A 57671-nucleotide genomic window follows, 5' to 3' on the forward strand; every position below is an offset into this window, starting at 1 on the left:
AACCTACGCAGCATATGTTATATAATTTCGGTTTTAAACTGGTTCAGGAAACGCTCATCATTCTCGCTAAACAAGCGCAGATCGCGGATAACGTATTTCAGGTTGGCAATACGCTCCATACCCATACCAAAGGCAAAGCCGGTGTATTTTTTATTGTCGATACCGCAATTTTCCAACACGTTAGGGTCAACCATGCCGCAGCCTAAAATCTCCACCCACCCGCTGTATTTACACATGTTACAACCAGCGCCTTTACAAATGGTGCATGATACATCCATCTCGGCGGATGGCTCGGTGAACGGGAAGTATGACGGGCGGAAACGCACCTGCGTACCTTCGCCATATAATTCCTGCACAAAGTGATATAGTGTTTGTTTCAGATCAGCAAACGATACATTCTCATCAATATATAACCCCTCTACCTGGTGAAAAAAGCAATGCGCACGGGCCGAAATAGCCTCGTTACGATACACACGACCCGGCATAATGGCGCGAAACGGTGGTTTACCCTGCTCCATCATACGCACCTGTACCGAAGAGGTGTGGGTACGCAAAGCGATATCATCTGTACCGTTATTCTTTTTAATAAAGAAGGTATCCTGCATATCGCGCGCCGGGTGCTCTTCAGGGAAGTTCAATGCCGAGAAGTTATGAAAATCATCCTCAATCTCCGGACCTTCAGCCACTACGAAACCCAAACGTTTAAAAATATCAATGATCTCGTTACGCACCAGTGAAAGCGGGTGGCGCGAGCCGGTTTCAAAACCATCGCCTGGCAGGGTCATATCAATATCCGACTTTCCGGTATCGGCAACCGCAGCAAAACTTTCCTGTAGTTCGCCATGTTTTGCTTCGGCCAGTTGTTTAAACTGGTTCAATACTTTACCAAACACGCGTTTCTCTTCGGGGCCTACAGATTTAAATTCCTCAAACAGGTCTTTAATTAAACCTTTGGTGCCTAAAAACTTGATACGAAATGCTTCCAGTTCATCTGCGTTAGCAGGCGAAAAGGCGTTGATCTCGGCGGTATATTGATCTATTTTATCTTGCATTAGCTTATTGTATTTCTTCCCTAAAGGGGATCAAAAGGCAAATTTAACATTATTTGTCATTGCGAGCGATAGCGAGGCAATCGCATACAAAAAAGTAATGATAAAGCTTGTTCGCGATTGCTTCGTTCCTCGCAATGACAAAAGGGTTTACTTAATCACCCCCAACTCCTTACCAACTTTGGTAAACGCCGCAATTGCTTTATCCAAATGTTCCCTATTATGCGCGGCTGATATCTGCACACGGATACGGGCCTTGCCTTGTGGTACTACCGGGTAGTAAAAACCTATTACGTAAATACCTTCGTCCAGCATTTTGGCGGCAAACTCCTGGGCCAATTTGGCTTCGTACAGCATAACCGGTACTATAGGGTGCACGCCCGGTTTAATATCAAAACCGGCTTCCGTCATGGCTTTGCGGAAGTATTGGGTATTGCTTTCCAGCTTATCGCGCAGTTGGGTTGTTTCGCTCAACATATCCAGCACCGCTATAGATGCACCGGTAATTGCCGGGGCTAAGGTGTTGCTGAACAAATAAGGGCGCGAACGCTGGCGCAGCATATCAATAATTTCTTTACGGCCGGATGTAAAACCACCGGAAGCACCGCCCAGAGCTTTGCCCAATGTACCGGTAATAATATCAATTTTACCCATTACGTTGTGGTGCTCATGCGTACCACGACCAGTTTTGCCCATAAAGCCCGAGCAATGGCTCTCATCTATCATTACCAAAGCGTTATACTGCTCGGCAAGGGCACAAATTTTATCCAGTTGGGCAATGGTGCCGTCCATAGAGAAAGCGCCATCGGTAACGATGATGCGGTGACGCAGCTGGACAGTAGCTTGTAGTTTGGCTTCCAGGTCGGCCATGTCATCATGCTTGTAGCGATAGCGCTGTGCTTTACACAGGCGCACACCGTCAATAATTGACGCGTGGTTCAGCTCATCAGATATAATGGCATCCTGATCATTAAACAATGGCTCAAATACACCGCCATTGGCATCAAACGCGGCGGCATATAGTATGGTATCTTCGGTGCCTAAAAACTCCGATAGTTTTTGTTCAAGTTGTTTATGTATATCCTGCGTACCGCAAATAAAACGTACGGAAGACAGGCCGTAGCCGTGGGTATCCATCGCTTTTTTGGCAGCTTCAACTACCCGTAAATCGCCGCTCAGGCCCAGGTAATTGTTGGCGCAAAAGTTTATAACTTCTTTACCGCCCTGCACGGTAATATCGGCACCCTGCGGCGAGGTGATGATACGTTCGCGTTTGTAAAGGCCAGCGTTTTCAATTTCGGTAAGCTCTTGCTGCAATACCGGTTGTAGCGTTTTATACATATTTTATCAGTTATGGAGCCCAAAATTAAGCATTCGCGGGCATTTTAAGGCTAAATCCGCACAGCGAAAATAATATTAGGTATCTGTGCAAACATTTAACTATAAACTTCTATTAATACAGAGACTTATGAAACGATATTTACTCATTATATTTTTAATACTCAGCGGGTTCACTATAAAGGCGCAGGATCAGCAATTTGTTTTATCAGGCCGTATTACCGACAGCAAGGGCGCGCCAATATCATTTGTATCGGTATATATCCGCAATTCAACCTATGGTACTACCAGTAATGAGGATGGGCGCTACCAGTTTAAACTTACCGCCGGCGACTATGATATTATTTACCGTTTTGTAGGTTTTAAAGAGCGTGTTGAAAAGGTAACCATAACCGGCGATAATGAACGCTTAAATATCCAGTTGGAGAACGAAGTATTTCCGCTACGCGAATTAAAAGCAGAAGATAAAGGCAGCCGCGACACGGCGGCAACAAACATTATGCGGCAGGTAATTGCCAAACGCGGGTTTTACCGTAACGAGATTACTTCGTACTCGTGTAACGTATATGTTAAGGGTGTACAGCGTCTCATCAGCGCCCCAAAAAAACTGCTTAAAAGCGGCGTAGCACAGGTGCTTGAACTGGATAGCAACGGCAAGGGTATTTTATACCAGTCGGAATCTTTGTCTACATTCTCTTACCTGCGCCCTGATCATGTTAAAGAAGTTACCATAGCGCAAAAAGCGGCGGGTATAACGCCGGCATTCAGCTACAGCAAAGCGTCAGACCTACAAGCTAATTTTTACAATAACTTTTTTTATATAGAGGGCCTAAGCTCATTAGGTTTTGTTTCGCCTTTGGCAGATTATGCTTTAAGTCATTATAACTACCGGTTGATAGGAACGCGCGTAGAGAATGGTCGTACTATCCATAAAATAGAACTGCTGCCCAAACATGCACACGGGCAGGCGTTCCGGGGCAATATTTACATTGTAGCCGGCGACTGGCGCATTTACGCTGTTGACCTGCTTTTAACCAAAGAAGCTAACCGCCTTAACCTGGTTGATACCATGCGCATTAGCCAGCAATATGTGCCTATACGCGGCAATAGCTGGATGCCTACCACCATACAGTATGATTATGCAGGTAGCGTGCTTGGGTTTAAGTTTACAGGCTATTATTTGGGCCTTTACAACAACTACAAATTTGAGCCGGCTTTACAACGCGAGTATTTTGACGGGGAGATATTGAAGATAGACACTACATCAAACACCAAAACCAGTGCTTACTGGATTGCAGCCCGCCCGGTACCCCCAACTGCTTTGGAAGCACGCGATTATTTGAAAAAGGATAGTCTTGCGGCATTGCAAAAAACCAAGCCCTATATTGATTCATTGTATAAAGCCAAAAACAGTATAGATGTAATACCCTATGTAGTGACTGGTTATACCTATACGAGTAGAAATAATAAGGATTCATTATATGTATTTCCTTTCCTGCAAACGCTGTATTACAATACAGTGGAAGGTTACGGCGCAAACCTTAAGGTAAAATACACCAAAGTATTTGATGATTACAGGTACTTCAGTATATCGCCGGCAGTGCGTTATGGCTTAGCTAACAAATTATTCAGCGCCAATTTGCATACCATTTACAATTACAACCCGTGGCGTTCGGGCATGTTTATGTTCGATATTGGTAACGACGTACTGGATTTGAACAACGTAGGCACACGCTCATTATATTTCAACACACTGAGTACTTTATTAAGCGAAAACAACTACGTAAAATACTATCGCTCTGAGTTTTTAAATACAGGCTTTCAGCGAGAAATAGCTAACGGTGTACTGCTAAATTTGGGTCTTAACTTTGCCCGCCGTACGCAAATGTTTAATAACTCGTATAATCATTGGCTTGATAATAAGAACAAGGAATATACCTCCAACAATCCGTTAGCGGCACCAAATGCCCCGGCAGACGATCGCTCGGAATTGTTCCCGCGGCACGAAGCGCTTACTTTTGTAGGGTCGGTAAGGTTTACTTACGATCAGCAATACATTACCCGCCCTACCGGCAGGGTGTTGCTGCCTTCAAAATATCCAACGTTTACCTTAAATTACCGCAGAGGTATCCCGAACCTGTTCAGCTCGGATATTAACTATGATTTTGTATCAGGCGATATTCAGCAGGACCGCATTCGTATTGGCTTGTTCGGTTACTCATCATTCAAAATAACCGGCGGCGTTTTCCCAACCAAAAAATCAATTTACTACCCGGATTTTAACCATTTTCTGGGTAACCAGGGTACCACGTTTGATCCTACTTATGTGGGCAGTTTTCACTTTCTGCCCTTTTATACTTACAGTACCGCCAACTCGTTTTTAGAAGCGCATTATCAACATAACTTCTCGGGCGCGCTGCTTAAACGTGTACCCTTTATGCGCAAGTTAAAGCTCGAAGAAATTGCCGGCGTAAACTACCTTACCGAACGTGGTAACAATAACTATTCAGAGGTGTATGTGGGCCTGCAACGCTTCATCTTCAGGGTGGATTATGGTATATCCTTTATGGGTGATAAAAAGTATCTGCAAGGAATCAGGATATTTTATGGTATACGATAGGGAGTCAGAAAGTCCGAAAGTCGGAAAGTCTGAAAGATTTTTGACTTAACATCTTCCGGACTTCCCGACTAAAGACTTTCCGACTAAAAACTAAATCACTATCTTTGCGCCTCATTTAACGCCGTTTGCAGCGGCATCAATGATTTTTATGGCACAATACAATACACTACTGTACTATTGTTATTCAACAATAGCCGATGGCGAGCAATTTGCTGCCGATCATTTAAAATTTTGTAAATCATTAAATCTTACCGGGCGCATTATTGTGGCTGATGAAGGTTTGAATGGCACTGTTTCAGGTTCGCCTGAAGCTTGTAAGGCTTACATGGATACCGTGCATGCCGACCCGCGTTTTGCGGATATCGACTTTAAAGTTGATGAGGTTGATACCCCGTCATTTGTTAAGATGCATGTGCGTTATAAGACCGAGATCGTACACTCAGGCCTGCGCGATCCGAATATTATCAACCCACAAATCAAAACCGGCAAACACCTGGAGCCTAAGGACTTTTTGGCCTTGAAGGACCAGGAAGACGTGGTGATACTGGACGTACGCTCAAACTATGAGCATGCCCTGGGTAAATTTAAAAACGCCATTACGCTGGACATTGAGAATTTCCGCGATTTCCCGGATAAGATCAACGAGCTGGCGCAATACAAAGACAAAAAAGTAATTACCTACTGCACCGGCGGTATTAAATGCGAAAAAGCATCGGCCTTACTGTTGCACGAAGGTTTTAGCGATGTATACCAGTTGCACGGTGGCATCATTAAATACGGCAAAGAAGCCGGCGGCGAAGATTTTGACGGTAAATGTTATGTGTTTGACAACCGTCTTTCGGTTGAGGTGAACTCGGTTAACCCGGTTACCATTTCAACCTGCTACAACTGCGGCCAAACTACCGACAAGATGATCAACTGCGCCAACCCCGAGTGTAACGAACATTTCACCCAGTGCGATGAGTGCGGCACCACCATGGAAGGCTGCTGCAGCGCCACCTGCCAGGAACATCCGCGCAAGCGTGTTTATGATGGCACAGGCTACTACGTAAAAGTACCGCAACCGGTAAATGTAAAAGGCGCTAAGGTTGAGTTAGCATAAAGACATACTGTAGAGACGTAAATATTACTTCTCTTTTTATTTATGTCCACTGCTGTACCCTGATACCTATCTGCCCGTCAATAATGGCAAACTCCTTAGCACCCCAGGGCCTAAGCGTTACTTTATTCAAATTAGGATGGAGCATTTCCGGGAATCTGGCGGATACTTTTTCGTAAACTTCGTCAATGTTATTGGTTACCAGGCGCAGTTCGGGATGATCATTTTTTGCCTGGGCGGCATCCTCAAATATCATCAGTTCCAGGCCGTCCTTTGTAACCACACAAAAAGGGTTGTATATATTCAATTCTTCATGGCCTAAGGTAAATTCAAGGCAATCGACAAATGTTTTCTTAGCTATATTGATGTCGGTGTAGAAAACGCTTGGTACTAGTTTGGTAAAGTTCATGGCAATTGTTGGCAGGGTTTAAAGTTTAATATTATAGGCTTTCAAACATTCTTGTACATTTCTGTAAATGGTAACGTTGTCTAAGTGAAAATTAAACTCTTCAGGTTTTCTTTTCAAAGCCTTACCTTTTGAATCTTCGAGAAACAAAGCGTTACCAACTATCTTCAAATTTTCGTCGTAATACTTAATATCTGTTTCAAACACCACGCCTCCCTTCACACTATCATCAAAAAGCGACTCATCTTTTTGGAAACAATATAATTTACCCTTCTCATTAAAATAATATCTATACCCTAAATTCCAATCACCACTTTGGCTGTATGGGCTTTGAGCTACCATCAGTACTCTGCCCGATGTATTTTTTAAAATGTTATAACTATACTCGACGTCTTCGGGCCATTTATCTTTAACAACTCTTACTAATGTTTTTTTACCCGGTATTTTAGCCAAAACAATCAAGCTATTTATCGATTTCAATCGTCTGTCGGTATCGTTTTTCATTTTCTTCAAATCAGTTAAGGGCGTCTGAAGAAAGAACAACAGGAAAAGCAGATGTAGAAATTTCATTCCTAAATATAGTTACGACTTTACTAAAGCTGAATATTATTCGCTTTCAAAACCGCCTCCAAATCAGGATAGGTTTTGGTTACAAGATAAGTATTATCAAAAGCATATTTCTTATCCAGCGGTTGCTGATTTTTATCAACCAGTTTGTAAGTATGTTCGATGCCTTTAAAACGTGCATCATAATAATCTACTGTAGTTTCAAACGCTACTTCATCATGAGGTAATACAAAAGCATTGGCCGTACGTTCAAAAGCGAAAGTTTTGCCATCGGGGGTAAAATAGTGCGTAAGGGTGGCAAACCAATCGCCCTTAGGGTTGGCGGGTGTGGCGGCTATCATGAGTACTATGCCTTGTTTATCTTTTAGTATATTGTAGTTATACTCCATGTTTTCGGGCCATTGGTTATCTGTTACCGTTAGCAGCCCGGCGCGGCCTTTTACCTTGGCAAATACGGTGTAATTAGCACCATCACGACCGGCAATATCGTCAATTTCGGCTTTGCGATTCTTCATTTTGGGCAACGATAGGGGCTTGGCAGCGACCGTGGTGGCATCACTATCCCCGGCAGGCCCGCAAGCCATTATCAACACCATCAAACAAAACAGGCAAATTATTGCTCTCATATAATACAAAGAGACGCAAAGTATTGCGTCAATACAAAATATTATCGCTATGCGTTTAATTGCCCTCATATCCGCATCTTACCTGCTGCTCCTTTCATGCAACAGTACTGATAAACCCGATTATGTTTTGCAACCCACCGATACTGTAAAAGATGCAGCCGGTCGCAAAACCGTGATATTGGCACCAACAGACGGCACCACTACCATGAATACCATCAACACTGGCACCACCACGCCGCAGCAACTGATAGCTTTTGCCCGGACAGCCATAGGCGTGCCTTATAAGTACGCATCGTCAGATCCGGCAGTTGGTTTTGATTGCTCGGGCTTTATCACCTATGTTTTTAATCATTTTAATATCGCGGTGCCGCGCACTTCGGTTGATTTTACGAATGTGGAACACGAGGTGGATCTGCAAAAAGCCAAAGCCGGCGACCTGATACTTTTTACCGGTACCGATAGCAGCATCCGTACCGTGGGGCATATGGGTATTGTGATTAGCGGGTTGAGGGATTCGCTGGAGTTTATTCATTCCACGTCCGGGAAAGCGATGGGGGTTACGATATCTCCGCTCACCTCAGGCTATGCGAAACGGTTTGTGAAGGTAATTAGGATATTCCCGCAGAATGAGGAGAAATAGCGGGAAACGCAAAATACTGCGTCTCTACGATTAGTATTCGCCTATACTCAACAGCACCAACGTACACGCATATTGCGTTTCAATCCCTTCGGCATCGGCCATACGTTGTAGTTCGGTATTCTCAGTACCGGGGTTAAAGATGATGCGTTTGGGCTTGGTGGCCAATATATAATCATACAAACGCTCCTGGTTTTGCGGGCCAACATACAGTGTAATGGTATCAATATCGGTGTGGATGGTTTCGGGTTTTTCGATGGGCACACCAGCTACTTCTCCGCTTTTAAGGCCAACGTTTACAATGGGGTGACCATGGCCTGTCAGTCGGTTGGCTGCCAGGTAGGCATATCTGCCCGCGTTTGGTGTTGCGCCTAATATCAGTGTTTTTTTCTTCGACATAAATTAACAGAAAAAGCCTTTTACTGTGGCTGGCTGTACAATTGTGGTTTAAACCGTTTGGCCAGCAAACCTGTGGCTTTCTCTAAATCAATATCAACAATTATTATGCCCGGTTTATCATACTCCTGGTGTTTAATGAGGCTGCCGTTGGGTGCTATCAATGAGGTAGCCGATTCAGGATATTGCATGGCATAATTTACGCTGGCAAAGTAAATAGTGTTCTCGGCCGCACGCATGATCATGGCTTTTTCATAGTACGGGTTATCCACGCTTCCCCATTGGGTTGGCACTCGGCCCTCTACATCGCTACCCGCCAAATGTGGATGGAACACGATCTGTGCACCTTGCCTTGCCGCCCACCGTACCGATTCGGGGTAACGGAAACCTTCGTGACAAATAACGATACCGAATTTCAATCCGTCAATTTCAAACAGCTGGCGTTTGGTGCCGGGTTGCCATACTGTATCTTCACTTGGGTCGAGCTGGTTTTTGCTTTGGTAGCCTAGTATTTCGCCTTCGGCAGATATAACTTGTGCTACGTTTAAAAATTGGTCGCCTTCGTACCAATCCATTGGTATTATAACAGCTATGTTGTTTGCTGCTGCGATTTGCGCTACCTGACTTAGTGCACTTTGCAATTCGTCCGCCGAAGGCTTGGCTACTTCGTATTCAATAACACGGTATCCCGGCAGGTAACTTTCGGGGAAGCAAATTATTTTGGCTTGTTGGGCCGCTGCTTGTTTTACCAGTATTTCTATTTGATGAATGGCATCGGTTAGCGATGAGGGGAATGGTGGCGAGGCGAGGGCTATCTTCATATGTAAACCTACAAAACACGCGGGGCAATTATGTAATTTTAATGTAACTGTTCGGCAGGTTTTTAGTCTGATTACGTACGATCACCCGTCCGCCAGAAAAAAAATTAAAATAGTTTAAAATGTTTTAAAAGGTGATTCGTCTTTACCTTTAAAACAGTAAAGAAATTGACAACAGCCCTGATGCAGCAAGAAAAGGATAACCATATTATAAGCACTATAAAGGCTTATGGTAAAAACCTGCTTGGCTTTATACGCAAAAGGGTGAACAATGATGCCGACGCTGAAGACATTCTGCAGGATGTATGGTACCAATTCAGCGCGCTGGTAAACTCCGAACCAATTGAACAGACAGGCGCCTGGCTGTATAAAGTGGCAAGGAACAAGATCAGCGATAAGCATAAGAAAAAATCAGAAAGTTTACTGGACGACCTGTTTACCCCGGGCGATGAGGACGACGACTCGACATCAGACTTTAAAGACATACTGATGCCAGACGAAAGCACGCCCGAAACCGAATACCTGCGCAACCTGTTTTGGGAACAGCTTTTCACAGCGCTTGATGAGCTGCCCGAAGACCAGAAACAGGTTTTTATATGGCAGGAAATGGATGATATGACCTTCCAGGAAATATCAGAACTAACCGGGGTTAAAGTAAACACACTGCTATCGCGCAAGCGCTACGCGGTACTGCATTTACGCAGCAGGTTGCAACAATTATATATGGAGATAACAACAAAAGATTAAAAATAACAATCATGAAAAATTTTCTATTTAAAGGCCGCTTCATATTTATCCCTTTGGGCATAGCGGCTTTCTTATCGGTAACCAGTTATGCGGTAATGCTGCTTTGGAACTGCCTGCTACCCGAAATAATGCACGTAACCACCATCACCTTTTGGCAAGCCATGGGCATATTTGTACTGTGCAAGATCCTTTTCGGGTTTGGCAAAGGCAAACCTTTTGGCGGCGGCGGCGGTGCCCCATGGATGCGCCACCGTATGGAAGAACGCTTTAAAAGCATGAGCCCCGAACAAAAGGAAAAGTTTAAACAAAAAATGCGCGACCGCGCCAACTGCGGCCCTTGGGGCAGGCACCGTTTTGATACCAATTGGGACGATGTGGCAGATGAGCCGACAAAGCCAGCGGATAATTCACAACAATAACACGACGGGTGTCATGCTGAGCTTCGTCGAAGCATACGGGCAAAGGCCTCTGCGCTCACCCTTCGACGGGCTCAGGGTGACACCCATTTTAATCAACAAACACACCAACCTACACTACCATGAACATACACATTTTTACCACTAACGTTACGGCACCTGATGAGGTGATAGCCGTACGCCCAATACTAACCCAGGAACCCGCCATTGCCGATTGGAACTTCGATCTGGAAGATTGCGATCATATATTACGCGTGGTATCTGACGATGAAGTATCGCCACGCTATATTGAAAGTTTGCTGAACAAGGCAGGTTTCGCTTGCGCAGAACTGGCTTATTAGGCCCTCTGGCGGGACAACAAAACAGAAAATGCCATGGCGGTTGCCATGGCATTTTCTGTTTACCCAATTATCACCCTTGTCAACAACGCTATCTGCCCGGCGTGATAGATCTGGTGCTGGATAAAGCCATACACCAATTGCTCATTAGTAACCACCGGCTCGCCGGGGCGCTCATCGATGGTGGGTTTGTCCCAGTTCTCTTCGGGGAAATCGCGGATGGTTTTTTCGAGGTTAGTGCTTACCAGTTTAAGGTCTGCTATCCATTCTTTCCATTTGCGTTCGTCCGGCTCGCCGGGATGGGGCCAGTTGCCGCTAAGGGGCAGGGAGGCCGGTTTCTCATTGAGGCGGTCAATGACTTCCTCTGTCCAGCTAAGCATGTGCAGGATGATCTCGGCAATGGTATGTGCCTGACCCACGCGCTCGTAGGCGCTCTCGAAGGTTATCTTGTCAAGGATGGTGTATACCGGGTCGCCGTACCAGGCATCACCTGCCAGGTTTTTATTGAGTTCGAGGATGAGTTTTTCTGATGTTGTCATTGTGTCTTGAACCTTGATTTTTAGGATTTAAGGACTAACTTGATAAAAGTGCATTGGTGTCATGCTGAGCCCCGTCGAAGCGTGTGGGCAAAGGCCTCTGCGCTCACCCTTCGACGGAGCTCAGGGTGACACCCCTTTTGTACATTCAGACCACCTTCCCCGCCGCTACCGCGCAATTTATACCATCAATAGCAGCAGAAATTATGCCACCTGCATAGCCAGCGCCTTCGCCGCACGGGAATAGGCCTTGTATCTGCGGATGCTGCAGGGTTTCCTTGTCGCGAGGTATTTTAATGGGCGATGAGGTGCGCGATTCTACACCCACCAATATCGCTTCGTTGGTGTAATAACCTTTCATTTTTTTACCGAATACCGGCAGGGCGCGGCGCAGGCGCTCGTGTATCCAGTCGGGTAGTACTTCTTTTAGTTCGATGCTTTTAGTGCCGGGCAGGTAAGAGTTTTCGGGCAGATCGTTGGACAAGCGTCCCTGTACAAAATCCACCATCCGCTGCGCGGGCGCAACCAGGTTGCCGCCGCCTGCTTTGAAGGCTATGCGCTCAATCTCTTTTTGAAAGTTCAGCATCTTAAACGGATCGGCATCGCTGCCTGCCACGTCTTCCATATTGATCTGCACTACGGTGCCTGAATTGGCGTAAGGGTTGTTACGTTTGGAGGGGCTCCAACCGTTCACCACGATCTCTTCAGCTTCGGTAGCGCATGGGGCGATGATGCCGCCCGGGCACATGCAGAATGAGAATACCCCGCGGCTATCCACCTGCTCTACCAGGTTATAATACGATGGCGGCAGATCTTCGCCACGCACCTCGCAATGATACTGCGCCTGGTCGATGATCTGCTGCGGATGCTCTATGCGTACGCCCAATGCGAAGGGCTTAGCTTCTATTAATATATTTTGACGATGCAGCATATCAAACACATCGCGCGCCGAGTGACCGGTGGCCAATATCACGGCTTTGGCTTTCAGGGTTTCGCCAGTGGCCAGGCGCACACCTTGTATCTGCCCAAAATCGGCCAGTAAACCGGTTACCTTGGCATCAAATATCACTTCGCCGCCGGCGTTTAATATAGTTTCGCGTATGGCGGTTATAATTTGAGGGAGTTTATTGGTGCCGATATGCGGTCGGGCGTCAACCAAAATATCGGTTGTGGCTCCGTGGGCTACAAAGGTTTTGAGCACCTGGTTCACATCGCCGCGCTTGGTGCTGCGGGTATATAGTTTACCGTCTGAATAGGTGCCTGCACCACCCTCGCCGAAGCAATAATTGCTTTCGGGGTTTACCAGGCCCTGCTTGTTGATGTTGGCCAGGTCGCGACGGCGCTCTTTAACCGCTTTGCCGCGTTCCAGCACAATGGGCTTTAAACCCATTTCAATACACTGCAAAGCCGCAAACAGTCCCGCCGGACCGGCACCTACTATAATAACCGGCTTAGCATCCTTTATATCAGGGTATTGTTGCGTATAGCTTTCAGGATGATAAACCTCATCCACATAAACCCGCACCTGAATGCGATAAACCACGCGGCGCCCCCGCGCGTCTATCGATCGTTTTAAAACCTGTACACCTGTTATTTTTTGTGGAGCGATACCCGCTGTCTGCGCCGCAAGTTTTATTAACACCGGCTCATTATCCTGCTGCCCGGGAGGGCATACAATTTCTATGTCTTTGGTCATGCTACGTTGCCGGGTTTTTATCTCGGATAAGGCAAAGGTAGTGAATAGTGATTAGTTAATTAGAGATTAGTTGTATAGGTGCTTAAAACCACGGGGTGCGCCATTTTAAAAGTGGCGCACTTGGCGCGGCAATTTTCGTTAAGTTGTTTATAATGAATATGTTAACGAAAAAAGCGGCGCAAAGCGGCGCAACTTATCACATTAAATAACTACTTGATTATCAGGATACAATGACACTTTAACAGCTTACTGACTTATAAGTATGGAACACCCTCTTTTTAGGACAATAGTTTAAAAACCATTGGCATAGTCATCCGAAATTTTCAACTTCGGATAGTGGCAGAAATAAAAATTTGCACAATTACGATATATTCGTAGATTTACGAATATATCGTAATATAATGAAAATATATCTTACTCCTTTAAAGTATGTAAGTGTACTTACTGTTTTAATCGTCCTATCGCTAGCGGTAAAAGGGCAGTCCACGGCTGTGTTTGCTGATACTGCCCGCATAACAATTGGCAATCATTCCTTGTTTATAAATCGCGGGGGGGATGCTAAGGCTAAATACACCATCGTGTTCGAATCAGGCGCAGGTGGTACTTCCGGCGATTGGGATAAAGTGCGTGCATTGCTACCGCTCGAGATAGCTACATTGGCGTATGACCGCGCCGGATCGGGCAAAAGCACTGCCGGCCCTTTACCCCGTACCATGGAGCAGGAAGTTTTTGAGCTGCATGAATTGCTAAAGAAAATTCATATTAAGGGTAAACTAATACTAGTGGGGCAATCAATAGGCGGTTTATCTACGCGTTTGTATGCTATTCGCTATCCCAAACAGGTAGCAGGTTTAGTATTGGTTGACCCAACCCATGAGAGCAGTTTTTTAGGCAGCCTTAAGTATGGCGGCTGGGTGCGCCTGCGTGAAAAAGCGACCGGCGTTGCCATCCCTAAACCACAAATTAAACTAAAAACAAGCCCGGGTTATGACAGCGCCGCCGACTATATGGCGCAAGAGTTTCAGAATATGTATCTCGCCTCCAATAAGCACGCGCAACAGCTGGGTAGCAAACCTGTGGTTATCCTCGGCGCGGGCATCCGCAAGCAGCCACCAGGTACTCCGGATGTGCAATGGGCTCAACTCCGTACAGAACGCGATGAGCAAATAGCCTCGTTAACCGCGCTATCTGCCAATTCAAAATTTATATTGGATGCTCAAAGTAGTCATGCTATTCACAATGATAATCCGCCGGTGGTGGCGCAAGCTATTCGGATGGTGTTGGATGCGTTGCGGTTGGGCGGGAAGATGCTGGACAAGTAGTTATTAAAAGTGGATACACCTTGTTGCAGGGGCATTGCAAATGCTTAGCCATGTTAAGCCCTCGTCACAGACGAGCGCAAGGGTGAGAACTGCAGTTTGAGTAAAAGCCAGGCATTGCGTCACATTGTTCAAGGTCGTTCAATAAAAAATCAAAAGCCCTGGAATAGAACGCCGAAAAATTTGCCTATCCCCCGCAGTGTGCTGACGCCGGTCACTATTGATACTGCCGGTAGTCATTTTAAAAGTGATTAGCTATGCCTAACTTAGGCCATGTAAGTTCAACACCCATACGCGGGCGTTGCCTGCATAGATTAAACAGCTGGATCATGGCTCCTGAAAATCATTATATCTATCGCGTAGGTTGGCTAAGGGCCGGTGTGCTGGGCGCTAACGATGGCATTCTATCCACCACCAGTTTGGTTATCGGCGTTTCGGCTGCGGCGGCCACGCACCAGTCGGTTGTGCTCACAGCCTTATCTGGCCTGATAGCCGGTGCAATGTCAATGGCGGCAGGCGAGTATATCTCGGTAAGTTCGCAGGCCGATACAGAAATGGCCGACATTGAACGGGAGAAAAAAGAACTGAAGGAGATACCCGAACAGGAGTTGGAAGAAATAGTAACCATTTACGAGGGGCGAGGATTGAACCGGCAGCTGGCCCGCGAAGTGGCGGTGGCGCTTACCCAACACAACGCCCTGGAAACCCATTTGCGCGACGAATTAGGTATGACCGACGTATCGGCCGCCAAACCATTGCAGGCCGCGCTATCGTCGTTCGCATCGTTTGTTGCCGGCGCGCTGCTGCCTGTGGCTGTAGCTTTCTTTGCCCCGCTAAAGGCCATGATCTATTACCAATATGGATTTTCAATAATCTTTTTGATGGCGCTTGGCGCAACCGCGGCTAAGGCAGGCGGGGCACCGATTTTTAAAAGTATGTTGCGTATATGTTTTTGGGGCACTATGGCCATGGCAAGCACCGCGTTTATCGGGCATTTATGGGGTACTCAAATTACTTAGCATCCACCGATGTCGTTAATTCTCTATAGCTTTGCAAATGCCGGTTATTTGTTCGTCGAGTTCCTGTGCCGAGTCAAGCAAATAGTCCAGCAATTGCTGCTTTTCTGCTTCGGGTATTGAGGCGTCTTTAAGCAGGTCTGTCAATGCCAGTATCTTGGCCAACGGCGAACGGATAACATGCGACTGTATCCACGCAATTTCGGTAAGCTGGCGGCTATGAGCTTCCACAGCGTTGCGGTGATTCACTTCTTCAGTAATATCCAGGCAGGCACCTATCATCTCTACCGGCGCGCCGTTTTGATCGGTTTTAAGGCGGGCCCATGAGCGCAGGTAGCGCAGCTCGCCGCCGGGGCGGATGATGCGTTCTTCAAACTCCATGTCCTGCCGGGTGCTCAGGATGTGGCCTATTAGTTCGTAAACGCGCTCGCGGTCGTCAGGGTGCAGGCGTTCCTGGTAACCGGCAAAAGTAGCTTTAAAACTTTTTACATCCAGCCCGTAAATCGTATACAGGGCCGGCGACCACGTAACCACATCCTGCTGAATATCCCAGCGCCAGTTGCCAAAATGAGCCAGGTCCTGGCTTTGGAGCATCATAAAGTGGGCATCGTTAATAATATCGGTTTTTTGCCGGTTCTCCATAATAATGCGCAGCAGGGCCGTGGCGCGCTCCATTACCTGTAGCTCTTCTTCGCCGGGCGACCGGGGCTCGCGGTAGTACATGGATACGGTGGCTATCACCTCCCCATCGGTATTGATAACCGGGTTTGACCAGCAGGCTCCTAAATGATAGCTTAGCGCTGTTTCTTTATGCTTTTCCCACTTATCGTCGGTAGCTATATCGCCAACAATAACCTGCTGTTTGGTAGCCGCCGCCGTACCGCACGAGCCTTCGTTCAGGCCGATGGAAAAACCTTCCATAGTTTCCATATAGGCCGTTGGTAATGATGGAGACACACCATTGGTTAAATGCCCGTTTTTTACCTGGTGCACGCAGGAAAGCATTTTAGGGAAGAATGCCTCCAAACCTTTCAGGTAAGCGTTAAGCACCACATTAAGCGGTGTATTGAGGTTTGAATTTAAACGAAGAATATCAGCCTCCAGCAATTCCATTTGCTGCAGGCGTTTGGTAAGTGTAATATCTTGTATAATGCCGCGAAGCAAAACAGGTTTATCATCGCTGTAGATAACAGAAACATTATCCTTTATCCAGGCAACGTTGCCGTCGGCTTTAATAATGCGGTATTCGAAGGAGTTATTCTTTAGCTCGCTTTGGGCCAAATGCCGGTAAGCGGTTATAATATGTTTTTCTTCGGGGTGTATATGGGTTTCCCAAAAGCCGGGCCTGCCCTGCCAGTCGTTAGGCGAAAACCCTAAAACAGCTATTGCCCGGTCGCTCATAAAAGTGATCTCGCTCATATCTGTATCGGCCTCCCAAACTATAACATCTATAGATTGCAGCAAGCTGAAGATATCTTCCGGGCTATAGCTCATTTTACAATAATTGGCTTTAATAAATGTAACTCATTTACAAATACTTTCAAAGCAATTCAATAAATCGCCCCCGGCACAAACAAAAAGCGCCCCTGTTTATACCAGGGGCGCTTTTTTTAATAAATATCAAACTATTGTTTTGATATTTTATATAGTTTACCACTATCGGTACCGGCGTAAATAGCGCCATCTTTACCAGTAGCTATGCAGCGCCAGCGTTCTTTGCGGTCTTCCAGCAAACGCTCTTCGCCTACTACTTTGTTATCTTTAATAATTAAGCGGATGATGTGCATGCTGCTAAGGCCACCAATAAACATGTTGTTTTTCCACTCGGCTATGTTACCGGTGTAAAACATCATGCAGCCGGGCGATATAACCGGGTCCCAGTAGTAAACGGGTTGAGTCATGCCTTCTTTTTGTTGAATACCATCGTAAACTTTTTGGCCACTATATTCAATACCATAAGTAATTACAGGCCAGCCATAATTACCGCCAGCTTTGATCAGGTTTACCTCATCGCCACCGCGCGGACCAAATTCTGTTTCCCACAGTTCGCCGGTAACCGGGTTCATCGCAAAACCATCCGGGTTACGGAAACCTAACGCATATATCTCAGGCTTAGCGTCGCCTTTACCAATAAAAGGGTTATCGGCAACCGGCTTACCTTCTTTAGTAATGTGGATGATCTTACCAGTGGTAGCGGTCAGATCCTGCGCCCTCACGCGGATGTCGTTAGAACTGCGGTCGCCCGAGCTTACAAACAAGTTGCCTTGCTTATCAAACACGATACGTGAGCCAAACTGACCGCTGCCCCTATAGCGCGGATAAGCTTCCCATATTACACTTACATCTTCCAGCTTGGTTTCATCGGCAGATAGTTTGCCTTTGGCTACTGCCAGCGCGGCACCTTCGCCGGGTTGGGCGTAGGTCCAGTATACCATGCGGTTTTTAGCAAAATCAGGATCAATTTTAACATCCAGCAAACCACCCTGTCCCTGGAACTGTACCGTTGGGAAACCGGTGATGGTTTTAACTATTTTACCATCGGTGGTTACTATTTGCATATTGCCTGGTTTACCGCTTATCAGTAAACGCCCGTCGGGAAGCACACACATACCCCATGGGCCTTTTAACTCTGTATTAATTACTTCGGCCTTGTAAGCGGTTTTGCTCTTTACACTGCCAATGCGGGTTTGGCCCTCAAATGCAGGCTTATAATCGGTATTGGCTTTGTTGGTTTCTACCGGTGCGCCGGTTTGAGCCATAGTGGCAGACGTTACTGCCAACAGCATACCTGCTATGGCTAAAGGCTTATAAAATTTTGATAACATAATCGGTTGGTCTTGTTTAATGTATGTAAGATACAATCTTATTACCGATGTGTGTTAATACATCAGTTTTTTTACAGTTATCAGGCTGTGATGATAAAGCGTTCGCACCATCTACGAAAGCGTTCGCACACGTACGGTAACTGTACGTTATCGTACAGTTGAACGAGTGTGATAAATTTTATTTCATTGAATATCAATTACTTATAAAAAAGGCCAAGTTTTGGCATAGGTGGTAATGATCAATAAAATAAAACAATGACAACATCAATCGACACCCGCTTACAAGAATTATTTGAAGGTTGCTTAAACAACAACCGCAAACAACAGGAAGCATTTTATAAACTGCTTGCCCCAAAAATGCTTGCCGTGTGCATGCGTTATGCTAACGATAAAGATACCGCGCAGGATATTTTGCAGGATGGCTTTGTGAAAGTATTTAAAAACATGCGCAACTATCGCGGCGAAGGCAGCATGGAAGGCTGGGTGCGCCGCATTATGGTACACAGCGCCATATCGCACTACCGTAAAGCAAGCCGTATGGTTTTGGTGGATGATTTTACCGAAAGCGGCCTGAGCGCCGGCAGCAGCTACAACGCCAACAACCTGGAAGCTACCGAACTGATGCGTTTGGTTAACCAGTTACCTGACACCTACCGCAGCATATTTAATATGTATGCAATTGACGGCTACTCGCACAAAGAGATCGGCCAGAATTTGAATATTTCTGAATTGTTATCGCGCACCAACCTGAGCCGCGCCCGTACTATATTGCGTAATAAGCTAAGCCAGTTAGAGCCGATGGAGCAGTATTGCATGGCTGGGTAATGTTGTTTTGTTTTTATTGATCGAATCTCTAACCTTTTTGTCATTTCGACCAACGGGAGAAATCCTATACGCCTAGCTACTCTTCGCTTGTACAAGATTTCTCCCGTTGGTCGAAATGACATCTGTTTTTATAACGCCTCCCAACTAATCACTAGTCAACTAATCACTATTTAACTATATTTGGCTACTGATCAATTTATTTTTCATGAAGAAATTATTTACAGCCTTTATGGTGCTTGGGGCATTGGGAGCCCAGGCGCAAAACCTTGTTAAGTATGTTAAGCCCATTGTGGGTACCGAGCGTATGGGCCATACGTTCCCGGGTGCTACGTCGCCGTTTGGTATGGTGCAGCTTAGTCCCGAGACTGATACTGCCAGCTACGAAAAAGATGGCAAATACAATCCCGATGTATATAAATATTGCGCGGGATACCAGTATGAAGATAAAACCATTGTAGGTTTTAGCCATACCCATTTTAGCGGCACCGGCCACTCAGATCTGGGTGATTTTTTGGTGATGCCTACTGTTGGCGCTTTAAAGCTAAACCCGGGCAAGGCTGATGTTCCGCATAGCGGCTACCGTTCGCCATTCTCGCACGCTAACGAAGTGAGCGAGGCTAACTACTACAAAGTAAAGCTGGACGAGCATAATATCCTGGCGGAGATGACCACCACCACCCGCGTGGGCATTCACCAGTATACATTTCCAAAATCAGATAACGCGCATATAGTGTTGGATCTGATGTCGGGCATTTACAATTATCCTGACAAAAATGTGCAGACCTACCTGCATGTAATTAATGATACTTTGGTTACCGGCTACCGCATCACCAATGGCTGGGCGCGTAACCGCACGCAGTATTTCGCCATGACTTTTTCTAAACCTTTCATCGCGCATGGTTCGGCAAATTATTCGGGCAAAACGGTGTATCGTGGGTTCTGGGGTAAATTCAATCAAAACAAAAATTTCCCTGATGTAGTTGGCCGTCAATTACGCGCCTATTTTGATTTTAAAACCGAAGAAGGTGAAAAGATCAAGATCAAAATGGCGCTATCTCCGGTAAGTATGGATGGCGCTTTAGCCAACCTACGTGCCGAGGCGAAAGGCTGGGATTTTGAGAAATTTAAACGTGATGGCCAGGCTAACTGGGAGAAAGAACTGGACAAGATCACGATAGAAGGTGATCAAACCACCAAAGAGAACTTCTACACCGCGATGTACCATACCCTGATCAACCCTACAATTTATACCGATGTTGACGGGCGTTACAAAGGCCTTGACCAAAACGTGCACAAAGCGGATGGTTTTATTAATTATACCACGTTTAGCTTGTGGGATACCTTCCACGCGCTGCACCCACTGTTCAACATCATCGAGCCTAAGCGTAATGCCGATATGGTACGCTCGATGATGGCTCATTATGAGCAGAGTCCGCAGGGTATGTTGCCTATCTGGTCAAACTCGGCTAACGAGAACTGGTGTATGAGCGGCTATCACAGCGTATCTGTAGTGGCCGACGCCGTTATTAAAGGCAATTACCCTTATGATGCCAACGCGGCACTTGATGCTTGCGTGGCTACCGCCAAAAAACGCGATTACTCGGGCATTGGTTATTATATGGATATGGGCTACATCCCGGCAGAGAAAGATGGTGTTTCGGTATCATCAACCCTGGAGTATGCTTATGACGATTGGGCAATAGCACAAATGGCGAAAAAATTAAACCGTACCGATGTGTATAACGAGTTTAGCAAACGCGCCATGAACTATAAAAATGTGTACAACCCGGCTACAGGCTTTATGCACCCTAAAAATATGGATGGCACTTTCCGCAAAAACTTCGATCCATTAACTACCATTAACCAGGGTTTTATTGAGGGCAATGCCTGGAACTTTACGCTGTTTGTTCCGCAGGACCCTGCAGGCTTGATCAAACTGATGGGCGGTAACAAACGTTTTGTGCGTTACATGGATAGCCTGTTTACGTTTAATCTGCCGGATAAATATTTCGAAGAAACTGAAGACATTACCCGCGACGGTATCATCGGCAACTATGTACACGGTAACGAACCATCGCACCACGTGGCTTACCTGTATAACTGGACCGACCAGCCGTGGAAAACCCAGGAGCGCATCCGCATGATCATTCCGCGTATGTACAAACCAACTTCCGACGGTTTGGGTGGCAATGACGATACCGGCCAGATGAGCGCCTGGTACATTTTCAGCTCGATAGGTTTTTACCCTGTGGCACCGGGATCTGACGAGTACGCTATTGGCAGCCCGGTAGTAAACAACGCCATTATTAATCTGGCTGATGGTAAAAAATTCACCATCAAAGTAAATAACCAGGGACCAAAAAACGTATATATCCAAAAAATGTTACTGAACGGCAAACCGCTAACCACTTACTTCCTGAAACATGAAGATTTGATGAAAGGCGGCGAGTTGACTTTCTTTATGGGGTCGAAACATAAATAATCTTTTAGACATTTATAATAACAAGGCCCGCTGAGTCATCAGCGGGCCTTGTTATTTCGCGACACGTCATCGCGAGCGAGGAACGAGCATGCCGATCCCCGACTGATAAATCGCACGTTTACATAACTCAAGGGATTACTACGCTCGTTCCTCGCTCGTAATGACGTGTGGAGATTTCCCACAATAAATCCTACCTTAGTACAGTTAATAATACCATCATGAAAACTATCAAAACAATCCTACTATCATTTATACTTACGGCAGCGTTTACGGGCGTTAAAGCACAAACCGCGGCTATTAATAAAGTACTTACGTCGTACATAGAAGTTAAAAACTCACTGTTTGCCGATAACAGCAAAGGTGCAGCCACACGCGCTAAAACTTTAAACGCCGATATTAAGGCGGTATCAGCTACAAGCCTTAGCACTGCCGAAAAAACGGCCTGGGCAGCGGTAAGCGATAAACTGGCAACCGACAGCAAACACATCAGCGAATCAACCTCTATTGATCATCAGCGCGAGCATTTTGCAAGCCTGTCAAAAAACTTGTTAGCCGTAGTAAAAGATACCAAAGCCAATGCCGCTACTGTTTATGTACAGTATTGCCCTATGAAAAAAGAATCATGGTTAAGCGCCGAAAAGGATATTGAAAACCCTTACTATGGCAGCGCGATGGGTAGCTGCGGTTCGGTGAAGGAAACTTTGAAGGGGAAATAGAGTCAAGATTTTTAAAAACAAAAGAGCCGGAAGAAAAATTCTCCCGGCTCTTTTTATATCTGTCAAACCAACCGTCTTGACTCTTGGTTCTCGATTCTTGACTCTTAAACTGAGAACGAAGTTCCGCAGCCGCAGGTTTTAGCAGCATTTGGGTTATCAAAGGTAAAACCGCGGGCATTAAGGCCGTCCTGGAAATTGATCTCCATACCCATCAGGTACATACCGTGGGCTTTGTGCATAAATACGCGCAGGCCTTCGATGATGAATTCCTGGTCGCCGTCCTTTTTCTGGTCGAAACCCAACACGTAGCTCATACCCGAGCAGCCGCCACCTTCAACACCAATGCGCAGACCAAAGTCTTCACCAATCTCTTGCTGATCGCGTAGTTTATACAATTCTTTAACGGCACCTTCTGTTAAGGTTACCGGTGCAGGCATAGTTTCAACGGCTGTACTCATCTTATTTTTAATTATTATATGTACAAATATAAGCTAAAATGCGGATTTTTGTTTAAGGCCTATTATTTATGACCTGCGTTTAACATTATTATTATGGTTGAAATACTATTAGATATATTTAAATATACCATTGCCGGCCTGGGCGTAGTTTGGGCTGCCTTTTACCTGGCCAAACCCTATCTCGATCGGGCGGAGAACATACAGCTGCTCGAATTTAAAAAGAGCATCAACGCCCAAACCCTTCCGCTACGCTTACAGGCTTATGAGCGGGTGGTATTATATATAGAGCGAATTAACCCGGCCAACATTCTGCTGCGCTTAAACGCGCCCGGCATTAGCGCCGCCGAGTTACATGCGTTAATAATAAACGAGGTGCGTAACGAGTACCAGCATAACGTTACGCAGCAAATTTATGTAAGCACCCGCGCATGGGGCGTGGTTAAGCAATTAAAAAATGATACCCTGAGCGTTACCAATAATGCTATTAAAGCGCTACCCGATGATGCCACCGGCCTTGAACTGGGCAAAACCATACTGGCTCATTTAACCAAAGTTGATATTAACCCTTATGATGCCGGAGCCGAGTTGATCCGTGCGGACCTGGAAGATCTGTTTTAACACTATATATAATGGGCAAAAAGGTAACCACCACATCAGGCATCGAGATCAAAGAAGTTTACACCGAACCTTCGGCGATGAACGAACAGCCCGGTGAGTTTCCGTACACCCGGGGTATTCAGAAAGACATGTACCGCGGCAAGCCCTGGACCATGCGGCAATATGCCGGTTTCTCCACCGCCGAAGAATCAAACAAACGTTACCATTATTTATTAAGTCAGGGCACTATGGGGCTTTCGGTTGCTTTTGACCTACCCACCCAGATAGGTTATGACAGCGACCACGATCTGGCCGATGGCGAAGTTGGCAAAGTAGGTGTAGCTATTGACTCGTTAAAGGATATCGAGATCCTGTTTGATGGGATAAAACTGCAGGACATCACCACCTCCATGACCATAAACGCCACCGCCCCTGTCCTGCTGGCTATGTATATCGCTCTGGCAAAAAAACAGGGGGCAGATCTAACCCAACTTTCAGGCACGGTACAGAACGATATATTAAAAGAGTACGCCGCCCGCGGTACCTACATCTACCCGCCTGCCGCGTCCATGCGTTTGATAACCGATGTGTTTGAATATTGCAGCAAGGAAGTGCCCAAGTGGAACACTATATCTATATCAGGCTATCATATCCGCGAAGCGGGATCTACCGCCGTGCAGGAGCTGGCTTTTACACTTGCGAATGGCAAAGCTTATTTAAAAGCGGCGCTGGAAAAAGGTTTAGATATAAATGTGTTCGGCAAGCGGCTTTCGTTCTTCTTTAATTGCCATAATAACTTTTTTGAGGAGATAGCCAAGTTCAGGGCCGCGCGGCGGATGTGGGCTAATATTGCCAAAGACTTGGGCGCTACCGACGCATTGGCGCAAAAACTGCGCTTCCATACACAAACCGGTGGATCAACCCTAACGGCCCAGCAACCTATGAATAATATTGTGCGTACCACTACCCAGGCTTTAGCTGCGGTTTTAGGCGGCACACAATCATTACATACCAATGGTTATGACGAGGCTTTATCCCTACCCACCGAAGCGGCTGCTAAAATAGCCCTGCGTACCCAGCAGATCATCGCTTTTGAAAGCGGCGCCACGGATACTGTGGACCCACTGGCAGGCTCATACTTTATAGAAGCACTGACTGACGATTTGGAAAAAGCTGCCTTATTATATATAGATAAGATAGATGCGATGGGCGGCGCCGTAAAAGCCATTGAGCAGGACTACATGCAACAGGAAATAGCCGACGCGGCCTATCAGTACCAAACCGATGTTGAAAGTGGCGAACAAATTATTGTGGGCGTAAATAAATTTACCGAGAAAGAGGCCCGTATTAATAATGTGTTTAGAGTGGACGACAGTATTCGCCTGGGGCAAACAGAAAAGCTGGCGGCGCTGAAAGCCGAACGTGATAACATCGCGGTAGCAAAAACTTTAAAAAACCTCAAAGAGGCCGCGGCCGGAACCGTCAATTTGATGCCTTATATATTAACATGTGTTGAAAGCTACGCCACCCTTGGCGAGGTTGCCGATACCCTTCGCGAAGTTTTTGGAGAATATTAATTTTTATCGCGCAGAAAACGCGTCTTTAAAACTCCCGAAAGTTGTTAACATCGCCTAAAACACATTTAACAACGTCTTAACATTTTGGTGAAAAAGGGCGTCACAATTCATACAAAAGTGGCCTGAAGTGACTGAAACGCAAGGTTTAATATGATGCGGGTTATAACACTTATCAGCCCCTGCAAAATGTAAGTTTTTTTGTTGAAAAACTTACAAGCCAAATGCATTTTTTTTGAAAATATATTTTAAGAAAAATTTGAAATACTCTTTTTTAAGTCGGTTTTTTTCCGAATATTCGATGTTCCGTAGCCACCCCAATTAATGTGCGCTTGAGGGGTTGGAAATCAATATTTTACTAAATCTATATATGGAAAAAACTTGTACTAACGTTTGGAATAGCTGCCTTCAAATTATAAAAGACAACATACCAGCGCAAAGCTTTAAAACTTGGTTTGAACCAATAAAAGCATTGCGTATGGAGGGTAGCGTTCTGACCATACAAGTGCCTAGCTTATTCTTTTACGAGTGGTTGGAAGAACACTATGTTCAGCTACTGCGTAAAACAATTAAAAAACAATTGGGTGATGACGGCCGTTTGGAATATAACATCGTTGTCGAACAATCGTCGGCTAGTAAACCATATACTACCAATATGCCCTCAAACGGAAATGGCGCCGAGTCAAAAAATCAGTCTATGCCTATCCCTATTGCTATCAATAAGGATATAAAGAACCCGTTTGTAATACCGGGACTGAAAAAACTGAACGTTGACCCGCAACTTAACCGCAACTATACTTTCGAAAGCTTTGTGGAAGGTGATTGCAACCGTTTGGCCCGCTCGGCAGGATATGCTGTGGCTGCTAAACCGGGTGGCACTTCGTTTAATCCATTAATGATATATGGCGGTGTTGGTTTAGGCAAAACCCACCTGGCACAAGCCATAGGTAACGAAATTAAACGCTCGTTGCCGGATAAACTGGTACTTTATGTATCGTGCGAGAAATTTACACAGCAATTTGTTGATGCCTTAAAGCATAATAACATCAACGATTTTGTGAACTTTTACCAGGCCATTGATGTACTGATCATGGACGACGTGCACAACTTTGCCGGTAAAGAAAAAACACAGGATTTCTTCTTCCATATCTTTAATCACCTGCATCAATCAGGCAAACAGCTGATCATTACATCAGATAAAGCACCTAAAGATCTGGCCGGTTTAGAAGAACGCTTGTTATCAAGGTTTAAATGGGGGCTATCTGCAGACTTGCAGGTGCCTGACCTGGAAACCCGTATGGCTATCCTGAAAAATAAAACTTACCAGGATGGTATTGACCTGGGCGATGACGTGATTGAATACGTTGCGCACAACATTGATAACAACGTGCGTGAGTTGGAAGGCGCCATGGTGTCATTGCTGGCACAGTCAACCCTTAACCGTAAGGAGATAGACCTGAACCTGGCCAAGCAAATGCTGAAAAACTTTGTAAAAAACTCATCGAAAGAAATTTCGATGGAATACATACAAAACCTGGTTTGCGAGTATTTTGAAGTGCCTATTGATATGGTAAAATCACAAACCCGCAAACGCGAGATTGTGCAGGCCCGTCAGATATCAATGTACCTGGCCAAGGCGCATACTAAAAGTTCATTAAAATCAATCGGCCACTTCTTTGGCGGCCGCGACCACTCAACCGTAATTTACGCTTGCCAAACTGTTGAGGACTTAATTGATACCGATAAGAAATTTAAAGGCTACGTGGCCGATATTCAGAAAAAACTAAAAATGTCGTAAACCAGCATTTTCGATAAAATTTAAAGACGCTAACGGCGTCTTTTTTTGTGCCTTTATATTTCTTATTTGCATGCGTGCGCACAGGTAACAATTGTTAAATACTGTTAAGCCGGCGCTATAATTAAAAATTTAGTTATAGCTTTAATTCTTATAAAACCAGCTTTTAGTGCTATGAAGAAATGGTTACACGCGCTTATTGCGCTACTTACCACAACCCCGCTTTTTGCCCAAAAGATCAATTTAAAAATTGGTGAGGAGTTTGCCATTGAAGCTAGCAATAAAAGCATGGTTAACAGCGCCGGCAAGTTATCCGTACACCAACAGTATAACCAGTTTCAGTTTAAACTGCTTAGTGCTGACGCTGATGGCTACAAACTACAATGCGTATTACTGAGAAGTAGTGTAAACTATACCAGCACAAAAGGCAAAGCCCGTTTTGTTTCCACGTTTAATTCAGACAGTTTGCAGGATGTTAAAGTAAACTCAAGCGCAGCATTTATGCCGCTCGTTTTTCTGCAAAAACCCTTTACTATTGTTTTAAGCCCGGTCGGCAAATTGCTTAAAATGGAAGGTTTTGATGATCAGGTTACCGAAGCCGCAAAGCGATGGAAGTTATCCGCAGCAACTTTAAGCGATTTTGAAACTTACGTGCGAACGGATGCTTTCACTATCATCCGCGAAATGTTTTTTGAGCTGCCCGAAAAGCGCATTTCCTACCAATACGAGTGGACCGACCGTAATGGCATTAATTGTAAAGTGGTGGGCATACGTGGGGCTTTGCTGGATATTGCTACAAGTACTCCCGACAAAATCCTGCAAGGCAGCTACCTGCTAAATGAGACTACAGGTTTACTAGAGGCTGTTACCACTAAATCAAAAGACAACACCACAACTACAGATTACAGCCAGAAACTAAGCTATGGCAAGCACCAGGGCAGCAAAATTGATGCAGCCTGGATAGACAAGATCATGCTTACAAGTTCGTATGCGCAGCATTAATTCAATTATGCTTATTTTAGGGTATGAAAAAACTTATTGCCCCGATCCTAATGTTTGCCATCAGCACATCTGCTTTCGCTCAGCAATCGGCAACCGATGCTATTAAGCAAACCGTAAACAATATGTTTAACGCTATGCGTAAAAGCGACAGCGCTTTATTACGCAGTACCTTTGCCAGGGGCATAGTGTTTCATAGCGTTGACACTAAAAAAGACGGCACAACAGTATTGGTTAACGAGAACCCCGATGATTTTATAAAAATGGTTGGCACGCCACATAAGGGGATTTACGATGAACGCATCACCTTTCAGGATATTAAAATTGATGGCGACCTGGCCAGCGTTTGGGCACCTTACAAGTTTTACGTTGATGATAAATTTAACCACTGCGGCGTTGACGTTTTTCAATTGATGAAGACCGCGGCCGGCTGGAAGATCATTTACGTGGTAGATACAAGACGGAAAGATAATTGTGTGGAGTAACTTAAAACTCCTGTCATTTCGAGCATAGCGAGAAATCTATATAAAAGCTAAGCCGCGGAACACCTATCCGTGTATAGCTCTCTCCCTTTGGTCGAGATGACATGCTTTAATATTTTATCTCCCCCAGCCTTATCAATGCGTAAAACAAACTTGTACAATGTAAAGCCTGGGCTATTTTATTATCCAATAATAGTTGCTTCACTTCCGCGATGGTATATTCTTCTACAATCAGTTCTTCATGCTCATCCAAAGCCTGCTCCTGCACTTTTATACCGCCGGTTGCCAAGTAGCAAAAAGTTTGATTGGTAGATGTGGCCGGGTTACCGTATATGGTGGTAATCAACTCCATCGTATCAAATTTATAACCGGTTTCTTCCAGTAGTTCGCGGCGCATAGCTTCAATTGGTTCTTCGTCGCCGTCTACAACACCACCGGGAATCTCTAAGGAAACTATACCCGCCGCATGGCGGTATTGGGTCACCATAAGCACCGTATTCTCTGCGGTTATCGCAACCGCATTTACCCAGTTCGGATACTCCAACACATAATAATCTTCCTTAATACGGCCATCAGGCATTTCACAGCGGTCAGTCCGTAAAGTGGCCCAGGGGCCTTTGTGTAAGTAAGTTGTTTCAAGAACTTTCCAGGTTAAATCGCTCATTACGCGCTGTTGATTTATGATTAATTGATTACATGGATTTGCTGGGCAAGTTAGCCTTAAATAACAAAGGTGGCAAGATAAAATCAAGCCACCTTTGTTATTTTATGATGGAGTGTCGCAAAGCGACGACTAATCTCTGATCAACAAATCTCTAATCACTAACTACCAGCTCCCGCTTGAGCCGCCGCCACCGAAGCTACCGCCGCCAAAACCACCGAAGCCACCGCCGCCGGAGCCGCTGCCACCGCCGCTAAATCCGCCCCAGCTACCACCGCCTCCGCGATTACCGCCGCTAAGCATCGAGCCCGCCAACAACCACCAAAACGGATCGGCACTTCCGCGGCTTCCAATAACACGACCGCCACCGCCACCACCGCCTTTGCGCGAGATGATAAATAATATAACTATTACTATCACCACTACTAAGCCAATGGGAGCGCCTTTATCTTTGCTTTTGCTTTTTTTAGCGGGCTGCTTTTCGGCTTTGTACTCGCCGCGCATGTATTTAATAATATCGTCGGTACCTGCGTCAAGACCACCGTAAAAGTCGCCGGCTTTAAAGCGTGGGTTCATATCGTTTACACGTATCTGGCGGGTAATAATATCAGGTAAGGCACCTTCGGCACCGTAGCCGGTTGCAATGGCCAGCTTGCGGTCGTCCTTAGCCACCAATACCAGGATACCGTTGTTGGTGCCTTTTTGGCCAATACCCCAGGCACGGCCCAGGCCTACGCTGTAATCGTCAATATCATATTCACCCAATGATCGCATCATCACCACAGCTATCTGGGTTGATGACGTATCGCTAAAAGCAACCAACTTATCTTCCAGTCGCTGCTTTTCATCAGCCGAAAGCGTGTTGGTATAATCGGTAACCAGTGTACTTGATTTAGGCGGATACTCCTGAGCAAAAACGCCAAGACCGCTTAGCAATAAACCAAATACTATAATGAGTTTTTTAAACATGGGTTTCTATTTATTCGCCATCCATAAACGCTATATCATCGGGCAGCTCATTTTTGTCATCATCTCCGTAAGGGAAAAATGCTTTAAGCTTTTCGCCGGCACGCTGTACACCTATAGTAATACCTTCTACCAGGTCGCCATTTTTAAAATGGTTAAGCATTTCATACTTGGTATCGTCCCAAAAATCAACTGGCACCAGTTTGTTGATTCCGGCATCGCCAATTATGGCAAACTTATGATCAACCGTAGCCAGGTAAATAAGCACACCGTTGCGCAGCTTGGTTTTATCCATATTTAACTGGTAAAAGTATTGGGCAGCCCTGTCAAGCACCTCGGCGCTACAGGTTTTTTCAATACAAACCCTTATCTCGCCCGATGTATTTTTCTCGGCCGCTACTACCGCTTCGCGAATGCGACTTTGCTCGTCTTCAGTAAATGACATGGAATTAATGATTGAATGAGTAAATGAGTGATTGAGCGAATGTTGAGTTTTGAACAAGCGACATGATCATTCACTCATTCAAAACTCACTCATTCCTTCATTAAATTAAAATTCCACCTTCGGTGCTTTATCGGCACCAGCTTCGGCCTGGAAGTAACCTTTTTCGGCAAAGCCGAACATTTTGGCTGTTAAGTTAGCCGGGAACTTACGAATTTTGGTATTGTAAGCCTGCACAGCATCGTTAAAATCTTTACGGGCTACGGTAATGCGGTTCTCTGTACCTTCAATTTGCGCTTGCAGGCCCAGGAAGTTTTCGTTTGATTTTAGGGTAGGATAGTTTTCTGTAACTACCATCAGTTTACCCAAAGCGGTGCTTAACTGGCCTTGCGCATCCTGAAACTGTTTGATAGATTCGGGCGTTAACTTAGCCGGATCAACCTGTATAGAAGTGGCTTTAGCTCTTGCCTCTACAACTGCGGTTAAGGTGCTTTTTTCAAAATTAGCAGCACCTTTTACAGTAGCAACCAGGTTAGGTATCAAATCTGTACGGCGTTGGTATTGCGTTTGTACGGCGCCCCATTTGCCTTTAACATCTTCGTCCATTTGCACTATACTGTTATAGCTGCATGAGCTTAGAGACATAGTGGCAACAATTAAAAATATTGCTGTAAGTAGCTTTTTCATTTCTTTTTCTGTTTTATGTTTATTTAGGATTTAGATTACAAAGCGCATACCGTTGTTACAAAACGTATATATAATGCCATTTTGGCAATGTTGTTTTGTAAATATAACTAAAAGATGATTGCAGTCGATATTATTAAATGTTAACCTATTGAAGTGTAACAAAGCAGCTTTACGATAGTCTTACCCATAAGTTTTTTATATTTATACCCATGGCGGTAAAAACATCCCTACGCGAAAATATAGCTATAGCATTACAATCTATAGGTGGCAACAGGTTACGCACATCGCTTACCTCGTTAATTATAGCTATCGGCATTATGGCCCTGGTAGGCATACTTACCGCGGTTGAAGGCATTAAGCAATTCACTACCGACGCGTTTTCGCGCCTGGGCGCTAATTCATTCACCATACAAAACAGGGGATCGGGGGTAAACTTCGGCCGTGGCGGTAAACGAAAAATATATCCGGCGGTACGCTATGACCAGGCTCAACGTTTTAAAGAAAAATTTAAGCTTCCGGCTGTTATTGCTATAAATCTTGATGTTTCGGGCACCGCGATAGCAAAATATGGGAACGAAAAAACCAACCCTACCACGCGTGTAGCAGGCTCAAACGAAAACTACATTGCTACCAATGGCTATAAGCTGGCCCTGGGCCGAAACTTTTCGGCATCAGAACTGGAGCATGGCGCCAACGTAGTTATTATTGGCGACGAAATAAAAACCCAGTTGTTTAAAAAAGCCGACCCGATAAACAAACCCATATTTGTAGGCAACAGCAAATTTAAGGTTATCGGCGTGTTTGCGTCCAAAGGATCGGCCGCCGGTTTTGGTGGCGACAGGCTTTGCCTCATCACTATATTAAAAGCCAAACAAATATCGGCTGTTGCTAATCCTTCCTTTTCTATAAACGTAATGGTGGATAGCCCCGGTGCCCTGGATGCCAGTATTGGCGAGGCCACTTCCCTTTTCAGAAATGTGCGCGGTTTGAATGTTGTTCAGCCAGATAATTTTGAGATAACGCGCAGCGATTCTATGCAACAACAATTGTCAGAGCAGATGGGTATAATGACTAAGGCCGGCTTCGGCATAGGCCTGATCACGCTTATTGGCGCTGCCATTGGCTTAATGAACATTATGCTGGTATCGGTAACCGAACGTACCCGCGAAATAGGCCTGCGTAAATCAATCGGTGCTACCCCGGCCATTATACGTAAACAATTTTTAATAGAAGCTATTGTAATATGTATCATTGGCGGTATTGCCGGCATTATACTGGGGATGGCTGTAGGCAACCTTATTGCTGTGCAAATAAGCGGTAAATTTGTTATACCATGGTTATGGCTTTTATCGGCCATAGCACTTTGTACCCTCATCGGCCTTATATCGGGCTATTACCCGGCAAAGAAAGCATCCCGGCTTGACCCGGTTGAGGCTTTAAGATATGAGTAGAGTCAAGAATCAAGAGCCCAGAATCAAGACTTTGCATACACAACAACAAGGCCGGGAAAGCAAACTTTCCCGGCCTTGTTTATAAATTTTATCTTGACTCTTGGTTCTCGACTCTTGGCTCTAAAACCCTACTTCAACATGATATTCTTCAGCGGATAATCAACCAATAATTTATGGAGATACGGGCTTCGCAGGGCATCCTTAAACGCATCGGCATGGCGCAGGTGGTGCATATCGCTTGATATAAAATCGATGATCTGCAGGTCTACCATTTGCTCGGCACGTCGTTTTACATCGCGACCATAGTAACCTGTTAGTGCTATAGTGTTTAACTGAATATTACAACCCCAGCTACGTAAATAGATCATATCATCGGTAGTCATATACAAATAACGCTCGGGGTGGGCTAAAATTGGTTTATAGCCCATTTCCAGCATTTTTTGTATAACCGGAAAGGCGTTAGGCGGGCCACTTATAAACGGATATTCGAACAGCACATAACCACCCTCCATAACCATTAACCTGTCCTCGTTAACACGCTTCTCAAAAGTTTCATCAAAAAAGTGCTCGGCAGCGGCAGCAACCGGTATGTCAATGCCCTCTTTTATTAATTCGGCTTTTAATAGCTCAAGCGCGCCGTTAATGGTTTCGGGGGTATTTTTATAAAAGTCGATCATGATGTGTGGGGTAGCGATGATCTTTTTTATGCCCAAAGCCATCATGCGCCTTACCAACTCAATTGATTCCTCTACATTTTGCGCACCATCATCAATACCCGGCAAAACATGCGAGTGCATATCTACCATTATACCCTCATAATTTAAGGATGGCAGTTCTTCTTTTACTTCTTCTTTTTTCTTTTTAAAAAGACCAAACATTATCTGTCAGTATATTGCTCAGCGTAATATTGCTGGTAGTGGCCCGATGTTACATCAGTCAACCATTCTTCGTTAGCCAGGTACCAGTCAACCGTTTTTTCTAAACCCTCTTCAAAAGTAATGCTAGGCACCCAACCCAAATCGGCTTTAAGTTTACCGGCATCAATAGCATACCGCAGGTCATGACCTGCACGATCGGTAACAAAGGTTATTAATTTTGCCGATTCGCCTTCGGCCCTGTTCAGCTTTTTATCCATAATAGCGCACAGGGTTTTTATCAGGTCGATATTTTTCCACTCGTTATGGCCGCCAATGTTATAGGTTGAACCTGTTTTGGCATTGTGAAATATCACATCAATAGCACGGGCGTGATCTTCAACCCACAGCCAGTCGCGTATGTTCTCGCCTTTGCCATACACGGGCACCGGCTTTTGCTGTTTAATGTTGTGGATAGCCAGTGGGATCAGTTTCTCGGGGAAGTGATACGAGCCGTAGTTATTTGAGCAGTTTGATATAATGCAATCCATACCATAGGTATCCTGGTAAGCGCGTACAAAGTGATCTGAGCTTGCTTTTGATGCCGAATAGGGCGAATGCGGATCGTATGCCGTTTCTTCGGTAAACATGCCATCTTCACCCAAAGTGCCATAAACCTCATCGGTTGATACGTGGTAAAAACGTTTGCTATTATACTGGCCTTTCCAGCTTTCGCGGGCGGCATTTAGCAAGTTTACTGTCCCCACCACATTGGTCATCACAAACTCCAGCGGGTTGGTTATTGAACGGTCAACATGCGACTCGGCAGCCAAATGAATGATCGCATCGGGCTGTTCATCGGCAAATAGCTTGCTAATAAACGATAGGTCAACAATATCGCCTTTTACAAATTTGTAGTTAGGCTCGTTCTCAATATCCTTTAAATTGGCCAAGTTACCGGCGTAGGTAAGTTTATCTAAATTAATAATGGTGTATTGCGGGTAAGTACGCACAAACCTGCGCACCACATGCGAGCCTATAAAACCGGCACCACCAGTTATTATTATTTTCTTCATAGCGTTTTGCAAATACTATAACGGATTTTGGGCAATATAATTTTCCCAAGCCCATGCAGATGACATCATGGTATCCAGATCAAGCTCTGTTTGCCATTTCAGTACATTTTTTGATTTGGTAACATCGCCCCAAACCTGCTCGACATCGCCACCGCGGCGTGGGCCGATCTGGTAATTCAATTTTACCCCGGTTGATTTTTCGAAAGCGTGTATAACCTCCAATACCGAACTGCCTTTGCCCGTACCCAGGTTAAATACATCGTAACCTGTATATTGTTCTGTTTCCATTAGTTTTAAGGCAGCAACGTGTGCTTTAGCTAAGTCAACAACGTGTATATAGTCGCGTATGCAGCTACCGTCGGGCGTGTTATAATCGTTGCCAAATACGGTTATCTTATCGCGCTTGCCAATGGCAGCCTGCGTAATAAAAGGCACCAGGTTTTGCGGAACGCCGATAGGTAACTCGCCAATCAAGCCTGATGAATGCGCACCAACCGGGTTAAAGTAACGTAGTGAGGTTACTTTATAGGCAGTACCTGCAGCAACCATATCGCGCAATATCTCTTCTGCAATTTGTTTAGTGTTGCCATAAGGCGATTCGGCCGGCTTTACCTGTGCCAGTTCATTTACCGGCAACACATCAGGCTGCCCGTAAACTGTACAGCTTGATGAAAACACAAAATTCACCGGTTTACCCTCGTAAGCATTTAATATGTTTAATAACGAGAAGAAATTATTTTTATAATACTTTAACGGCAATTGAACGGATTCGCCCACGGCTTTTGATGCCGCAAAGTGAATGATGCCGGTGATATCGGCTTCTTTAGCCGCCAGGTCTTTTACGCCTTGCTCATCGCACAGATCTAACTGGTAAAATGCCGGCTTGTAGCCAATAATTTTTGCAAGCTGATCTAATATGTTAATGCTTGAGTTTGAAAGATCGTCAACGATGATAGGTTCGTAGCCGGCATTAACCAGCTCAACAACGGTGTGCGAGCCTATGAAGCCCATGCCACCGGTTACTAATATTTTAGCCATTAGCTTTGTTATTAAAATAGGTAAAGTCTTTATGCTGTATCTCTTTTTCGGGCAGCGATTTAAAATACTCTAAAGTTATTTTTAAACCTTCGCTACGCGATATTTTTGGTTCCCAGCCTAATATTTCTTTTGCTTTGGTAATATCCGGACGGCGCTGTTTCGGATCGTCAGTTGGTAATGGTAAACTTATTAGCTCCTGGTCGGTACCGGTTAGTTTAATGATCTCCTCACCAAACTGGCGGATAGTAATCTCATCCGGATTACCAATATTCACGGGTTGCGCATAATCGCTATGCAACAGGCGATAAATACCCTCTATTAAATCGTCAACATAACAAAATGAACGGGTTTGTGATCCGTCGCCAAACATGGTTAACGGCTCGCCGCGCAGGGCCTGGCCTATAAAAGCCGGCAATACACGGCCATCATTCAGTCGCATGCGTGGGCCGTAAGTATTAAATATACGCACAATACGTGTTTCTAACCCGTGGAAAGTGTGATAAGCCATGGTTATAGCTTCCTGAAAACGTTTAGCCTCGTCATAAACTCCACGCGGCCCAACCGGGTTTACGTTACCCCAGTATTCTTCAGGTTGCGGGTTTATGCTTGGGTCGCCATATACTTCGGATGTTGAAGCAATCAGCATACGCGCTTTTTTATTTCGCGCCAGCCCTAACAAATTATGCGTTCCTAATGAACCTACCTTTAAGGTTTGGATAGGTATTTTTAAATAATCAATCGGGCTCGCGGGCGACGCAAAATGCAGAATGTAATGCAATTCGCCGGGTATGTAAACAAATGTGGAAACATCATGGTTATAAAACTCAAAGTTTTCAAGCTTAAACAAATGTTCAATATTACGCATATCACCGGTTATCAGGTTATCCATGCCAATAACATGGTAATCTTCCTTAATAAACCTGTCGCACAAATGCGAGCCTAAAAACCCGGCCGCCCCGGTAATTAAAATACGCTTACGCCCCATTAACCTATCAATTTACGTCCGATACTGTTATAATAAAATCCGCAGTCCACCATTTTCTGCAAGTCGTAAAGATTACGACCATCAAAAATAACTTTTGTCTTTAAACGACTATCCAATTGGTCGAAATCAGGCGTTCTGAAAGCCGACCACTCAGTAACTATTAATAAAGCATCAGCATTATCTAACGCTTCATACGCGTTTTCGGTATAGCTAATTTTATCGCCCAATAGTTTTTTAACGTTTGGCATAGCTTCCGGATCATAAGCTGTAATGGTAGCACCTGCTTCAACCAAAGCGTCAATAATATACAAAGCCGGGGCTTCGCGGATATCGTCAGTTTCGGGCTTGAAGGCAAGGCCCCACATGGCAAATTTTTTGCCTTTAACGTCGCCTTTGTAGTATTTTTTTACTTTTTCAACCAACACGGTACGTTGGATGTCGTTAACATCCATTACCGAGTTTAATATCTTAAAATCGTAGTTAATATCTTTTGCCGATTTGGCTAGTGCCTGTACATCCTTAGGGAAGCAGCTGCCACCGTAACCGATACCCGAGAACAGGAAACGTTTACCTATACGATCATCTGCACCAATACCGCGGCGCACCATATCAACATCGGCATCTACCAGCTCGCAAAGGTTAGCTATCTCGTTCATGAACGAGATTTTGGTAGCCAGGAAGGAGTTAGCGGCATATTTGGTCAGCTCGCTTGAGCGTTGATCCATGTATATGATGGGATTGCCCTGGCGCACATATGGCGCATATAACTCGCCCATTAATTTACGTGCTCTTTCGTCAAGAGTGCCGACTACGATACGGTCTGGTTTCATAAAGTCGTCAACCGCAACACCTTCGCGTAAAAACTCAGGGTTTGATACCACCGCAAATTCCACATTGGTATTGGCATTAAGCACGGCTGTAATTTTATCGGCAGTACCGACAGGCACGGTTGATTTGGTAACAATAACTTTATACTCGGTAATAAGGCCTGCAATGTCTTTTGCGGCACCTAATACATAACTTAGGTCGGCAGCGCCATCGCCTCCCGGAGGAGTTGGCAAAGCCAAAAAGATAATTTTAGCATCAGCAATAGCATCGGCCAGGCTGCTGGTAAAATGTAGTCGTCCCTGGTTAATATTCCGGTGAAATAAAAGTTCAAGGCCAGGCTCATAAATAGGCACTTTGCCGTCCTGCATCATTTTAACTTTTTGTTCGTTTATATCAACGCAAACAACCTGGTTACCGGTTTCGGCCAAACACGTACCTGTTACTAAACCTACATAGCCGGTTCCAACTACAGCAATTTTCATAAGTATTTAAGTATTATTGTTATTACTTTTACGGCGCGAAGATAATAAATTTATATCCTAAATGTTGCTGCTATATAACGTTGGCTTAAGGCTTTACTATTTTGCAATCTACATCACCTCGTTTTTTAACAATAAGGCAAAACTATGGTTAAAAGGCCGGCAGCAACAGCAGGTTTTGCCTGCCAATAACAGCATTTGGTTTCACTTTGCATCGCTTGGCGAGTTTGAACAAGGCCGCCCTGTTCTGGAACGCATAAATGCCGAATATCCGCAGCATAAAATAATAATTACTTTCTTTTCCCCTTCGGGATACGAGATCAGGAAAAATACGCCATTGGCCGATGCTGTTTACTATTTACCGCTGGATACCGCTGCCAACGCGCAACAATTTATAGCCACTATAAACCCAACCTTGGCCATTTTTACCAAGTATGAATATTGGTATCATTTTTTTAACGAACTGAATAATAAGGATATACCTTTATATATAATATCCGGAATATTTAGACCAGGGCAGGTGTTTTTTAGCTGGACTGGCCGCTTGCACCGCCAGATGTTACGCTTTGTTCGTCATTTTTTTGTGCAGGATGAAGCTTCAAAACAACTATTACGAAGCATCCGGGTTGAAAACGTTACCGTTAGCGGCGATACCCGCTTTGACCGTGTATGGGCAAACGCGCAAAAGCCCAGAGACTTGCCGCTTATCCATCAATTTAAAAACACGCAGAAACTATTTATTGCGGGCAGCAGTTGGCCCGCTGATGAAAAATTGATTACCAAACTGGTTGAGCCAAATCCCGAATGGAAATTCATAATCGCCCCGCACGAAATAAGTGAACAAAAGATTAATGATTTAATAACCTTGTTACCGGCAAATTCAACTGTCAGATACTCGCAAATCAATCAACAAAACCTGCAACAAAGCCAGGTTTTGATAATAGATAATATAGGTATGCTATCATCGCTATACCAATATGCGGACATAGCTTATATTGGCGGCGGGTTTGGTGTAGGGATACATAACACTTTAGAAGCAGCTGCATTTGGCGTGCCTGTAATATTTGGCCCTAATTACGACCGATTCAAGGAGGCCCGTGATTTAATAACCTTTGGCGCAGCCTTTAGTATTGTTAACGAAGAGGAACTGCACAATACCTTTAGCGCACTGGCCGATGAAACGGCTTGTGGCGATAAGGCCCGTATCTACGTTAAAAACAACATTGGCGCTACCGATGCTGTAGTAAATTATATTAAACAAAGCACTGCTTTATAACAGACGGCTTACTTAAACACTTCCAAACCAATATCACCACCGGCACCACCTGCAATATAAATTGCTTTGCCCAAAACTGCGCCACCTACACCGTTACGGGCTTTGTTCAGGCTTGGGCCGCTTGTCCATTGTTTATCTTTTTCAGGATCAATGTAAAAAACATCTTTCTTAGGGCCGTTGGGTTCGGTAGCAGTTGCGCGCTCGCCGCCTATATAATATATCTTATCATCAAGGTTTACGCAAGTACCGCCGCCGGTGCCCATAGGTAGTTTGGCTACAAGCGTGCTCCATTTGCCGGTTTTAAAATCATAGCAGTCAACATCCAAAACCACCTTATCAAAAAACGACATAAAATTATTAGCATCATGCAAACTGGTGTTGCGGCCACCTACGGCGTACAGTTTATCTTTCACTACAACGGCCATGCTATGATCACGCACGTGTGGGGCATCGGGCAAAGATGACCAGCTGTTGTTTGCCGGGTCATAAACATCCAGCATGCCGTTTGTACCTGTATTATGACCGTGTAATATGCCACCTACTAAATACAGTTTACTTTTGTAAACCGCAGCACCGGCACCACCGCGCCTGCGACCTTCGGGCAAGCCGGCCAATTGCTGCCATTTATCGGCTTTGGTATCATAACTGTAAGCGTTGGCTAAAGGTATTTGATTAGGGTAATTCCTGTCGGAGAAGGCATCCAACACATATATTTTGTCGCCCAGTGCCACGGGCTGAAAGTGATGCATGATAGATGGCGCTGTGGCGCCTTTTGTCCAGGTTGAAGTTGATGGATCAAATATCTCTACCTGCATTGCGCCGCCATCGCCACCAATTAAATAAAGCTTACCATTCGCGGCAGCAAAACCACATTCGCTGCGCCCGGCTGGAGGGTTGGTTGATGGCATCAATGCCCATTGCCCGTTTATAGCTTTATAAGCCATTAATACAAATGCCAGTAAAACCGGGATGCTAAGTATCCATTTTCTCATAGTGATGTGTTGGTATTATTGCATAACCTGTTAATGAGTTAAAGGTTTTACAATTTAGCATAAAGCTAAAACAAAACCGCTACAGCACAATAACTTACAGGCACACATCGTGTTTACCAATTGTCATTAAACAACAAAAACAACTGGTGATTTAAAATTTTGGCCAAAAACAGCTAAGTTCGCAGCCTATACTACTATTATATAGCGTACTAATACCATGGCAACAAAAAAAGGCTTTACTACCACCCTGTTACATTCCGATCGTTTAGGCAAACCAGAACATGGCGCTTTGCATAAGCCCATCCATACATCAGTAACTTATGGTTATGAAGATGTGCAGGGATTGGTAGATGTTTTTCAGAATAAAGTAAATGGCTACGCTTACTCGCGCCAGGGCAACCCTACTGTTACCGCTTTGGAACAAAAGGTTACCCAAATGGAAAATGGCTATAAAACCGTGGCCTTTGCTACCGGCATGGCAGGTATTGCAGCTGTGGTTTTGGCTTTGATGCGGAAAGACGACCATATACTGGCCAGCTCATTTTTGTTTGGTAATTCGCGCAGCGTGTTTCAATCGTACATTGACATGGGTATGGATATTACCTTTGTTGATGCTACCGATGTAGAAAATATTAAGGCCGGCTTGAAACCAAACACCCGTATGGTATTTGTAGAAACCATTGCCAATCCGGCTACTCAAATTGCCGACCTGGAAGCTATTGGTAATATTTGTGCCGAAAAAGGTATTATATATACCGTGGATAATACCATGACCACGCCGTATTTATTTAAACCGATAAATGTAAAAGCCAGCCTGGTGGTTAACTCATTAACCAAATACATTGGCGGCCATGGCAATGCGCTGGGCGGCAGTGTTACCGATACCGGTTTATTTGACTGGAGCAATTTCCCTAACATTTACGAAGTATTTAAAAAACAACCCGACGCGAAAGCCTGGGGCATGACGCAAATACGCAAAAAAGGTTTACGCGATGCCGGCGGCACATTAGCGCCCGAAGCTGCACACTCTATCTCCGTAGGCTCAGAAACTTTGGCACTGCGTATGGACAGATCATGCGGTAACGCTTTAGCTTTAGCTACTTATTTGGAAAGCCACCCGGGCATTAAAAAAGTATTTTATCCGGGCCTGAGCGCGCATCCTCAACATGCTTCGGCTAAAAAGTTATTTAAAAATACCGGCAGTTTAATGAGCATTGAGCTGGCTGAAAATATTGATTGCTTCAGCTTCCTGAATAAACTGGAACTGGTAGTAAAATCGAGTAACCTGGGCGATACCCGTACACTGGCTATCCCGGTGGCGCATACCATATTTAATGAGTTAGGCGCCGAAAAACGCGCGGAGATGGGGATATCTGACAATATGATACGATTGTCTATCGGCATTGAAGATCAGGAAGATTTGGTCGCTGATTTTAAGCAGGCGCTGGAGAGTTAATAACTCTCCTTTTTTATATATTTGAGTGACACTAAACCTTGCTCATGAAAATTAAAGTATTTCTTTTAGCACTCAGTTGTGTACTTACGATTTCTGCATGTAAGAAAAACAATTCTTCGGAACCGAATAAAATAACGCCCGGTGTCTACGCGGCTGGTCATATTTCTGATAACTTAGGACAATTACATGCGGCTATTTGGAAAAATGGTGAGGAAATCATTTTACCTGATGCCCCCTATACTAGAAGCTCGATGGCAGTGGCTTTAGCAGCTAAGGGAAATGATATATATACTGCTGGCTATACAGTACAGAGTAATAAAATACTGGCCTGCTATTGGAAAAATACAGTTCCGTTTCTTCTTTCTGACATATCTAAAAACGCGTATGTCACCGATATCGCAGTCCACGGCGATGATATTTATATCATTGGCTACACAAAAACCTCTGGATTACTGACCGGTGTTTATTGGAAAAATGGGATAATGACGACACTTTCAGATAGTCAGGGCTCGTCGTCTGAGGCAAACAGGATATTTATATCTGGTAATGATGTTTATATTACAGGATGTGTGTACGCTATTAACGGAACTAGTACGGCAGCTTATTGGAAAAATGGATCAATAGTTCTACTACCTGATGTTGGAAATTCTTCCGGTAAAAGCATAGTCATCCAAGGCAATGAAGTTTGCATAGCGGGATACGATAGTGGCCCCTTACTTCCCACAGGCAGTTCTAACATGACGGCAGTTTACTGGAAAAATGGTGTAGAACATTTTATTGATAATTCTTTCGAATCGGGATGTTTTGCGGCTGCTTTTAATGGTAGCGATTTGTATCTGTTAGGTTATACCACTAAAGGAGTAAACGGATCGAACGGATCGGTGTATTGGAGAAATGGAATTAAAACAGAAATCAACGATATTTACGCATATTTTTTAACCGTAAAAGATAGCGACGTTTATATAAGTGGAGCGACGAAGACTAGTCGAGCAGCATATTATAAGAACAACACGCTTATAGAGTTGAGTCAAAAAGTTTCAGAGGTAGCCAGCCTAGCCGTATATTAATAATTGACTAACTAAGCCCTCGTATCATTCCCATTATAAATACTCAAATAACTTTCATAACGAGATATCTCGATCTCGCCTTTTTTTAGGGCTACCAGTACCGCGCAGCCCGGCTCGTTAATATGCTGGCAGTTGTTGAATTTACAATCGTGCATGCGCTCGCGCATTTCGGGGAAGAAATGGCTCAGCTCTTGTTTTTCTATGTCGATAACACCCAGTTCGCGGATGCCGGGGGTATCAATAATGAATCCGCCCTGGGGCAACTCAAACATTTCGGCAAAGGTGGTGGTGTGCATGCCTTTATCGCTCCATTCGGATACTTCGTTGGTACGCAGTTCCATTCCAGGCAGCAAGGAGTTGATCAGGCTTGATTTACCTACGCCCGAGTGACCGGAAAACAAGGTCACTTTATCTTTCAATAAAGCCTGCACCTCGTCAATATTAGTCCCTTTTAGTGCCGAAACGCTGTAGCACGGGTAGCCAATATTTTCGTAGATAGACTGATAGTCGGCCAGTATATCCAACCCTTCATCGCTAAACAGATCAAGTTTATTAAATATTAGCCGGGCGGGAATATCATAGGCTTCCGCGGTAACCAAAAACCTGTCTATAAACCCCAAAGAAGTCCTCGGCGAAGCCAAAGTAACCACCAACAGTGCCTGGTCCAGGTTAGCGGCAATGATCTGCCCCTGCTTGGATAAGTTGATGGATTTACGGATGATATAGTTTTTGCGCTGCTGCAGGTTAGTGATAACACCTGTTTCCTGTTCAGGCTCCAGGTCGAAATCAACAATATCGCCAACAGCTATAGGGTTGGTGGTGGTGATGCCTTTAATGCGAAACTTGCCTTTTATACGGCAATCATACCGCTGCCCATCGGGTGTTTGCACCTGATACCAGCTTCCGGTTGATTTTGTTACGAGTCCCTGCATTTGATAATAATGTGCAATTATAGAGCAAATACCTATCCTTTTTTACATAAAACCATACTTTTTTTATTTTGTGCTTGCATATCAAAAAATATTCTACTTACTTTACAGACATTATATGAAACTGACAACAATTACTACAACAACCATTACCACCACCACCGGCTATAGCGTCGGAGGGAGATAATCGTTTGTGTAAAAAATAGAAAAATAGAAAATCACAAAACGCCTTCCTCCGACAAAGAGGAAGGCGTTTTTGTTTAAAACCACCTTAGTAATGAAAGTGTTAAAATTTGGCGGAACATCCGTAGGTTCGGCCCAAAGTATTGAAACCCTGTTAAACATCCTAAAGGATGAAGTAAAGCAGCCTGGCGCACAGAAACCGGTAGTCGTATTATCGGCCATGAGCGGTGTAACCAATCTGCTAATCGCTATGGCTGAAGATGCGGCCCTCGGCAACGATTTTGCCCCGCAACTGGCACAATTGGAACAACGGCATTTTGAGGTAGTAAAAGCGCTGCTGGAAATTAAAGATCAAAACCCGGCGCTTACCCGCTTAAAGATCAACTTTAATCAGCTGGAAGAATTGTTGCAAGGCATTTTAACCCTGCGCGAGTTAACCCCAAAAAGCCGCGACCTGATATTAAGCTATGGCGAACGCTGTTCAACACTCATGATCAGTAAAATAGCGGCGCAGTATTTCCCAGCTGTATTTGTTGATGCGGCAGATGTTATCAAAACTGATAGTGCTTTTGGCCAGGCCAAAGTAAACACCGATCTGTCTGAACAACTGATACGCGGCTTATACAACGAGCATAAAGACGAAGTGCTTTTTGTAACCGGCTTTATCGCCAGTAACGATGCCGGACAGATAACTACCCTTGGTCGTGGTGGCAGCGATTATACCGCGGCTATATTCGGCGCGGCGCTAAACGCTGCCGAAATACAAATTTGGACCGACGTGAACGGCATGATGACCGCCGACCCGCGCATGGTTAAAAAAGCATTTTCATTACCTGAACTAACTTACACCGAAGCTATGGAGCTATCCTACTTCGGCGCAAAGGTTATCTATCCACCAACTATGATACCGGCGTTTTTGAAAAAGATCCCGATCGTTATCAAAAACACTTTCGAGCCGGAGTTTGCGGGCACCATGATACAACACCATTGCCAACCATCAAACCTGCCTATAAAAGGCATTTCGTCTATCAACAACATCAGCATTTTAAATGTTGAAGGTAGCGGCATGGTAGGCAAATCGGGCTTTAGCGGCAGGTTGTTTTCTTTGCTGGCGCGAGAGCAGATCAATGTGATATTGATCACCCAATCCTCATCGGAGCATAGCATCACCTTCGCCGTATCGCCTGACGATACCGAACGTGCCCGCCAGGTTATTGAGCATGAGTTTGAATTGGAACTGATGGCCAAAAAACTGGAGCATGTGGAGATTGAGAAGAACTTAGCCATACTGGCTGTTGTGGGCGAAAACATGAAAGAAACTCCCGGTGTATCGGGCAGGTTATTTCATTCACTAGGCCGTAATGGTGTTAACGTGCGCGCCATTGCACAGGGTTCGTCAGAATATAACATCTCGGTGATCATTACTTCGGCCGACCTGTCAAAAGCGTTAAACGCCGTACATGATGCCTTCTTTGTTGAATTGACCAAAACTTTGCACGCTTTCTGTTTAGGTACCGGTAACATCGGCAAAACTTTGTTCCAGCAGTTGAACGGCCATACCGCTTTCTTGCAAGAAAACAACGGTATACAGGTTAAAATTGCCGGTATAAGCAATACCCGCAAAATGGTGTTTAATCCGGATGGGATCTCCTTAAATAATTGGGAAGAGGCGTTAAATGAGTCGGATGAAAATGCAGACCTGGAAACTTTTGTGAAAAAGATGAAAGCGATGAATTTGCCGAACTGCGTGTTTATTGATAATACTGCCAGCCCCAAGCCTATTGCTTACTATGAGGAAGTACTAAAATCAACCATTTCCATTGTAACCTGCAATAAAATTGGCAATTCGGGCTCTTATCAACAATACAAAACATTTAAAGATGCCGCCCGCGAACATGGCGTTGATTTCTTTTACGAAACCAACGTGGGTGCCGGTTTGCCGATCATTCGTACACTAAAAGACCTGATGAACAGCGGCGACCGTGTGCAAAAAATAGAAGCTATCCTATCGGGAACTATTTCTTTCCTGTTCAATAACTTTAAAGGCAATGCTAATTTCCACGACACCGTAAAGCTGGCGCAGGATAAAGGCTACACCGAACCCGACCCACGCGACGATTTACGCGGTACCGACTTTATGCGCAAAATGCTCATCCTGGCGCGCGATGCAGGCTATGCTTTAGAGGCTAGTGATGTTTCGATTGAAAGTATGCTACCACAAGCAAGTTTAGACGCAGGCAGCGTAGCTGATTTCTACCAAACATTAAAGGACGAAAACGCTTTCTTCGCCGACCTTAAAGATCGCGCGGAAGCGCAAAACAAAGTGTTGCGCTACATTGGCAAACTGGAAGATGGCAAAGCTTCTATCACTTTAGAAATGGTAGATGAAAATCATCCGTTCTATATGTTGTCAGGTAGCGACAACATCATATCATTTACAACTGACAGATATAAGGAACGTCCACTGGTAGTAAAAGGCCCGGGCGCCGGCGCCGAAGTAACCGCAGCCGGTGTATTTGCTGATTTAATTAACGTAGGCGCCAACTAACAGAGACGAATATCATGGAAAATAATATACAAGAAATAGCATTAGGCGCGGATTTAAAAGCGGGCACTGAAATTAAAGTTTTCGCCCCTGCAACTGTAGCCAACGTGGTTTGTGGATTTGATGTGCTGGGTTTTGCTGTTAACGCACCCGGCGATGAGGTAGTGATGCGTGTTACCGATAAACCGGGCATTACCATCAGCAAAATTACCGGCGACGATGGCCGTTTGCCTTTGGATCCTGCTAAAAATACCGTAAGTGTAAGTGTTAAGCATTATTTAGAAAGTGTTGGTCGTACAGATTTAGGGTTGGATATAGAGCTTCACAAAAAAATGCCGATAGGTAGTGGTTTGGGTTCAAGCTCTGCAAGTACCGTAGCGGGTTTGTTTGCTGCCAAAACTTTATTAGGCGATACCAGCGACCCGATAAACCAGTTACCCTTTGCCATGAAAGGCGAAGAAATGGCTTGTGGCCATGGTCATGCAGATAATGTTGCTCCGGCCCTATTCGGCGGCTTTGTGTTAGTACGTAGTTATGAGCCTTTGGATGTAGTGCGTTTGCCGCATCCTAAAGATCTCTACTGCGCCATCGTATTCCCGGATGTTGATGTACCAACCCGCGAGGCTCGTCAGATCATCCGCAATAAAATAAATATGAAAGACGCCGTTACCCAATGGGGCAATATTGCCGGCCTGGTAAGCGGTTTGTTTATGGGCGATATTGACTTGATTGGTCGCAGTATGCAGGATGTGCTGGTTGAGCCGGTGCGCTCTATGCTGATTCCCGATTTTTATAAGCTGCGCGAATTTGCCATGGAGCTGGGCGCGGTAAGTTTTGGCATCTCAGGCTCGGGGCCATCAGTGTTTGCGTTTACACGTGATGAGGCTACCGCACATGCCATCACCCAGAAATTACAAAATCATTTAAAAGGAATTAAGATAGGTTCGCAGGCTTATGTATCGCCGATAAATGATGAGGGGCCGAGGGTGATTTAACCCCTCCCAACCCTCCCCGAGGGGGAGGGCTTTAATATTATAATAATAAACAAGATTAAGAACTAAACCAAAGTCTCGCCCTTCGGGGGAGATTTAGAGGGGGGGGGAATATGCAATTCTACAGTACCAACAACATCGCATCACGCGTAAGTTTTAAAGACGCGGTTTTTAATAGCATGCCGCAGGACAAGGGCCTGTACATGCCGGTGAGCATCCCAAAGCTGGATGATAAATTCATCAATAACCTGGACAGCTACACGCTGCCCGAGATCGCTTTTCATGTAGCGCAAAATTTGCTGGGCGATGATATCCCAACTGCCGACCTAAAAGCTATCATATACGACGCGATCAACTTCTACGCACCAATTGTAAAACTGGAAGAAGACGTTTATGTGTTGGAACTTTTCCACGGACCATCATTGGCATTCAAAGATTTCGGCGCGCGATTTATGAGTCGCGTGATGAGCTACTTCCTGGAAGAAGGTGAAAAGCAACTCGATGTACTGGTTGCTACCTCAGGTGATACCGGCGGTGCGGTTGCACTAGGCTTTTTAGGTGTACCAAACACCCGCGTTACAATACTGTATCCCAAAGGAAAAGTAAGCGACATACAAGAACTGCAATTAACTACCAACGGTCAAAACATCCGAGCGGTAGAAATTGACGGCACTTTTGATGATTGCCAGGCACTTGTTAAGCAAGCCTTTACTGATGCTGAGCTGAATGAGAAATATCGCTTAACATCGGCCAACTCTATTAACATTGCCCGGTTAATACCGCAGACGTTTTACTATTTTAACGCTTACGCGCAGGCCTTAAAACAAGGCAAAAGCAAGATCGTGTTTTCAGTGCCTAGCGGTAATTTCGGCAATATTGGCGCAGGTTTATTAGCCTGGAAAATGGGTTTGCCTGTTGAGCAGTTTATAGCGGCTACCAACGCTAATGATACCGTACCGCAGTTTTTAAGCACCGGAATTTATCAGCCCAAACCATCGGTTGCTACCCTATCAAACGCAATGGACGTAGGTAACCCAAGTAACTGGGTGCGTATTGCAGATATGTTTAAGGAAGATGCGGATAGCCTCGAAGAAGAAATAACCGGTTACAGCTACAACGATGACGAAACCAGTGAAGCCATACAAGCTATTCATGATCAATATAAATATGTGGCATGCCCGCATACCGCTATTGCCTGGACAGCTTTGAAGCAATATCAACAGGAACATGCGGATGAAGATTTTGCAGGCATATTCCTGTCAACCGCGCACCCATGCAAGTTCCCGGATGTTTTCCCGGAGGAGATTGCCGAGCATGTTGAAATACCTGAACAGGTGAAAGAGTTACAGTTTAAAGAAAAGCAGGCTGTTGCTTTGGGTAAGGGTTTTGATGGGTTTAAGGATTATTTATTGCAGAACGCATAGTACATGACAGACTTACGAAGTTTTAAAAACTTCGTAAGTCTTATACCTCGGATTACTTATCCCTTAACATCTTAAACTCCGATCCCGCTTTCCATTTTACAAACGTGGTTTCAAAAGCCAGGCGTTTACCTATTTGAAATATGGTTTCAATATCCTGCATGCCGCCGTCCAGGTTCCAGGTCGGGTCGTACTGATCGGCAGGTTGGTGGTAGCGCTTGGCGGTGTACTCGTCGCCCACCTTTTGGCCGTAACCTTTTTCCTTGCCAATTACTTCGGTACCGCCATCAATGGTTATGGACGGCACACCAACTTTAGCAAAACTGAAGTGATCCGACCGGAAGAATAATCCGGCTTCCGGATGCGCTTCGGGAGTAAGTATGCGATCGCTTTTCTTTAATTCGTCAATCAAATAGTCTTCCAATTCTGACTGACCATTGCCATAGATAGTAACATCTTTGGTTTTACCGTAGAAGTTGATACCATCTATATTAATATTCGCCACCGTTTTATCTGCCGGATAAACCGGGAATTGTCCATAATACTCTGAACCCAGCAAACCTTGCTCCTCGGCAGTTACCGATAAGAAGATCAACGTGCGCTCGGGCGGGGTTTTCATGCTTTTATAGGCGCGGGCCAACTCTAGTAAAGCCGCGGTACCGCTGGCATTATCCAACGCTCCATTATAAATGCTGTCGCCTTTGGCATCAGGTTTACCAATACCCAAATGGTCCCAATGTGCGCTGAAAATGATGTATTCATCAGGGCGTTTGCTACCGGTAATTTTAGCTATAACGTTGTTCGATTTATTGAATACCACTTTTGTTTTCAGCGTAGCTGAAAGTTTTAAACCGGTACTGAAACCTTTAAAGCCCGACTTGTTAGCAGTATGTAATACGCTGGTATCTTTACCCGCAGCCTGCAATAATTTAACCGCGCCATCATGTGTTACCCAGCCTTGCATAGCCATGTCGTAAACATTTTTGCCACGCTTATCCAAATGCAGTTTTACACCACCGTTTGAACTTTGCACCACCTGGAATGGATATGAGGCTGCAGCAGTATTATGTACAATGATGCAAGCCTTTGCACCCTGGCGGGCGGCTTCCTCGTACTTATAAGTCCAGCGACCGTAATAAGTCATAGTTTTTCCTTTAAACATGGTGGTATCACCGGTTTCAAAACCCGGGTCGTTTACCATCACCATTACTACTTTGCCTTTAACATCAAGGCCGGCATAGTCGTTCCAGTTATATTCGGGCGCTACTACGCCGAAGCCGGCAAACACCAGTTCATCATCAGCCAGTGTATTCACGCTGTCGGCACGCTTGCTGAACATCACAAAATCATCCATCTTTTTGAGTTCGAAGCTGCCTTTAGGGCCTTTTACCTGCATATTGCTAAGCGCCACAGGGGTCACTTCCATCAGCGGTACCTCCTGCACGTAACTTGCGCCATTGCCGGGTTCTAAGCCTATTTGTTTAAATTGATTCTGCAGATAAGCTACCGTTTTCACCTCGCCCTGCGTAAACGGGCGGCGGCCCTGATAATCATCAGAAGACAAGGTAGCGATGTGATTGCTCAGGCTGTCTTTGCTGAAAGCGGCCAGTCCGTCCTGTTCATCAGCCGTGGTTGCGCCTTGCTTGCAAGCTGTCGCGGCAAGTGCTACCGCCGCTATAAAAAAATGCTTAGTAAACTTTGCCATATACAAATGTTGTGTTTTAACGAATATAATGAATTTAACCACACGGGGTTAACCATTTAACAAAGCATTTAGTAGCTTTGCTTTAATCATGTTAAACAAATTACCTGTTAAATTAACTATCGTGATGCTTGTGGCTTTGAGCCTGGCAAGCTGTAAACGCACCCAAAAATTCGATCGCGAAAAATGGCAATATGGCAACGGCATTGATTATCCGCTACGCGAAGAAATGTTGGAAGACCTTTTGGCTACACAAAAAATAAAAGGGCTGACCTATTATCAGTCCAGGCAATTGCTAGGTAAACAGCAGGACACGGCTAAACTGATGCTGATATGGGAGATTACCAACACGGCCCATAATTACAACCCTAAACACAAACCTATTTATAAAAAGCTATTGAGATTGTATTTTGGGAAAGATTCGACGGTCATAAAAACTGAGGTTTACGAATTCAAGGAAAAAGAAAAAGAGAAGAAGGATTAGTCTTTCTTCTCTTTTTTTTGTCATTGCGAAGATTTTTTTTGTCATTGCGAGCGTGCCGTGGCAATCGCACGGAGAAAAGTCGCTGACTTAACAGGCGTGCGATTGCTTCGTCGTTCCTCCTCGCAATGACATATTTAGTAATTCAAGTTCGGTCCCAACCAACGCTCCACCGTCTCCACACTCATATTCTTCCTCACGGCATAATCCTCTATCTGGTCTTTACTGATCTTGTTCAGGCCAAAGTAACGCGATTGCGGGTGCGCGAAATAGAACCCGCTTACCGATGCGGCCGGCATCATGGCCAGGCTTTCGGTGAGGTACATGTGGGCATTGTCTTCGGCTTTAAGCAAGTCGAATAGCGTTGTTTTTTCGGTATGCTCAGGGCAAGCCGGGTAGCCCGGTGCGGGGCGGATACCTTGGTATTCTTCTTTAACTAACTCTTCGTTGGTCAGGTTCTCGTTTGCTGCATAACCCCAATATTCTTTACGTACCAACTCGTGCATTTTTTCGGCGAAGGCTTCGGCTAAGCGGTCGGCAATAGCTTTTACCATGATGCTGTTGTAGTCGTCGTGATCTTTCTCGTATTGGGCTACTAACTCGTCGCAGCCTAAACCAGTGGTTACCGCAAAGCCGCCGAAGTAATCGGCTACGCCGCTTTCTTTTTCGGCTACAAAATCTGACAAGGCATAGTATGGATCGCCTTTTACCTTTTCTGATTGCTGGCGGAGAGTGTGTATGCGTGATAATAGTTGTGTACGGCTTTCGTCGGTGTACAACTCAATATCATCGCCCACGGTATTTGCCGGCCAAAAACCGATAACGCCGTTTGCTTGTAAGCGGTTGTTGTCTACTATATCTTTCAGCAGAGCCTGAGCGTCGTCAAAAAGCTTTTTAGCTTCATCGCCTACAAACTTGTCCTCAAATATTTTAGGGTAGCTGCCGCGAAGTTCCCAAGTGTGGAAGAACGGCGTCCAATCGATATATGGCACCAACTCTTTCAGCGGATAGCTTTCAAAAACCTTGGTACCGGTAAAGGCCGGTTTGGGCGCTACTTTATCCAAATCTATTTTAAATTTATCGGCACGCGCCTGTTCAAGCGTTACAAAACGCTTGTCTGATTTTTTATTGGCGTGAGCCTCGCGGGCCTTAGCATATTCGTCTTTAATGCCTTGGATGTAGCCGTCGCGGGTATCCTTGTTCATCAGGTTACTGCAAACGGTTACGCTGCGCGATGCATCCAATACGTGTATGGCGGCGCCCGAATAGTTAGGGTCGATCTTTACAGCGGCGTGTATGCGCGAGGTAGTTGCACCGCCAACGATCAGCGGAATAGTAAAGCCTTCGCGTTCCATTTCCTTAGCGAAATGCACCATCTCATCCAGTGATGGGGTGATCAAACCGCTCAGGCCAATAATATCTACGTTTTGTTTTTTGGCTTCTTCAATTATCCGCTGCGCGGGAACCATAACGCCAAGGTCAATGATCTCGAAATTATTACAAGCTAAAACCACGCCTACAATGTTTTTACCGATATCATGCACGTCGCCTTTAACGGTTGCCATTAATATTTTACCGGCGTTGGCTCTTCCGGCATCTGCATCGCCGCCGGCATCAATTAATTTTTGTTTTTCCAGTTCGATGAAAGGTAACAGGTACGCCACGGCCTTTTTCATCACACGGGCCGATTTTACGACCTGTGGCAGGAACATTTTACCCGCGCCAAATAGATCGCCCACAATGTTCATACCGTCCATCAGGGGACCTTCAATTACTTCCAGCGGCCTGTCGTATTTTTGGCGTGCTTCTTCCACGTCGGCGTCCAGGTACTCGATAATACCTTTTACCAAGGCGTGCGACAAGCGTTCTTCTACGGGGCCTTTTCGCCATTCTTCATCGCGCACAACCTCTTTGCCTTTGCTTTTTACGGTATCGGCGTATTCAACCAATCGCTCGGTGGCGTCGTCGCGGCGGTTAAGCAGCACGTCTTCAACCAGCTCGAGCAGTTGCTTATCAATCTCTTCGTAAACCTCCAGCATACCGGCGTTTACAATGCCCATGTCCATACCGGCTTTGATGGCATGGAACAGGAAGGCCGAGTGCATCGCCTCGCGCACTACGTTATTACCGCGGAAAGAAAAGGAAATATTACTTACACCACCGCTCACTTTAGCGTACGGCAGGTTTTGTTTTATCCAGCGGGTAGCTTCAATAAAATCTACCGCGTAGTTGTTGTGTTCCTCCAAACCGGTTGCAACGGTAAGGATGTTAGGGTCGAAAATGATATCCTGCGGGGGAAAACCTATCTCGTTCACCAAAATATCGTACGAACGCTTACATATCTCTATCCGGCGCTGGTAATTATCAGCCTGACCTGTTTCGTCAAAAGCCATCACTACCGTGGCGGCACCATAGCTTAATATTTTGCGGGCGTATTCTTTAAACTTCTCCTCGCCTTCTTTCAGCGAGATGGAGTTTACAATACCCTTACCTTGTATACATTTTAAACCTGCCTCAATAACCGACCATTTTGATGAGTCGATCATGATAGGCAGTTTGGCAATATCAGGTTCAGAAGCTACCAGGTTCAGGTATTTCACCATTACAGCTTCCGAGTCGATCATACCCTCGTCCATGTTGATGTCTATCACCTGGGCGCCACCTTCAACCTGTTGGGCAGCTACCGATAGCGCTTCTTCATAATTCTCGGCCAAGATCAGCTTCGAGAATTTTGGCGAACCGGTGATATTGGTACGCTCACCCACATTCACAAAAATACTTTCGGGAGTTATGGTAACGGCTTCTAAACCGCTCAGGCGCATGTTTGGAGCTACCTCAGGTACCAAACGTGCAGGATACTTTTCTGCACGTTCGGCTATGCATTTAATGTGGTCGGGCGTGGTACCGCAGCAACCGCCAACAATGTTCACCAGACCGTCTTTCATAAAGTCGTCTACCTGGTGGGCAGTTTCGTGCGGGGTTTCGTCATACTGACCAAACTCGTTTGGCAAACCGGCATTGGGATAAGCCGATATAAATACATCTGCCTTTTCAGAAAGTTCCTGAATGTGCGGGCGCATTTCACGGGCACCCAAAGCGCAATTTAAACCTACTGATAACAGGTTAGCGTGGCGGATAGAATTCCAGAACGCCTCAACGGTTTGGCCCGAAAGGGTACGGCCTGAAGCATCGGTAATAGTACCCGATATCATGATGGGCAAATGTTTGCCGCTTTCCTGCGCGTATTTATCGGCAGCAAATAAAGCTGCTTTGGCATTCAGGGTATCAAATATGGTTTCAATCAACAAAACGTCCGATCCGCCATCAACCAAACCACGAATCTGATCGTAGTAAGCATTAGCCAGATCATCAAAAGTAACGGCACGGTAACCCGGGTCGTTCACATCAGGCGATAATGATGCAGTACGATTTGTAGGACCAACAGCACCGGCCACAAAGCGGGGTTTGTTGGGCGTTTTTAAATTATATTCATCAGCAACCTCACGGGCCAGGCGTGCGCCTTCGTAGCTCATTTCATAAGCCAGCTCTTCCATATGGTAGTCGGCCAGGGAAATTACTTGCGTGCTGAAGGTATTGGTTTCGATGATATCGGCACCGGCATCCAGGTACTCGGCATGTATAGCTTTGATCACGTCCGGGCGCGTTAAGTTCAGCAGGTCATTATTACCTTGCAGGTCGCTGTGGTGATCTTTAAATCTTTCTCCACGAAAATCTTTTTCGGTTAGCTGGTACCGTTGTATCATGGTACCCATAGCGCCGTCAATGATCAGAATACGTTTTTTGAGTTCGTCTTTTATATTCATTGTCTGTTAGATATGAGAAGTGAGATTTGAGATATGAGAAAGCATATCTATCACCGCTCATCGATCAGATACTGAAATACGGTTGGCAAAACCGAGATAACATCTCATGTCTCACATCTCACATCTCATATCTAAAAAAGCTTATGCTGAAGGTCGGATCAATCAAATTTTGACTCTCGCTTATCTGTCCATCTGCCGGTTAAAACTGATGAGTAGAATGTAGCACCTTGTTGAGTAACAGGTTGCTAAGACATCGCAGGGTCCAGTCCCTCCGCCTTTCTGTATAAGCAGTGCAAAGATGCGTAATTAAGTTGTAATGTGCAAGAGGCTAAGCGTAACCGATACGCCTCGATTAGTGGATATTACATGCTAATTATATATCCACATCAACACCGGTTTACTTTGCGCGCGCAGTAAGGCATCAACCAGCTTCATGGTATTGTTTGATATGGCCGGGCAGCCCCAACCTTCGGGTGTACCATCCGGGTAAACCTCTTGCTCGGGCACACGCTCCCACGAGTGAAATACAATTTGACGACCCAAGGCTTTGTTGTTGCTTGCCTCTAAACCATTTAAAAAATACTTTACATGTATGCCCCAGCCGCTATATCCACGACCCATAATTTTGTATTTCCCTAAGGCTGTGCAATGACTGCCATCGGCATTACTGAACTGCGGCTTATCTTTAGACCACACGCCTGCCCATGGGGAAGTACCGCAACCATGGCTCACCAAACCGGCTATATGTATGGCATTTTTACGCATATCCCAAACCATAAAGCGCTTTACGCCCGATGGCAGGCTCATGTCAATTAAAATACTGTAGCGGATATTATAGCCTTTTTGCTTCGCGAATTGCAGGGCTTCTTTAGCTTTTTGGCGGGTGCGGTTGGTATCTATCCGCTGCGCGGACGCTGCAAATGTGAGCAGAAACAAAAATGCCGGCAAAAATCTGCAAACTAGTTTGTACATCTTTTACCGGCAAGTATTTTTTGTTAGTTATTATCTTCTGCTTCCAAATATGCGAAGCATTGACATAAATAAGTTGATGAATGTAGTATAAAGCACGTATGCTCCTATGATCACTAATTTTTTTGATTCGGCGCTACCATATTCCAAACCTGCACCTATGCGTTTTAACATTTGCACGTAAAAAGCAGTTAAACCTATCATTACGGCCATAAACACAAAGCTCAGAATATACTGTAATGTATCGCTTCCCATAAAGAAATTAACCAAGCTAACCACAAATGCCCCTATAAAGATAGTATACATTATAGAACCGAATTTGGTAAGGTCTTGCTGAGTAGTGTAACCGGCGATAGCCATTACTGCAAACACGGCGGCAGAACTTAAGAATACCGTAAATATTGAACTCGCGGTATAAATAAGGCCGATAATACTTAGGCTTATGCCAATAGTTAATGCATAACCGAAAAATAAAGCCACCAACACAGGGTAACTAATACGCGTGTAGCCAAAATTCATTACCAGGTTAAAGGCTAGCGGAGCAAATAAGGCAACGTAACCTATGGTAGTAAATTTACCTACAGTGGGGTCGATTATTAAACTTAACAAGCTGAAATCTGTAGCGAAAACGTAAGCTATACTTGCTGACACGCCCAATGCGATACACATCCAGGTAAAAACCTTGGCTAAATATTTACGTGAAGCGTCAGTGTCGTTTACCTCTATTACATTATCGTAAACGTAGTTGGGATTATTATTTTCCATTCTTTATTGATTTGGATTTATTGTTATCAAATATAGTTTTATCAGAATCAAGAATCAAGAGCCAAGAATCAAGACAGTGTAATCTTGGCTCTTGATTCTTGACTCTTGGTTCTACTAATTAAGTCTCTTCGTCAACTGCTCCTCTACCCGTTTAAAAAATTGCAGGGGTTTTGAGGTGCGCCAGTTCATCTCGTCCAGTTCGCCACCAAAGTTGATGTAGTAGTCGATGTTGTTGCGCTTAAACTCCTCTATCACATGCTCGCGGAAATTAATTCCGGCTATCCAGCCATCCTCCACATCCTGAAACCATTCCTCATAGTAGCAATCGTCTGACGAGTGATAATTCAACACGTTCTCACCTATCAGTATGTATTTATTAATGCCGTTATCGGTCATCAACTCAATGATCTCGCGCTTAAGTAGCATAATGTCGTTATTGATCGCGTCGTTCCATTCGCCGATAAATTCAATTATGGCATACCCCCTATCGTAATCAGCATACAGCACTTTTAAATAAAGCGTGTTCGAGCCAAACGAATCCCATTGCGGGTGCAGCAAATAATTGTACACCTGCTTATCAAACTCAAATTCACTATACTGCGTAGCATAAAAAGGCGAATATTCGTCCTCTGCTGCTATGTAGTCATCGCGCCATTTGTAATATGGTTCTATCTCGTGCATTGTATTTTAATGTGCAGATATGCAAATGTGCGTATGTGCAGATTTTCTTGATGTTATTGTTTTATTAATTCCCCTTCATTTGCACATCTGCATATACACGCATCTGCACATCACTTTCCTGCCTGGTAAGCATCTACTGCTTTACGCACGCTGCCTTGTTCTGTTAGTAGTTTGCTAGCGGTCGCTTCATCAAGCCCTGTTTCGGCCATTACCATTTTGGTGCCGCGGTCAACCAGTTTATGGTTTGATAGTTGCATATCCACCATTTTGTTGCCTTTTACCTTGCCCAGCTGTATCATTACCGATGTGGTTAACATGTTTAACACCAGTTTTTGCGCGGTGCCTGCTTTCATGCGGGTGCTGCCGGTTAAAAATTCCGGACCGGTTACCACTTCAACCGGAAACTGTGCTGCCGCGGCTACCGGGCTGCCGCTGTTACAAACAACGCATCCGGTTATCAAATTATTTTCGTTAGCAGTATTTAGTCCACCAATAACGTAAGGGGTACGGCCCGATGCGGCTATGCCTACCACTACGTCTTTAT

Annotated in this window: 54 protein-coding genes and 1 riboswitch (2 of these 55 only partly in view); of the genes, 24 read left to right on the forward strand and 30 right to left on the reverse strand. The window is 45.0% G+C overall.

What is annotated here, in order from left to right:
• The 3 genes from AC59JT_RS12895 to kbl all read right to left on the reverse strand — a co-directional run.
• Positions 1 to 14, reverse strand: the 5' portion of a protein-coding gene (locus tag AC59JT_RS12895; RefSeq protein ID WP_497399501.1) for a Rieske (2Fe-2S) protein. Its footprint begins 400 nt before the window's first position; the window shows 14 of its 414 coding nt (coding positions 1-14); it begins with the start codon at positions 12 to 14; its stop codon lies off the left edge, out of view.
• A 3-nt stretch (positions 15 to 17) separates the two neighbouring features.
• Positions 18 to 1052, reverse strand: a complete 1035-nt coding sequence (gene pheS, locus AC59JT_RS12900) for a phenylalanine--tRNA ligase subunit alpha (RefSeq protein WP_497399503.1) — start codon at positions 1050 to 1052, stop codon at positions 18 to 20.
• 147 nt (positions 1053 to 1199) lie between these two features.
• Positions 1200 to 2390: a glycine C-acetyltransferase gene (gene kbl, locus AC59JT_RS12905; RefSeq protein ID WP_497399505.1), complete on the reverse strand. Its 1191-nt coding sequence runs from the start codon at positions 2388 to 2390 to the stop codon at positions 1200 to 1202.
• A 127-nt stretch (positions 2391 to 2517) separates the two neighbouring features.
• On the opposite strand from kbl, the gene AC59JT_RS12910 reads away from it, so the two are divergent.
• Both AC59JT_RS12910 and trhO read left to right on the forward strand, forming a co-directional pair.
• Positions 2518 to 5007 carry a DUF5686 and carboxypeptidase regulatory-like domain-containing protein gene (locus AC59JT_RS12910; RefSeq protein ID WP_497399507.1) on the forward strand — a complete coding sequence of 830 codons (2490 nt, stop codon included), beginning with the start codon at positions 2518 to 2520 and terminating at the stop codon, positions 5005 to 5007.
• Positions 5008 to 5155: 148 nt separating this feature from the next.
• The gene (gene trhO, locus AC59JT_RS12915; RefSeq protein ID WP_497399509.1) at positions 5156 to 6109 is read left to right on the forward strand and encodes an oxygen-dependent tRNA uridine(34) hydroxylase TrhO; all 954 of its coding nucleotides are present in this window, start codon (positions 5156 to 5158) and stop codon (positions 6107 to 6109) included.
• Between the two features lie 40 nt (positions 6110 to 6149).
• Here trhO and AC59JT_RS12920 read toward each other — a convergent pair whose 3' ends face one another.
• From AC59JT_RS12920 to AC59JT_RS12930, 3 genes are all read right to left on the reverse strand, one after another.
• Positions 6150 to 6515: a VOC family protein gene (locus AC59JT_RS12920; protein ID WP_497399511.1), complete on the reverse strand. Its 366-nt coding sequence runs from the start codon at positions 6513 to 6515 to the stop codon at positions 6150 to 6152.
• 18 nt (positions 6516 to 6533) lie between these two features.
• Positions 6534 to 7016, reverse strand: a complete 483-nt coding sequence (locus AC59JT_RS12925) for a hypothetical protein (RefSeq protein ID WP_497399513.1) — start codon at positions 7014 to 7016, stop codon at positions 6534 to 6536.
• 89 nt (positions 7017 to 7105) lie between these two features.
• Positions 7106 to 7705: a hypothetical protein gene (locus tag AC59JT_RS12930; RefSeq protein ID WP_497399515.1), complete on the reverse strand. Its 600-nt coding sequence runs from the start codon at positions 7703 to 7705 to the stop codon at positions 7106 to 7108.
• Between the two features lie 49 nt (positions 7706 to 7754).
• Between AC59JT_RS12930 and AC59JT_RS12935 the strand changes: the two genes are divergently transcribed.
• Positions 7755 to 8345, forward strand: coding sequence for a C40 family peptidase (locus AC59JT_RS12935; RefSeq protein ID WP_497399517.1), 591 nt, complete (start codon positions 7755 to 7757; stop codon positions 8343 to 8345).
• 30 nt (positions 8346 to 8375) lie between these two features.
• On the opposite strand, the gene AC59JT_RS12940 is transcribed toward AC59JT_RS12935, so the two are convergent.
• Both AC59JT_RS12940 and AC59JT_RS12945 read right to left on the reverse strand, forming a co-directional pair.
• Complete coding sequence (locus tag AC59JT_RS12940) at positions 8376 to 8741, reverse strand: CoA-binding protein (protein WP_497399519.1); 366 nt, start codon at positions 8739 to 8741, stop codon at positions 8376 to 8378.
• Between the two features lie 20 nt (positions 8742 to 8761).
• The gene (locus AC59JT_RS12945) at positions 8762 to 9559 is read right to left on the reverse strand and encodes a carbon-nitrogen hydrolase family protein (RefSeq protein WP_497399521.1); all 798 of its coding nucleotides are present in this window, start codon (positions 9557 to 9559) and stop codon (positions 8762 to 8764) included.
• A gap of 165 nt (positions 9560 to 9724) precedes the next feature.
• On the opposite strand from AC59JT_RS12945, the gene AC59JT_RS12950 reads away from it, so the two are divergent.
• The 3 genes from AC59JT_RS12950 to AC59JT_RS12960 all read left to right on the forward strand — a co-directional run bounded on the left by AC59JT_RS12950 (position 9725) and on the right by AC59JT_RS12960 (position 11060).
• Positions 9725 to 10303 carry an RNA polymerase sigma factor gene (locus AC59JT_RS12950; protein WP_497399523.1) on the forward strand — a complete coding sequence of 193 codons (579 nt, stop codon included), beginning with the start codon at positions 9725 to 9727 and terminating at the stop codon, positions 10301 to 10303.
• Between the two features lie 11 nt (positions 10304 to 10314).
• Positions 10315 to 10722, forward strand: coding sequence for a hypothetical protein (locus AC59JT_RS12955; protein WP_497399525.1), 408 nt, complete (start codon positions 10315 to 10317; stop codon positions 10720 to 10722).
• A 119-nt stretch (positions 10723 to 10841) separates the two neighbouring features.
• Positions 10842 to 11060 (forward strand): hypothetical protein, encoded by a 219-nt coding sequence (locus AC59JT_RS12960; RefSeq protein ID WP_497399527.1) that lies wholly within the window; start codon positions 10842 to 10844, stop codon positions 11058 to 11060.
• A 59-nt stretch (positions 11061 to 11119) separates the two neighbouring features.
• Here the strand turns inward: AC59JT_RS12960 and AC59JT_RS12965 are convergent, their stop codons facing one another.
• Together AC59JT_RS12965 and AC59JT_RS12970 are read right to left on the reverse strand one after the other, a co-directional pair.
• Complete coding sequence (locus AC59JT_RS12965; RefSeq protein WP_497399529.1) at positions 11120 to 11596, reverse strand: DinB family protein; 477 nt, start codon at positions 11594 to 11596, stop codon at positions 11120 to 11122.
• 145 nt (positions 11597 to 11741) lie between these two features.
• Complete coding sequence (locus tag AC59JT_RS12970; RefSeq protein WP_497399531.1) at positions 11742 to 13289, reverse strand: NAD(P)/FAD-dependent oxidoreductase; 1548 nt, start codon at positions 13287 to 13289, stop codon at positions 11742 to 11744.
• A 401-nt stretch (positions 13290 to 13690) separates the two neighbouring features.
• Between AC59JT_RS12970 and AC59JT_RS12975 the strand changes: the two genes are divergently transcribed.
• Positions 13691 to 14611 (forward strand): alpha/beta hydrolase, encoded by a 921-nt coding sequence (locus tag AC59JT_RS12975; protein WP_497399533.1) that lies wholly within the window; start codon positions 13691 to 13693, stop codon positions 14609 to 14611.
• Between the two features lie 254 nt (positions 14612 to 14865).
• Positions 14866 to 15627: a VIT1/CCC1 transporter family protein gene (locus tag AC59JT_RS12980; protein ID WP_497399535.1), complete on the forward strand. Its 762-nt coding sequence runs from the start codon at positions 14866 to 14868 to the stop codon at positions 15625 to 15627.
• Positions 15628 to 15642: 15 nt separating this feature from the next.
• On the opposite strand, the gene AC59JT_RS12985 is transcribed toward AC59JT_RS12980, so the two are convergent.
• The gene (locus AC59JT_RS12985; RefSeq protein ID WP_497399537.1) at positions 15643 to 17118 is read right to left on the reverse strand and encodes a PAS domain-containing protein; all 1476 of its coding nucleotides are present in this window, start codon (positions 17116 to 17118) and stop codon (positions 15643 to 15645) included.
• Between the two features lie 131 nt (positions 17119 to 17249).
• On the reverse strand, positions 17250 to 18449 hold the full coding sequence (locus AC59JT_RS12990) for a PQQ-dependent sugar dehydrogenase (protein WP_497399539.1): 1200 nt from the start codon (positions 18447 to 18449) through the stop codon (positions 17250 to 17252).
• 255 nt (positions 18450 to 18704) lie between these two features.
• Between AC59JT_RS12990 and AC59JT_RS12995 the strand changes: the two genes are divergently transcribed.
• From AC59JT_RS12995 to AC59JT_RS13005, 3 genes are all read left to right on the forward strand, one after another.
• Positions 18705 to 19274 (forward strand): RNA polymerase sigma factor, encoded by a 570-nt coding sequence (locus AC59JT_RS12995; protein ID WP_497399541.1) that lies wholly within the window; start codon positions 18705 to 18707, stop codon positions 19272 to 19274.
• Between the two features lie 205 nt (positions 19275 to 19479).
• Complete coding sequence (locus AC59JT_RS13000; protein WP_497399543.1) at positions 19480 to 21756, forward strand: GH92 family glycosyl hydrolase; 2277 nt, start codon at positions 19480 to 19482, stop codon at positions 21754 to 21756.
• A gap of 218 nt (positions 21757 to 21974) precedes the next feature.
• The gene (locus AC59JT_RS13005) at positions 21975 to 22472 is read left to right on the forward strand and encodes a DUF3347 domain-containing protein (protein WP_497399545.1); all 498 of its coding nucleotides are present in this window, start codon (positions 21975 to 21977) and stop codon (positions 22470 to 22472) included.
• A gap of 104 nt (positions 22473 to 22576) precedes the next feature.
• Here AC59JT_RS13005 and AC59JT_RS13010 read toward each other — a convergent pair whose 3' ends face one another.
• Positions 22577 to 22930 (reverse strand): HesB/IscA family protein, encoded by a 354-nt coding sequence (locus tag AC59JT_RS13010; RefSeq protein ID WP_497399547.1) that lies wholly within the window; start codon positions 22928 to 22930, stop codon positions 22577 to 22579.
• A gap of 93 nt (positions 22931 to 23023) precedes the next feature.
• On the opposite strand from AC59JT_RS13010, the gene AC59JT_RS13015 reads away from it, so the two are divergent.
• The 5 genes from AC59JT_RS13015 to AC59JT_RS13035 all read left to right on the forward strand — a co-directional run bounded on the left by AC59JT_RS13015 (position 23024) and on the right by AC59JT_RS13035 (position 28380).
• Complete coding sequence (locus tag AC59JT_RS13015; protein WP_497399549.1) at positions 23024 to 23548, forward strand: DUF7935 family protein; 525 nt, start codon at positions 23024 to 23026, stop codon at positions 23546 to 23548.
• An 11-nt stretch (positions 23549 to 23559) separates the two neighbouring features.
• Positions 23560 to 25104 (forward strand): acyl-CoA mutase large subunit family protein, encoded by a 1545-nt coding sequence (locus AC59JT_RS13020; protein WP_497399551.1) that lies wholly within the window; start codon positions 23560 to 23562, stop codon positions 25102 to 25104.
• 367 nt (positions 25105 to 25471) lie between these two features.
• Positions 25472 to 26899 carry a chromosomal replication initiator protein DnaA gene (gene dnaA / locus AC59JT_RS13025; protein WP_497399553.1) on the forward strand — a complete coding sequence of 476 codons (1428 nt, stop codon included), beginning with the start codon at positions 25472 to 25474 and terminating at the stop codon, positions 26897 to 26899.
• 171 nt (positions 26900 to 27070) lie between these two features.
• A complete protein-coding gene (locus tag AC59JT_RS13030) occupies positions 27071 to 27898 on the forward strand; it encodes a hypothetical protein (protein WP_497399555.1) in 828 nt (275 codons plus the stop codon).
• A gap of 23 nt (positions 27899 to 27921) precedes the next feature.
• Complete coding sequence (locus AC59JT_RS13035) at positions 27922 to 28380, forward strand: nuclear transport factor 2 family protein (RefSeq protein WP_497399557.1); 459 nt, start codon at positions 27922 to 27924, stop codon at positions 28378 to 28380.
• Positions 28381 to 28486: 106 nt separating this feature from the next.
• Here AC59JT_RS13035 and AC59JT_RS13040 read toward each other — a convergent pair whose 3' ends face one another.
• The 4 genes from AC59JT_RS13040 to AC59JT_RS13055 all read right to left on the reverse strand — a co-directional run bounded on the left by AC59JT_RS13040 (position 28487) and on the right by AC59JT_RS13055 (position 31133).
• Entirely contained in the window at positions 28487 to 29041 is a 555-nt protein-coding gene (locus AC59JT_RS13040) for an NUDIX hydrolase (protein ID WP_497399559.1), read from the reverse strand.
• A 162-nt stretch (positions 29042 to 29203) separates the two neighbouring features.
• Complete coding sequence (locus AC59JT_RS13045; protein ID WP_497399560.1) at positions 29204 to 30007, reverse strand: TPM domain-containing protein; 804 nt, start codon at positions 30005 to 30007, stop codon at positions 29204 to 29206.
• A gap of 10 nt (positions 30008 to 30017) precedes the next feature.
• A complete protein-coding gene (locus tag AC59JT_RS13050) occupies positions 30018 to 30449 on the reverse strand; it encodes a TPM domain-containing protein (RefSeq protein ID WP_497399562.1) in 432 nt (143 codons plus the stop codon).
• A gap of 105 nt (positions 30450 to 30554) precedes the next feature.
• Positions 30555 to 31133, reverse strand: a complete 579-nt coding sequence (locus AC59JT_RS13055) for a LemA family protein (protein WP_497399564.1) — start codon at positions 31131 to 31133, stop codon at positions 30555 to 30557.
• A 209-nt stretch (positions 31134 to 31342) separates the two neighbouring features.
• Between AC59JT_RS13055 and AC59JT_RS13060 the strand changes: the two genes are divergently transcribed.
• Entirely contained in the window at positions 31343 to 32584 is a 1242-nt protein-coding gene (locus AC59JT_RS13060; RefSeq protein ID WP_497399566.1) for an ABC transporter permease, read from the forward strand.
• 128 nt (positions 32585 to 32712) lie between these two features.
• On the opposite strand, the gene AC59JT_RS13065 is transcribed toward AC59JT_RS13060, so the two are convergent.
• The 5 genes from AC59JT_RS13065 to AC59JT_RS13085 are packed head-to-tail and all read right to left on the reverse strand — an operon-like array spanning position 32713 to position 37847.
• Positions 32713 to 33462, reverse strand: coding sequence for a tyrosine-protein phosphatase (locus AC59JT_RS13065; RefSeq protein WP_497399568.1), 750 nt, complete (start codon positions 33460 to 33462; stop codon positions 32713 to 32715).
• Positions 33462 to 34514: a dTDP-glucose 4,6-dehydratase gene (rfbB, locus tag AC59JT_RS13070; RefSeq protein WP_497399570.1), complete on the reverse strand. Its 1053-nt coding sequence runs from the start codon at positions 34512 to 34514 to the stop codon at positions 33462 to 33464. Before rfbB ends, AC59JT_RS13065 begins: the two co-directional genes overlap by 1 nt.
• A gap of 15 nt (positions 34515 to 34529) precedes the next feature.
• On the reverse strand, positions 34530 to 35552 hold the full coding sequence (gene galE / locus AC59JT_RS13075) for a UDP-glucose 4-epimerase GalE (RefSeq protein WP_497399572.1): 1023 nt from the start codon (positions 35550 to 35552) through the stop codon (positions 34530 to 34532).
• A complete protein-coding gene (locus tag AC59JT_RS13080; protein WP_497399574.1) occupies positions 35545 to 36537 on the reverse strand; it encodes a UDP-glucuronic acid decarboxylase family protein in 993 nt (330 codons plus the stop codon). The genes galE and AC59JT_RS13080 overlap by 8 nt, the downstream gene beginning before the upstream one ends.
• Positions 36537 to 37847 (reverse strand): UDP-glucose dehydrogenase family protein, encoded by a 1311-nt coding sequence (locus tag AC59JT_RS13085; protein ID WP_497399576.1) that lies wholly within the window; start codon positions 37845 to 37847, stop codon positions 36537 to 36539. Before AC59JT_RS13085 ends, AC59JT_RS13080 begins: the two co-directional genes overlap by 1 nt.
• 61 nt (positions 37848 to 37908) lie before the next feature.
• Here AC59JT_RS13085 and AC59JT_RS13090 point away from each other — a divergent pair, with 61 nt between their 5' ends.
• On the forward strand, positions 37909 to 39120 hold the full coding sequence (locus AC59JT_RS13090; RefSeq protein ID WP_497399578.1) for a 3-deoxy-D-manno-octulosonic acid transferase: 1212 nt from the start codon (positions 37909 to 37911) through the stop codon (positions 39118 to 39120).
• Between the two features lie 8 nt (positions 39121 to 39128).
• Here the strand turns inward: AC59JT_RS13090 and AC59JT_RS13095 are convergent, their stop codons facing one another.
• Positions 39129 to 40112: a Kelch repeat-containing protein gene (locus AC59JT_RS13095; protein ID WP_497399580.1), complete on the reverse strand. Its 984-nt coding sequence runs from the start codon at positions 40110 to 40112 to the stop codon at positions 39129 to 39131.
• Between the two features lie 217 nt (positions 40113 to 40329).
• On the opposite strand from AC59JT_RS13095, the gene AC59JT_RS13100 reads away from it, so the two are divergent.
• Together AC59JT_RS13100 and AC59JT_RS13105 are read left to right on the forward strand one after the other, a co-directional pair.
• Complete coding sequence (locus AC59JT_RS13100; protein WP_497399582.1) at positions 40330 to 41568, forward strand: cystathionine gamma-synthase family protein; 1239 nt, start codon at positions 40330 to 40332, stop codon at positions 41566 to 41568.
• A gap of 44 nt (positions 41569 to 41612) precedes the next feature.
• Complete coding sequence (locus tag AC59JT_RS13105) at positions 41613 to 42635, forward strand: hypothetical protein (RefSeq protein ID WP_497399584.1); 1023 nt, start codon at positions 41613 to 41615, stop codon at positions 42633 to 42635.
• Positions 42636 to 42646: 11 nt separating this feature from the next.
• Here the strand turns inward: AC59JT_RS13105 and rsgA are convergent, their stop codons facing one another.
• Complete coding sequence (gene rsgA, locus AC59JT_RS13110) at positions 42647 to 43567, reverse strand: ribosome small subunit-dependent GTPase A (protein WP_497399586.1); 921 nt, start codon at positions 43565 to 43567, stop codon at positions 42647 to 42649.
• A 274-nt stretch (positions 43568 to 43841) separates the two neighbouring features.
• On the opposite strand from rsgA, the gene thrA reads away from it, so the two are divergent.
• From thrA to thrC, 3 genes are all read left to right on the forward strand, one after another.
• Positions 43842 to 46295, forward strand: coding sequence for a bifunctional aspartate kinase/homoserine dehydrogenase I (gene thrA / locus AC59JT_RS13115; protein ID WP_497399588.1), 2454 nt, complete (start codon positions 43842 to 43844; stop codon positions 46293 to 46295).
• 14 nt (positions 46296 to 46309) lie between these two features.
• Positions 46310 to 47287: a homoserine kinase gene (locus AC59JT_RS13120; RefSeq protein ID WP_497399590.1), complete on the forward strand. Its 978-nt coding sequence runs from the start codon at positions 46310 to 46312 to the stop codon at positions 47285 to 47287.
• A 110-nt stretch (positions 47288 to 47397) separates the two neighbouring features.
• Positions 47398 to 48708 (forward strand): threonine synthase, encoded by a 1311-nt coding sequence (gene thrC / locus AC59JT_RS13125; RefSeq protein ID WP_497399592.1) that lies wholly within the window; start codon positions 47398 to 47400, stop codon positions 48706 to 48708.
• A gap of 52 nt (positions 48709 to 48760) precedes the next feature.
• On the opposite strand, the gene AC59JT_RS13130 is transcribed toward thrC, so the two are convergent.
• Positions 48761 to 50410, reverse strand: a complete 1650-nt coding sequence (locus tag AC59JT_RS13130) for a M28 family metallopeptidase (RefSeq protein ID WP_497399594.1) — start codon at positions 50408 to 50410, stop codon at positions 48761 to 48763.
• Between the two features lie 88 nt (positions 50411 to 50498).
• Between AC59JT_RS13130 and AC59JT_RS13135 the strand changes: the two genes are divergently transcribed.
• Positions 50499 to 50891: a hypothetical protein gene (locus AC59JT_RS13135; RefSeq protein ID WP_497399596.1), complete on the forward strand. Its 393-nt coding sequence runs from the start codon at positions 50499 to 50501 to the stop codon at positions 50889 to 50891.
• A 134-nt stretch (positions 50892 to 51025) separates the two neighbouring features.
• Here the strand turns inward: AC59JT_RS13135 and metH are convergent, their stop codons facing one another.
• The 5 genes from metH to murQ all read right to left on the reverse strand — a co-directional run.
• Positions 51026 to 54712: a methionine synthase gene (gene metH, locus AC59JT_RS13140; RefSeq protein WP_497399598.1), complete on the reverse strand. Its 3687-nt coding sequence runs from the start codon at positions 54710 to 54712 to the stop codon at positions 51026 to 51028.
• A 177-nt stretch (positions 54713 to 54889) separates the two neighbouring features.
• A riboswitch (SAM riboswitch) is annotated at positions 54890 to 55002 on the reverse strand.
• A gap of 79 nt (positions 55003 to 55081) precedes the next feature.
• Entirely contained in the window at positions 55082 to 55684 is a 603-nt protein-coding gene (locus AC59JT_RS13145; protein ID WP_497399600.1) for a murein L,D-transpeptidase catalytic domain-containing protein, read from the reverse strand.
• A 30-nt stretch (positions 55685 to 55714) separates the two neighbouring features.
• On the reverse strand, positions 55715 to 56446 hold the full coding sequence (locus AC59JT_RS13150) for a Bax inhibitor-1/YccA family protein (RefSeq protein WP_497399602.1): 732 nt from the start codon (positions 56444 to 56446) through the stop codon (positions 55715 to 55717).
• A 114-nt stretch (positions 56447 to 56560) separates the two neighbouring features.
• A complete protein-coding gene (locus AC59JT_RS13155) occupies positions 56561 to 57127 on the reverse strand; it encodes a hypothetical protein (protein ID WP_497399604.1) in 567 nt (188 codons plus the stop codon).
• A 110-nt stretch (positions 57128 to 57237) separates the two neighbouring features.
• A protein-coding gene (murQ, locus tag AC59JT_RS13160; protein WP_497399608.1) for an N-acetylmuramic acid 6-phosphate etherase crosses the window boundary here: on the reverse strand, positions 57238 to 57671 show its 3' portion. It continues 379 nt past the right edge of the window; the window shows 434 of its 813 coding nt (coding positions 380-813); its start codon lies beyond the right edge, outside the window — the gene reads right to left on this strand; its stop codon occupies positions 57238 to 57240.

Source organism: Mucilaginibacter sp. A3364 (assembly GCF_059690715.1).

Excerpts from the sequence above, each read along its gene's own strand:
- pheS (WP_497399503.1), bottom strand. The coding sequence starts at position 1,052 with ATGCAAGATAAAATAGATCAATATACCGCCGAGATCAACGCCTTTTCG.
- kbl (WP_497399505.1), bottom strand. The coding sequence starts at position 2,390 with ATGTATAAAACGCTACAACCGGTATTGCAGCAAGAGCTTACCGAAATT.
- AC59JT_RS12910 (WP_497399507.1), top strand. The coding sequence starts at position 2,518 with ATGAAACGATATTTACTCATTATATTTTTAATACTCAGCGGGTTCACT.
- trhO (WP_497399509.1), top strand. The coding sequence starts at position 5,156 with ATGGCACAATACAATACACTACTGTACTATTGTTATTCAACAATAGCC.
- AC59JT_RS12920 (WP_497399511.1), bottom strand. The coding sequence starts at position 6,515 with ATGAACTTTACCAAACTAGTACCAAGCGTTTTCTACACCGACATCAAT.
- AC59JT_RS12925 (WP_497399513.1), bottom strand. The coding sequence starts at position 7,016 with ATGAAAAACGATACCGACAGACGATTGAAATCGATAAATAGCTTGATT.
- AC59JT_RS12930 (WP_497399515.1), bottom strand. The coding sequence starts at position 7,705 with ATGAGAGCAATAATTTGCCTGTTTTGTTTGATGGTGTTGATAATGGCT.
- AC59JT_RS12935 (WP_497399517.1), top strand. The coding sequence starts at position 7,755 with ATGCGTTTAATTGCCCTCATATCCGCATCTTACCTGCTGCTCCTTTCA.
- AC59JT_RS12940 (WP_497399519.1), bottom strand. The coding sequence starts at position 8,741 with ATGTCGAAGAAAAAAACACTGATATTAGGCGCAACACCAAACGCGGGC.
- AC59JT_RS12945 (WP_497399521.1), bottom strand. The coding sequence starts at position 9,559 with ATGAAGATAGCCCTCGCCTCGCCACCATTCCCCTCATCGCTAACCGAT.
- AC59JT_RS12955 (WP_497399525.1), top strand. The coding sequence starts at position 10,315 with ATGAAAAATTTTCTATTTAAAGGCCGCTTCATATTTATCCCTTTGGGC.
- AC59JT_RS12960 (WP_497399527.1), top strand. The coding sequence starts at position 10,842 with ATGAACATACACATTTTTACCACTAACGTTACGGCACCTGATGAGGTG.
- AC59JT_RS12965 (WP_497399529.1), bottom strand. The coding sequence starts at position 11,596 with ATGACAACATCAGAAAAACTCATCCTCGAACTCAATAAAAACCTGGCA.
- AC59JT_RS12970 (WP_497399531.1), bottom strand. The coding sequence starts at position 13,289 with ATGACCAAAGACATAGAAATTGTATGCCCTCCCGGGCAGCAGGATAAT.
- AC59JT_RS12975 (WP_497399533.1), top strand. The coding sequence starts at position 13,691 with ATGAAAATATATCTTACTCCTTTAAAGTATGTAAGTGTACTTACTGTT.
- AC59JT_RS12980 (WP_497399535.1), top strand. The coding sequence starts at position 14,866 with ATGCCTAACTTAGGCCATGTAAGTTCAACACCCATACGCGGGCGTTGC.
- AC59JT_RS12985 (WP_497399537.1), bottom strand. The coding sequence starts at position 17,118 with ATGAGCTATAGCCCGGAAGATATCTTCAGCTTGCTGCAATCTATAGAT.
- AC59JT_RS12990 (WP_497399539.1), bottom strand. The coding sequence starts at position 18,449 with ATGTTATCAAAATTTTATAAGCCTTTAGCCATAGCAGGTATGCTGTTG.
- AC59JT_RS12995 (WP_497399541.1), top strand. The coding sequence starts at position 18,705 with ATGACAACATCAATCGACACCCGCTTACAAGAATTATTTGAAGGTTGC.
- AC59JT_RS13000 (WP_497399543.1), top strand. The coding sequence starts at position 19,480 with ATGAAGAAATTATTTACAGCCTTTATGGTGCTTGGGGCATTGGGAGCC.
- AC59JT_RS13005 (WP_497399545.1), top strand. The coding sequence starts at position 21,975 with ATGAAAACTATCAAAACAATCCTACTATCATTTATACTTACGGCAGCG.
- AC59JT_RS13010 (WP_497399547.1), bottom strand. The coding sequence starts at position 22,930 with ATGAGTACAGCCGTTGAAACTATGCCTGCACCGGTAACCTTAACAGAA.
- AC59JT_RS13015 (WP_497399549.1), top strand. The coding sequence starts at position 23,024 with ATGGTTGAAATACTATTAGATATATTTAAATATACCATTGCCGGCCTG.
- AC59JT_RS13020 (WP_497399551.1), top strand. The coding sequence starts at position 23,560 with ATGGGCAAAAAGGTAACCACCACATCAGGCATCGAGATCAAAGAAGTT.
- dnaA (WP_497399553.1), top strand. The coding sequence starts at position 25,472 with ATGGAAAAAACTTGTACTAACGTTTGGAATAGCTGCCTTCAAATTATA.
- AC59JT_RS13030 (WP_497399555.1), top strand. The coding sequence starts at position 27,071 with ATGAAGAAATGGTTACACGCGCTTATTGCGCTACTTACCACAACCCCG.
- AC59JT_RS13035 (WP_497399557.1), top strand. The coding sequence starts at position 27,922 with ATGAAAAAACTTATTGCCCCGATCCTAATGTTTGCCATCAGCACATCT.
- AC59JT_RS13040 (WP_497399559.1), bottom strand. The coding sequence starts at position 29,041 with ATGAGCGATTTAACCTGGAAAGTTCTTGAAACAACTTACTTACACAAA.
- AC59JT_RS13045 (WP_497399560.1), bottom strand. The coding sequence starts at position 30,007 with ATGTTTAAAAAACTCATTATAGTATTTGGTTTATTGCTAAGCGGTCTT.
- AC59JT_RS13050 (WP_497399562.1), bottom strand. The coding sequence starts at position 30,449 with ATGTCATTTACTGAAGACGAGCAAAGTCGCATTCGCGAAGCGGTAGTA.
- AC59JT_RS13055 (WP_497399564.1), bottom strand. The coding sequence starts at position 31,133 with ATGAAAAAGCTACTTACAGCAATATTTTTAATTGTTGCCACTATGTCT.
- AC59JT_RS13060 (WP_497399566.1), top strand. The coding sequence starts at position 31,343 with ATGGCGGTAAAAACATCCCTACGCGAAAATATAGCTATAGCATTACAA.
- AC59JT_RS13065 (WP_497399568.1), bottom strand. The coding sequence starts at position 33,462 with ATGTTTGGTCTTTTTAAAAAGAAAAAAGAAGAAGTAAAAGAAGAACTG.
- rfbB (WP_497399570.1), bottom strand. The coding sequence starts at position 34,514 with ATGAAGAAAATAATAATAACTGGTGGTGCCGGTTTTATAGGCTCGCAT.
- galE (WP_497399572.1), bottom strand. The coding sequence starts at position 35,552 with ATGGCTAAAATATTAGTAACCGGTGGCATGGGCTTCATAGGCTCGCAC.
- AC59JT_RS13080 (WP_497399574.1), bottom strand. The coding sequence starts at position 36,537 with ATGGGGCGTAAGCGTATTTTAATTACCGGGGCGGCCGGGTTTTTAGGC.
- AC59JT_RS13085 (WP_497399576.1), bottom strand. The coding sequence starts at position 37,847 with ATGAAAATTGCTGTAGTTGGAACCGGCTATGTAGGTTTAGTAACAGGT.
- AC59JT_RS13090 (WP_497399578.1), top strand. The coding sequence starts at position 37,909 with ATGTTGCTGCTATATAACGTTGGCTTAAGGCTTTACTATTTTGCAATC.
- AC59JT_RS13095 (WP_497399580.1), bottom strand. The coding sequence starts at position 40,112 with ATGAGAAAATGGATACTTAGCATCCCGGTTTTACTGGCATTTGTATTA.
- AC59JT_RS13100 (WP_497399582.1), top strand. The coding sequence starts at position 40,330 with ATGGCAACAAAAAAAGGCTTTACTACCACCCTGTTACATTCCGATCGT.
- AC59JT_RS13105 (WP_497399584.1), top strand. The coding sequence starts at position 41,613 with ATGAAAATTAAAGTATTTCTTTTAGCACTCAGTTGTGTACTTACGATT.
- rsgA (WP_497399586.1), bottom strand. The coding sequence starts at position 43,567 with ATGCAGGGACTCGTAACAAAATCAACCGGAAGCTGGTATCAGGTGCAA.
- thrA (WP_497399588.1), top strand. The coding sequence starts at position 43,842 with ATGAAAGTGTTAAAATTTGGCGGAACATCCGTAGGTTCGGCCCAAAGT.
- AC59JT_RS13120 (WP_497399590.1), top strand. The coding sequence starts at position 46,310 with ATGGAAAATAATATACAAGAAATAGCATTAGGCGCGGATTTAAAAGCG.
- thrC (WP_497399592.1), top strand. The coding sequence starts at position 47,398 with ATGCAATTCTACAGTACCAACAACATCGCATCACGCGTAAGTTTTAAA.
- AC59JT_RS13130 (WP_497399594.1), bottom strand. The coding sequence starts at position 50,410 with ATGGCAAAGTTTACTAAGCATTTTTTTATAGCGGCGGTAGCACTTGCC.
- AC59JT_RS13135 (WP_497399596.1), top strand. The coding sequence starts at position 50,499 with ATGTTAAACAAATTACCTGTTAAATTAACTATCGTGATGCTTGTGGCT.
- metH (WP_497399598.1), bottom strand. The coding sequence starts at position 54,712 with ATGAATATAAAAGACGAACTCAAAAAACGTATTCTGATCATTGACGGC.
- AC59JT_RS13145 (WP_497399600.1), bottom strand. The coding sequence starts at position 55,684 with ATGTACAAACTAGTTTGCAGATTTTTGCCGGCATTTTTGTTTCTGCTC.
- AC59JT_RS13150 (WP_497399602.1), bottom strand. The coding sequence starts at position 56,446 with ATGGAAAATAATAATCCCAACTACGTTTACGATAATGTAATAGAGGTA.
- AC59JT_RS13155 (WP_497399604.1), bottom strand. The coding sequence starts at position 57,127 with ATGCACGAGATAGAACCATATTACAAATGGCGCGATGACTACATAGCA.